This is a genomic window from Puia sp., from assembly GCF_035546395.1.
Classification (GTDB): domain Bacteria; phylum Bacteroidota; class Bacteroidia; order Chitinophagales; family Chitinophagaceae; genus Puia.
Window position 1 is genome coordinate 749184 of sequence record NZ_DASZXR010000002.1, and the last position, 57338, is coordinate 806521.

The following is a 57338-nucleotide window of genomic DNA, read 5'->3' on the forward strand; positions in this document are numbered from 1 at the left end:
GCGGCGTCCTTCGTCAGCCCCATGGTATACTCTTACTTCGCACAAAATTTAAAAGGCCAGACCACCGGCCTCCTCGGACTCTTCACCAACATCGTACCCGCCAACCTCCCCTGGATCTCCCTCTACTGGATCTTCGCGGTCATCTCCCTGCTGATGATCCTCGTGATCAAAATATCGAAATTCCCAGTCGTCCAGCTAAAAGCCGACGAGACGGCCGGCCCCCTCGAGACGCACCTCATGCTCTTCAAGAAACGCACGGTCGTCCTCTTCTTCATCGCCATGATCGCCTACGTCGGCACCGAACAAGGCATCGCCAACTGGATCTCCAAATTCCTCGAGACCTATCACCACTACGATCCCCAGACAAAAGGCGCTGACACCGTAGCGTACTTCTGGGGATTGATGACAGCCGGCGGCGTCCTCGGACTCTTCTTGTTAAAGATCCTCGACAGCCGTAAAGTCCTCGTCAGCTTCACCATCGCGGCGATCGTCTGTCTCTCCGTCGCCTTCTTCGGCAGCGGCCCCGTCGCCCTCATCGCCTTCCCCGCCGTCGGCTTCTTCGCCTCCGTCATGTACCCAGTCATCTTCTCCCTCGCCCTCAACAGCATCGACGAACACCACGGCTCCTTCGCCGGCATCATGGTCACCGGCATCATCGGCGGCGCCATTGTTCCCCTCATCATCGGCGGCCTCGGCGACGCCCTTGGCCTCCGCACCGGGATGTTCTTCCTCTATATAACCCTGGGCTATATCCTCAGCGTCGGCTTCTGGGCCCGCCCCCTGATCACCAACCAAACCGTCTTTAACAAAAAGGAGAAACAATGAATGTGATAGGCATCGACCTTGGAGCAACAAATATCCGCGGCGCGATCGTTTCGGACAATTCATTGTCCGAAATCACATCTATACGCATCCACAGCGACGGCGCCGTAGGAGCCGTCCTCGAAGATATCTATCAAACCATTGACCCTCTCATCAACAAGGAGATAGCCGCCATCGGCATCGGCGTCCCCAGCGTCGTCGACACAGAGGAAGGAATAGTATACGACGTCCAATACATCCCCTCCTGGAAAGAAGTTCCCCTCAAACAGATCCTCGAAAAACGATACAACAAAAAGGTCTTCGTCAACAACGACGCCAACTGCTTCGTCCTCGGCGAATACTACTTCGGCAAGGGTAGGGGAGCCCAGTCCCTCATCGGCCTCACCATCGGCACCGGCCTCGGCGGCGGCGTTATCATTCATAACAAATTATACCCCGGCCGCAACTGCGGCGCCGGCGAATTCGGCCTCCTGCCCTACAAAGACAATATCCTCGAATACTATTGCAGCGGCTCCTTCTTCAAAAACGTCCACGGCCTCGACGGCGTCCAGGTGTCCGAAGCCGCCAAAAAAGGCAACGCCAATGCCCTCGCCCTCTACGCCGAATTGGGTACCCACATCGGCAACGCCATTAAAGCCGTTATATATACCTATGACCCGGAACTGATCGTCCTCGGCGGTTCGGTCGCCCAGGCCTTCGATTGGTTCCAAAAGACCATGTGGCAGGAGATAAAAACCCTCGCCTACGGCAAATCCGCCGAACGTATCCGCATCGAAATTTCTAATCTAACCAACAGCGGCATCCTCGGAGCCGCGGCACTCTACTATGATGCACAGTAAATCACTATTCCGCCTCGGCCTCATCGCCGCCCTCGCCCTGGTCCTTACCCCCGCCTTCGCACAACACAAAAAGAAGCGCGTCGCCAAAAAACATTCCAAATCCCATTATAGCGAAGCCCTGCCCTCCGCCGCCCAGCTCGCCGCCAACTCCAATATCCTCCTAAAGGACGGCTGGAACATGCAGTCCGCCACAAAGGTCACCGCCAACGGCGCCGCCATCTCCCAACCCGCCTTCCCTACCGACGGCTGGTACAAGGTCTCCGTCCCCACCACCATCATCGCCGGCCTCCTGGCCAACAACGTCTACAATTTCGATCCGTTCTATGGAATGAACCTCCAAAAACTGAATGACCCGCAATTCGACTCTCCCTGGTGGTTCCGCAAAGAGTTCACGATCCCCAAAACGGAGATCGGCAAGGACATCGTCCTCCGGCTCCACGGGATCAACTATAAGGCCAACGTCTGGCTCAACGGCGTGCTGATCGCCGACTCCAACGAGGTCATGAATCCCTTTCGCATCATCGAGCTCAACGTCACAAAAGCCGCCCGCCCGGCCCGCGCCAACGTCCTCGCCCTCGAGATCCGCCGCCCCATCGACCCCAACAAACGCGGCGGTGACCTGGCCATCGACTACGCCGACTGGATCCACTATCCCCCCGACTACAACGGCGGGATCGTCAACGACGTCGAAGTGAAGACGTACGATCGCGTCGGCATCGAATACCCGCTCGTGGCAACCCATTTCGACGGCCCCTCTCTCGACCTCGCCCACCTCACCGTCGACGCCCTCGTGACCAACTATTCGGCCAACCCGCAGGATGTTACGATAAAAGGCCGCATCAACACCAACATCAGCTTCGAGAAAAGAGTCCACCTCGAAGCGAAGTCCATCAGCAACGTCACCTTCACCCCCGCCGAATTCCCCCAGTTGGATGTCCGGAACCCCCGCATCTGGTGGCCCTGGCAATACGGCTCCCCCGAGCTCAACCACCTCGAGATCGAGGCCATCCATGAGAACACCGTCAGCAACACCATAAAGGAAGACTTCGGCATCCGCGAGATCACCTCGAAACTCATCGACGACAAATCCCGCGTCTTCATCGTCAACGGCAAACGCATCGTCATCCGCGGCGCCGCCTGGTCCCCCGACATCTTCCAGCGCCGCTCGCCAAAACGCCAGGAACAGGAGATCCGCCTCTACCGCGATATGAACATGAACATCGTCCGCTCGGAAGGGAAGATGGAGGACGATAACTTCTACGCCCTCTGTGACAAATACGGCATGCTCGTGATGACGGGATGGATGTGCTGCGGCGCCTGGCAATACCCCGAGAACTGGGACGCGGCAAAACGCGCCTCCGCCATGGCCTCGGACAGCAGCGTCATGTACTGGCTTCGGAACAAACCGAGCCTCATGGCCTGGCTCAACGGCAGCGATATGCCGCCCCGTGATACCACCGTCGAACGCGACTGGCTCGACATCGAGGCCGCCCTCAAATGGCCAAACCCCATCGTCGCCACAGCCAATGAAACCAAATCAAAAGTGTCCGGCTTCAGCGGCGTAAAAATGGACGGCCCCTACGAATGGGTGCCCCCCATCTATTGGGAAACGGATACGGCAGAGAGACATGGCGGCGCCTATAGCTTCGCCACCGAGATCTCACCCGGCCCCTCCATCCCCCCGTATGAAAGCCTGGTAAAGTTCATCCCCAAAGACTCCCTGTGGTTCACCACGGCCACCTGGAAATACCATTGCGGAACAATGACCTTCGGCACCACCGACGTCTTCAACGACGCGCTCCAGGGCCGCTACGGCAAAGCCGTCGACATAAAGGACTATATCGCCAAGGCCCAGGCGCAGGACTACGAAGCCCACCGCGCCATGATGGAATCTTACGGCCTCCGCAAATACCACACCGCCACCGGCGTCGTCCAATGGATGGGCAGCAACCCCTGGCCCGGCCTCATCTGGCACACATACGACTATTACCTCTATCCCGCCGGCACCTACTTCGGGATGAAAAAATCCATGGAGCCGCTCCATATCATGTACTCCTATCCCAACGGGGAGGTATACATCACCAATTCCCTGCAACAACGATTCACCGGCCTCAAAGCCGAGGCGGCCATCTACAACATTGACGGGACCCTCAAGTTCTCCAAACAGCTCACCACAACCGTCGAACCGGACAGCATCACGAAATGCCTGACGCTGCCGCCCGTCAGTACACCCGCCCCGACCACTTACTTCCTCCGACTCCAGCTCGCCGACGCCAACGGCGCCGTAAAAAGCATCAACTGGTACTGGCTCTCGACAAAAGGCGACACCCTCGACTGGAAGAAGTCCAAATGGTACACCACCCCCCAAACCGCCTACGCCGACTACTCGGCGCTTCAAAACCTCGGTAAAACAACCCTCAAGCTCGCCGTCACCGCCGCCCCCAAAAAAGGCGACAGCGCCGTTCACAACATCACCCTGACCAACACGGGTAAGACCGTCGCCTTCCAGGTCCACCTTCGCGCCCTCAAAGGCCGCTCCGGCGACGATATCCTGCCCCTCATCTTCAGCGACAACTATATCGAACTCGCCCCCGGAGAGACGCGCACTCTTCAATGCACCTATGAAATCCAGGATGCCGCCGGCTCGTCGCCCTACTTCCTCGCCACCGCCTGGAATGCCGGCGAAGTCGGCGAGGCCGCAGCAGCCGCCGCCATAAAGCCAGCAGCAAAAAAGCCAGCCGCAAAAAAGAAGACCCGCCGGCGAAGCAACTAAATATTGATAGAAACAAATCCACCCACCCGCGCCGCAGCCGACACCACCAACCCTCTCGCTACCGTCAGCATCCAGGCGGTGCGTGCGGCTCTGGTCAACCCCATTAAAAGTCTGCGTGGCGAATAAGCCATTCCATCAACCGCGCCCCCTCATCATCAACCCCGATCCCGCAATTGGATAGCAGGACTACGGCAATCTTCTTTTTCACATTGATCCCGATATAACTCCGATACCCCCCCGTACCGCCATTATGGAATAAAATCTCGTCACCCCACACAGAAAGAAAGATCCAGCCCAAACCGATCCGGTTATGCCCATCATGGAAGGTCTCTGTCTGCGTCAACTGCATCGCCCTGGCAAGAGAAGCCGGAACACCCGGCTCACCCACCTCCGCGGCGGCATATTTCAACATATCCCGCGCCGTACTCCGGATCGCCCCCGCTCCCGCAAACGCAGCGGAAAGATTCCACGGCCCGTTATAATTTCCTTTGTCGTCATATCCACTCGCAAACCGCGCAGAGTCCACGCCGCGGATAGTCACCCGCGTATCGCTCATCCCCAACGGACCGGCGACCAGCGACAGCAACAACCCCTCATAACTCTTCCCATACATCTTCTGCAGGATAGTTCCAAGCACTCCGACCGCGGCATTGGAATACTCGAACCCGCTACCCGGGGCGCGACCCAATTTCAGCTCGCGTAAGAAGCCATACAGATTGGCCACCGTATAGCTCGCATACGGATCGTTCGCCTTCACCACCGTCGACTGGAAATGCCAGGGCATCCGCGGGATGCCGCTCGTATGATTGGACAGCATCCGGATCGTCGCTACCTTGCCTTCGTACTGCAGGGAAGGAATGCTGTCCGGAAGATATCGGTTCACCGGATCGTCCAGCTTTATCTTCCCCTCACCCACCGCCAGGGCCAGCATCGTGGCCGTAAACGTCTTGCTGATCGACCCGATCTCGAAAAGGGTCCCGGCCTCGGGAATTTTTCCATTGCCCTTCACCGTTTCCCCATAGCCATAGAACGAAGTCTTGCCGTTCCTCAGGATGCCGATGCTCAGCCCCACCGGCGGCAGCCGCCGCATATAGCCCAGCGCCACCGAATCGACAAATTTGTCCTGCGCATTGGCCAGCGGATTATTGCTGCCGATTGCGCTCGTCTTCCTTTCGCTCTCATCGACATAAGGCTGGAAAGCAAACGCATATAGCTTTCCCAGCGAGTCCAGCCCGACGACCATCGTTAAGACCGTCGACGCAAACCCGACCTTGTAAAAGGTTATCTTATCGGCATTTTTGATGATGCTGTTTCCCTTGATCTCCCCAAGCGGAAACAAATTGTTGTTGCTGATATTCCTGAAAGCATCTTCCGTGATCTGCTTCCGGAAACCCGCTCCCGTTAAAGAATAGAGCGAGTCCACGGCCTTCTCGTTCACATATTTTCTTACCAGCGCAAAAACACTGTCGTTCTTTTCCTGTACCGTTTTTTGCGCGGGGCCCGCAATGGCCATGACCAGCAGGAACAGCAGGATGGCGCTACTTTTTTTCATGGTAGGTTGTTTTCCTAAATATACGCACCTGGGTCCGCAATTTGCAGTAGTTTACAGCAAACAATAAAACATGCAAAGGATCAGCCCATTCCTCTGGTTCGACCACAACGCCGAAGAAGCAATGAACTTCTACCTCTCCATCTTCAAAGACTCAAAGATCATTCGCAGTGCTAATACCCCTCAAGGCGCACCCGGCCAGGAAGGCGCCCTCCTGGTCGCCACCATCCAGCTCGAAGGCCAGGAGATCACCCTGATGAACGGCGGCCCCGGTCACCCCCTCACCGACGCGATCTCCCTCACAGTCAACTGCAACACCCAGCAAGAAGTCGACTATTATTGGAGCAAATTATTACAAGGCGGCGGCCAGGAAATAGCCTGCGGCTGGCTCAAAGATCGCTTCGGTCTCTTCTGGCAGGTGACCCCCACCATGCTGCCCGAACTCCTCGCCGGCCCCGACCGCGAAAAAGCCGGCCGCGTCATGCAGGCCATGATGAAGATGGTTAAGCTCGACATCCCCGCACTGCAAGCCGCCGCCGCCCACTAGGCCGTCTTCTCCGCCAGGATCATCACGGTTGGCAGCGCCACCTCCTCGATCGCCATCACCCACAGCTTGAGGCGGACCCGGAAAATTACCCATACAGAAAAAAATGTATTAAATTTATTTAAAATGTTTGCGTATATTTACTACCCGGCCGTCGAATTTATATGAAGTCGTAAACAGCCGCTTAAATCGACCCTTGCATGTACCACCTGTTGACCCCTTTTCTGTTGCTCGCCATCTTGGCGCTGCTGATAGCCGGGATCATCGTATTCCGAAGCATAGCCTCCTTTGGAAGAAATCTTCGCTTTCACCTGAACTCCTCCGTACCAACAGGCAGCCAACTCGACAACACCGCCCCGCAGCCAACCCCCGGTGAATGGGCAAAACAGGAGATCGCAAGGATTCACAGCGAAATGGATTTGACGCTCAACAGGATCAGCGACAGCGTTATCTCGCTCGATCGGGAATGGCGCTATACCTTCCTGAACGACGCCGCCCTCCAAACCAACCCCGGCGGCAGAGAATCCTGCCTCGGGAAGGTCATCTGGGACGTTCATCCCGACGCAAGAGGAACCATATTCTTCGAAAAGGCCATGGAAGCCATGCAAAACCGCGAAGTGGTGGAGCTGGAATTTTACTATGCGCACCTGGACAGCTGGTTTGCGGTCAGGATCTATCCCTCCGAAGACGGGGTTACCATCTTCCGACGCGATATCACCCAACAAAAAAAGGCATGGGAGGAGGTCCGCAGGAAGGAGAAAAGGTTCGAAGCGATCATCCGCCACAGCACGGACGGCCTGACCCTCGTCGGCAACGATGGCGCCATCCTCGACATCAGCCCGACCGGTGAAAAGATGCTCGGCTACCAACGTGACAAGCTGGTGGGCACTCCATGGCCCAACGGCGTCCATCCGGAAGATCTGCCCCTGGTAAAGGATGCCTTCGAGGGAATCCTGCACGATCCTTCATCGGTACGGACCATAGAATATCGTCACCTCATGCCTGATGGCGCCGTGAAATGGGTGGAATGCAGCTGCAACAATCTGTTGGCAGAACCTTATCTCCACGCCGTGGTATTCAACTACCGGGACATTACGGAAAGGAAAAAGGCCGCCGCCAGGATCCTTGCCGAAAGCAATCTCTCCGATACCATTATCAATAGCCTGCCTGGTGTATTTTACCTCTTATCAAAAGACGGTAAGTTCCTCAGATGGAACCGCAATTTTGAGGAGATCTCCGGGTACCAACCCGAAGATATCCGCCGGATGCGGCCCACCGATTTCATTTCCCCCTTCGAACACGCAACCCTTATGGAAAAGATCGAAAATGTATTTGTCACAGGGGAAGATTTCGCACAGCTGGGCTTGCTCGCAAAATCCGGGAAAGCAATTCCATACCTCTTCACGGGTAAATCGATCATCTATGAAGGCGAACCCTGCCTGGTCGGCGTAGGGCTCGATCTCAGCGAAAGGATAATGGCGCAGGAACAGATCAGGAGAACTACCGATCAACTGCGCGCCCTGGCCGCCCATCTCGAAAATGTCCGCGAGGAAGAACGGACGGATATCGCCCGCGATATCCATGACGACCTGGGCCAGCAACTCACAGCGGTGAAAATTGCGCTTTTTCGCCTGTCCGAACGCGTAGCGGGAGATGTCGACACAAGCAAAGCCATCGAACGCATCATCGACATGACCGGCACGGGGATAGAGTCCATCAGACGGATTTCCACGCGGCTCCGGCCGGCTGTCCTCGATGACCTCGGCCTCGTCGAAGCCATGAAATGGCACATCGAAGAGTTCGAACGGAGATTTTCCATTCCGGTAACCGCCGAATTCAGTAGCTCGGCCGAGATCCTGGATCCGGAGATATCTACCCACCTCTTCCGCATCTTCCAGGAGGCCCTGACCAACATCGCCCGGCATGCTTCCGCTACCCGCGTCGAAATCAAATTTCACTCTACTGCCGGGCGGGTTTACCTACGGGTATTGGACAATGGCAGAGGGCTCGATCCTGCCGAATCCAGGTCGAAACACCACCTCGGCCTGCTTGGAATAAAAGAACGGACCCGCGAAATGGGCGGTCGTTTCTCCATCAACAGCGAGCCCGGCAAGGGGACCGTGATCGAGATCGAAGCACCCACCGCGAAAAACGACCGGAACTCATGCGTATTCTAATCGCCGACGACCACGCCATCGTACGGAGGGGGCTCGTAAGTGTCCTGAATGAAGAATTCCCCCGCGCTGAAATTGCCGAAGCCGGCGATTCGGATACCCTCTTTAAAATGGCCCTCGGAGGGCGCTGGGATCTGATCATCAGCGATGTCTCCATGCCCGGGCGGGGGGCGCTTGAGATCATCTCGGAGATCAAACGGCACTTCCCCGATATCCCCATCCTCGCCCTCAGCATCCATCCGGAGGAGATCTATGGCATCAGGGCCCTCAGGGCCGGGGCCTCTGCCTTTCTGAACAAAGATGCTCCCCCGGCGGAACTGAAAAAGGCGATCAACCTGATCCTGCAGGCCAGGAAATATATCACTCCCCGCCTGGCCGAAAAATTAGCCGGCGATCTGGCAAAGGACCCCGGCTTGCAGGGCCACGATATGCTCTCGGATCGCGAGCTGGAGGTGATGAAATTGATCGCGTCCGGCGAATCCTTGCTGAACATCGGCGAGATCCTCAGCATCAGCCCGAGCACAGTAAGCAGCTACCGGTCCCGGATACTCAAAAAAATGCAGATGCAATCCAACTCCGAACTTACCCGCTACTGCATCCAGCACGGCCTATCCTGAAACCGCGATCGTTGTAGCCGAACCTTTACAAAAAGCTTGCAAACGCCGCCACGCCCTCGCTCCGGCAGAAGCGATAACTTTACTCCACGCTTATTTCCCTGATCCATGACAACAAAAAGAGCCCTGCGCTTCCTCATTGCAGACGACCATCCCACCATGCGTCAGACGATCGTCCAGATCCTCCGGGACGAATGGCCGGATGCGCTTTGCACGGAAGTGCCCGACGGGGCCGCGCTGCTGACCCGGGCGACTCATGCAAGATTCGACCTGGTGATCTCCGATGTATCGATGCCGCATTTGTCCGGCCTGGAGGCACTGAAGGCCCTGAAAACCCTCGAACCGCATTTACCCGTCCTCCTTGTATCCATCAATGACCACGAACGTTATGCCCTCAGGGCATTGCGAAACGGGGCCGCAGGATTTTTACCGAAATGGCTTCTCGATCAGGCGTTGGTGAAAGCCGTGCGGACTGCCCTGGACGGCAAAAGGTACATATCCGTCGAATTGGCAACTAAGCTTGCTACAGCATCTTTATGAATAAACTATTTACCCGCTTACCTGCACCCAAATTGCGAATAGAGCGCATTATCGAAGGATTGCTCAATGCGCTGCTGCCCGTATCTCTGTTTCTATCCCGTAATACCCGGGCGCCCCGGCACTTACGCCAAACCATACTACCCCGGGAACAGATCGATCGGAGTGAAGAAAAGTACCGGACCCTGATCGAACAGGCCTCCGACACTATCCTGATCAGCGACACAGATGGCCATATCCTCGAGACCAATCACAGCGCATGGAAAATGTTCGGGTACGATAAAGATGAATTGGACGCCATGAACATCAGTGAACTCTACTCGCCCACGGAACTCCGGGAACGACCCTTTCAGTACCAGGAGCTTTTCAATAAAAAGGTAGTCCGTACCGAAAGAACGATCGTCTGTAAGGACGGCAGCCAGGTTCCCGTCGAGGTCACAGTCAAACGCCTCTCGGACGGTAGGTTCATGGCCATCCTGAGAGATATCAGTGAAAGAAAACGGGCTGAAGATCAACTGAAAGCCGCGGTCGGAAAATATGAGTTGGTCGCCCAGGCTACAAGCGATACCATCTGGGACTGGGACCTCATCCGGAATACAAAGACATACAACTCCGGGATAAGGGATGTTTTCGGCTACGACGTCCATGAAGTGCAGGATGCTGACCAGTGGATCATCGATAAGATCCACCCTGAGGATATCGAACAGGTCAGGGAGTCCTTTCTGCACGTTGTCGAAAACAGAAAGCAAAACCTCCAGCTCGAATACCGGGTCCGCTGCGCCAACGGGACGTACAAACATGTCTACGACCGGTCCTTTGTCATATATGGCCCCGATAATCAACCCGCCCGCTTGATCGGCGCCATGCAGGACATCACCAAATCCAAAGAAGAGGAAAAGCGCATCGCAACCGCTATTATCGACGCCCAGGAAAAAGAACGCCTTCACCTCGGCCAGGAATTACATGATAATGTCAACCAGATCCTCGCCTGCGCTCTCCTCACCCTCGATGCAACCGACGAATACTATCCCGACGCCGGGAAGATGGCCACCCTGATAAACAGCACGAGACAAAACCTCGATCTGGCCATCAACGAGATCAGGCGACTGTCCCATCAATTGGCGCCGGCGCATATCGAAGACGCACGAATGAACGACATCATTGAAGAATTGCTCAACCGCATCAACGTGCAGGGGAAATATAACATCCGGTTCGAGTCCGATCCCGACATTGATCTCCTCACCGATGAATGCATCATAATCAATCTGTACCGGATAACGCAGGAACAACTGAAGAATATTGTAAAACACGCCGATGCAAAACACATCGCCGTTACGCTGGCCATTCGCCACGACACGATCTCCCTGTCGATCGACGACGATGGCCGCGGGTTCGATTCACGGACCGAAGCAAAAGGTATCGGCCTGAACAATATCCGCAAAAGGGTCGAATCCCTTTCAGGCAAATTTACCCTGAGAACAGCGCCTGGAAAGGGTTGCACGATAATCACCGAATTTCCTATGTCAAACCGGATGCCGCAGTAAAAGACCCTGGCGACCGCAAAAGGCGGTTGCCAGGTCCTGCTGTGCCTTTTTGTTTGCCGGGGCCTGATCCCGTTTTTGTAATTTTGATCATGCCGGTAAAAATTGTCGACCACAACGTCAAAAGACTTTCTTACTCCGTCAATGCAAGACAATATTCATCTGCGGGCGACCGCGTAACAGTTCCATTCAACCGGAACGGACTATACAAGATCTGGCTGATCCACAACCCATGCCGCTTGTTCATAAATGACGAGATCATCGTCTGCCAACGCCCCGTCCTGTTCTTCGCCAATCCCCTGGTCAGCTACGCCTACGACAGCCTGCAGGACCAACGCTCGGGCTATTGGTGCGTATTCACAAAAGAATTCTTGGCTACCCACGACCCCTTCGGCCGGATGCGGAACTATCCGGCCCTGGCCCCGGCCCATGCGATGCTGGTCTTTCCCGAACCCGAACAACTGGCCGCCATCAGCATACTGTTCCGCCAATTGACGGCCGCAATCGATGCCCCGTTCACGTTCAGAAATGAAATGATCGTCAACTATATCCAGGCGTTACTATTCGAAGGGATGAAAACGGACCAATTCCCACCCCCACAACCCGACGCCGCTACCCGTATCACCCGCCAATTTCTTCAACTCCTCCAAAGCCAGTTCCCCATCCATTCCCCCGAACGCCCCATGCCCCTCCAAAAACCCGGAGACTTCGCCCGCCGCCTCTCTATCCAGGTAAATCACCTGAACGCCACCATTCGCACCACCACCGGCCAAACAACAACCCAACATATCGCCAACAGCAAGATCGCCGAAGCAAAATCGCTCCTTCGCCACAGCGACTGGACTATCGCCGCCATCGGGGAAAGCCTCGGCTTCAACTACCCCAATCATTTCAACAGGTTTTTCAAACAGAATACCGGGTCAACGCCTCTCCAATACCGTACGAAACGAATTCTTTGATTTGGGTATGAATTACCGTCATCGGCGTATTGCCGCCGAAAAAGCCAGGCAGTAGTTTTGCCGTAAATAAAAGCTATGACACAACAAAGCAGCTCAAAGAACCAAACGCTGAACTACCAGGTCTTCACCTCCACACGCCCCGGCCTCAACCGCGATCCCAACACCCCTCCAGGCCTCGACGACCTCAAATGGGTCCCCAACAGCTCCACCCTCATCTATGGCGAAAAAGACGCCGTATTGGTAGACGTCTTCCTCGCAATCGAACACACGAACAAATTAGCCGACTCCATCGCCGCAACCGGAAAGCAGTTGAAATATATCTATATCACCCACCCCCACGGCGATCATTTTTACGGCCTGCAGCTGATCCTCGATCGCTTCCCCGGCGCCATCGCGATCGCCACCCCGGCCGTTGCAAAAGACTGCGCCGAACAGGTGCGGCCCGAAGTCATCAACGGCTTCTGGGCTCCCCGCTTTCCCGGCCAAATACCCGAAATGCTGGCCGTTCCCCAGGCCATGGAAGGCAACGAGTTCGAATTGGAAGGAGAAAAGCTGCTGGTGATCCAAACGGGTTTTTCCGATACGCACGATTCAACCAGCCTCTACGTCCCATCCATCGGACTCGTCGTCGCAGGCGACGTCGCCTACAATGGCGTTCATTTATACACAGCGGAAACCACCCCCGAAACGCGGAACGAATGGCGAAGCAGCCTTGATAAATTGGCAGCATTGCAGCCAAAATGGGTCGTCGCCGGTCATAAACAACCAGCTCTTCCCGACGATCCGGCGATCCTGGCAGCAACAAAAAAGTACCTGCAGGATTTCGATCGCCTCAACGCGGAGACTTCCACAAACCTTGAATTATACAACAGGATGCTGGAGATTTACCCCGATCGCGCCAATCCCGGCTCGCTATGGGGCGGATCGTTAGCGGCAAAAAAGGATCATTGACCTCTCGCCGCATCAGTTGATTTGCCCCTGAAGGTATCAGAAATTTATCTTCAGTATATTTGCGCATGCATCCATGGTTCCAGGGACTAAAACGAAAGATCATCCGCGGGTATCACAACGGAGTTCATTTTCTGCGCACCCGCATCAGCAAAGTTCAATACATTATCATTACGGCCACCCTCACCGGGCTGGTATCCGGCATGATGGCCGTCCTCCTGAAACGTTCGGTACAACAGGTAGAACGGCTCGTTCAGCACTTCAGCGGCAAAGAATACCTCTTCCTCCTCTGCCCGGCGGCGGGCCTCCTGCTCACTACCTGGATCATCCAACGCTTCTTCCGCGGACATATTGATAAAGGGATCGCCATGGTTCTCAAGGCCATCGCGGGAAAATCCTCCTTTATCCCCGTTCGAAACAATTATATTCACTTTATCACCAGCGCCCTGACGGTCGGCTCGGGCGGTTCGGCCGGCCTCGAATCCCCCATCGTCGCAACGGGCTCTTCACTCGGCTCGACCATGGGAAAGCTCGGGCTGCTGAGTTACTCCGAACGTACCCTGATGATCGCCTGCGGAGCTGCGGCCGGCATCGCCGCCGTCTATAGCGCACCCATCGCCGGCGTCATGTTCGCCGTCGAAGTGCTGCTTGCGGAAACCGTCGTCAGCTATTTCGTCCCCCTGATCATCGCCGCGGTGGTCGGAGTACTATGCTCGAAGATCTACCTCGGCGAGTCGAACCTGTTCAATTTCGCGCTGAAATCCGACTTCAACTATCGCAACGTCCCCATGTATGCCCTGCTGGGCATTGGGGCCGGGTTCCTATCGCTCTACTATGCAAAGGCCTTTCGCGGCGTCGACCGCAACCTGCATCACTGGAAGGTGAACCCCTATACAAAGGCACTCACCGGCGGCCTCATACTCGCGGGTTTCTTCCTCCTCTTCGCCCCCCTCTACGGCGAAGGCTATGAAAGCGTAAAAATGCTCGCCAACGACACGGCCATCCGCATCCTCCCCGGCGCGGCATGGCTCAGGCAGATCCCTCAAAACGTCCTGCTTATCCTCTTTACCGGCTTTATCCTCCTGTTAAAACCCATTACTGCCGCCGTCACCATCGGCTCCGGCGGCAATGGCGGCAACTTCGCCCCCTCCGTCTTCGTCGGTGCATACTGGGGCTTCTTCTTCTCCCGCGTCTGCAACGCCACCGGCTGGCTCCATTTGCCGGAAGGCAATTTCACCCTCGTGGGAATGGCCGGCCTCCTGAGTGGCGTCATGTACTGCCCGCTCACCGCCATCTTCCTCATCGCAGAGATCACAAACGGATATGGGCTGATCATTCCCCTGATGATCGTCGCCACCATCGCCTATTTTATCGCAAAGACCTTCGAACCGTTCTACATGGAAACCAAACAACTCGCTCTTTCCGGCGAGATCTTTACCCATCGTCGCGAACAGAATATCCTCTCCAGGATGAGCCTTGGGAGTCTTACCGAACGCACTCAGCAGGTCTTCGACCCGGCCGACTCTCTCAACGATCTCATCCGTCATATCGCCCAGGTGGACATACCGGTATTCGCCGTAGTAGACGCCGGTCACCGGCTCCTGGGAGTCGTCACCTTCAACGATATTCGCGGCCGCATCTTCAATCCCGAAGCCCACGGCAAGACCCTGCTGAAAGATCTGCTCCGCGAATCCCCGGCAACCCTCCCGATCGATACCCCCATGACAAAAGTGATCAACGAATTCGACCGCACCCAGGTAGACTACCTCCCCGTGATCGATGAGGACCGCCGCTTCGTCGGCTTTGTCTCGAAAAGCCGCCTTTTCGAACGTTATCGCCTGCAGGTCGCCCAGGTAAAGGACATCTACGAAGATCAATAACTCCTGGGAATTCAGGACTTATCGATCCTGCTCTTCCATCGACGGCTCCAAATCTGCGAAACGGTCTGCACCAGCAGGTACAGGATGACCAGCGTCGTCACCGCCAGCAGAACACCCGCCAACGCCCGGTGAAGGACATCCGGCGCCCCTTGCGAATACCGCAGGCTGGCCACCGTAACAGACGCCAACGGAAAGCTGACCGACCACCAACCGACATGAAAAGGACAGGTCCTGGGTAACAAAAAGATCTTACTGCCGAACAAAAGCAATAAAAAAAGACAGAAATAAAAGAACGCGCTCGCGGTAAGGTCCTGCACCCCCTGCAAGCCTTCATAACCGGAAAAGGCAAGGGCCAGCGGCGCCGCAAGGATCATCAGCGACGGCTCGGCAATCGCAGTGAGCTGCGCCTGGAAGAAAAGCCGCGAAAAGATCATCGTCATCAGCATAACGATAAAGAGGATTCCGATGCCGAAGAACATCACACTCGTCTCATGAGCACCGTTAAATCGCAGGAAACTCCCGACGATAGGCACATTCAGCGTTCCCGTCACCGGCAGGACCCAGGCCGGCATCGCACTCTCCGGCATCTGTTGCTTGCCCAGCCATTTCCGCAGCACGAACCAGGCAAATAAAAAGATCAACAATACTCCCAGCAACCAGATCGTATCGGCAAGGGCCGGCGCATACGGCAACAGGATACCCGGGATCAGCAACAGGGATATGATAAAAGTGGAAAAGAAGGCTACCGATACCGGATGATCGAACTCGGCAACGACCGATTCCGGGTAACGATGCCACTTGACGAGGTAGGCCAGAGTGACAACAACGAATGCAACAATGGCAACGACGCCGATCGTCTCGGGAACAGCGCTGCCTAGCCGCCACAGCTGGCTCGCAAGACGCCATGCAAAACAGAGGGCCGTAAGACCCATGACGGCCCCAAAAAGACTGACAGGCATGAATTCAAGAAAGCTGCCTTCCTTTTGATGGGTGACCTTTGACTCGAAATTGGCTTCTGGCATGGTTAGGCGATTTAGTCATCAGAGATCCAATTGGACATCCCCCCGCGGCACCGAACAGCAAAGCAAAACATTCCCACCGGCCGGCAAGTCAAGCGGCGGCGTAACATAATTCACGTCTCCGGAAAACAAGGTGGTCTCGCACCTATGGCACACCCCAACGCGGCAGCTCCAGCTCACGGGAACATCACAGGCCTCCGCAGCCTCCAGCAGCGAAGCAAATCGAGGATGCCACTTGAACCGGATACCCGATTTGGCAAAGTCGACCGTCGGCCCATCACCGGCAGGGCCTGCAGGAAGATGCGGCGGCGGCAAACTCCCGGCGCCGGCCGATGCCTCGCCGGCGCCAAAAGCCTCCTGTTTAATAGAGGAAGCCGCGATCCCAAAAGATTCCAACGCGGCCGCCACCGCCATCATAAAACCCGGCGGTCCACACAAATAGTAATCCCCGCCTGCAGGCAGATCAAGGGCCGCCAGCCGCTCCACCGTAAGCCGCCCGCTGACATCATAATCCCGCACCACCACATCCCCCGGCCCCGGCCGGGTAAACTGAATATGCCGATGACCATTCACCAAAGCACGGAAAACATTCTCCACCTCCCCAACAAAAGGATAATGCGCCTTATCCCTTGTCGTATAGATCCACCAGACCTCGCGCGAAGGGTTAGCCGCAGCCACCGCATACAACATCGCAAGCAACGGCGTAATGCCGATCCCAGCCCCGATCAGCACCAGCGGCCGTTCATCGGCGGCAAGGGTAAAAGCGCCGCGGGGCGCCGTAACCTCGAGTCCATCCCCGGGCCGCAGTCGCCCGTGGAGGAAGTTACTCCCGACCCCGTTAACCTCCGCCTTGACGCCGATACGATAGTGATTTTTATTGGCCGGCCCACAAAGCGAATACATCCGGATCGGCTGCGGTTGCCCCGCCGAAGGAATGCGAACGACGATATGCTGACCCGCGGCATATTCCGGTAACTCACCCCCGTCCGCAGGCCGCAGCAAAAAACTTCGGACACCCTCGCTCTCAACAACAATACTCTCCACCAGGAAAGGCCGGAAGCCCGGCCACGCCGAAAGCATCGCGGCCGGCGCCAGACCCGCATTCCCCGACCCCGCACCGCCGACTGCGGCATCATACAGGGCCTGGAAAGAGCCATGCCAGCCCCTGCTCAGCGCTCCAAGGGTCAGCGCTTCCCGCAGCCGCCCCACCGGGTGTTGATCGCTGTACAACAACCCATCCACCTCGACAATCGACATCCTTCCAGGACCATCCGAAACCTTGATGATCTCGTCGCCCGCTTCGATATCCCCCTCCCGGATAACTCTGAAATAGAATCCAGGCCGCTTGTGTTTCACCAGCAACGCCGGCATCTCCGGGACACCGGTGCTGATACCCGCCTTATAACAAGTGACCCGCGGTTGCGTGACTTCGAATACCGCCGTGCCGATCTGATACCGGTCGCCGATACACACCTCACTGTCGGCCAGACCCTCCACCGTCAGGTTCTCCCCAAGCTGCCCATACCGCCACCCTTCTATCCCCAAAACGCTCCGCCAATAGTCATACGAATCCTGCTGATAAACATACACGGCCCGATGCTCCCCGCCATGCGCCATCAGGTCGGATTGCGCATCGCCCTCGATATTCAATTTCCCCACATGACGTCTCCCGGTCACCGGCTCCTTAAAGATGGAGGTCGTTACCCTCCTGCCGTTCCAGTCGACCTCCTTGGGTTGTGAAACATTTATGGAAAGGACTTTCATATGCTTCTTTTTTCAGCCCGCCAAAGCGCATCCACAAACCACCGGCGCCCATCATAGAACCGCTCCACCGGCGTGAAAAAGGCCTGCCCCGCAAGCTGATCCACCTGGTCGATGGTGTATTTCTGCGAGATCTCCATAAAGATCTCCTCATTCCGCGCAAACCAAATGTCCCGCCGCTCCCCATCCATCCACAGGCTGACCTGCTGATCGGTCCGGCTGATCAGGTAGCTCTTACAAGCACCCGATGCAGGGTCATACACGGCAAAATGTTCAAAAGCGCTGGTATCGAAATTCCCATTCAACTCGCGGTTGATCCTGTCCAGCAGGTTCAGATTAAATCGTTTCGTGATCCCGGCCTTATCGTTATAGGCCGCCAGTACAACATGCGGACATTTTTTCAGATCGAGCCCGATCAGCACCATATCCCCCGGCTTTAAATGATGCCGTAGCCTCCGCAACAACCGCCGGGCTTCCGCCGGCGCCATATTCCCAAGGTTCGACCCTAAGAACAACACTACTTTCCTCCGGCCGGAAGCCAGCGTCGCTTCCCGGATGCCGCACAGGTATTCGCAGTTTAGTCCCCATACGGTCAACCCGGGTATCGTTACCGGAAGCCGCGCCCGGAGTCCATCGATGACGTTCTCCGAAATATCGATCGGGACATAGGTAAATTCGACTTCCCTCCGCACCAGGTGTTGCAACAGGTACTGGGACTTCTGGCAGTCGCCGGGCCCCAGCTCGATCAGGTCGAACGGACCGCCCGGCTCCAGCAAGGCAGCCGCCAGCTCCGCCGTCTGCAGCCGGAAGATCTCCAGCTCACAACCGAACGGATAGTATTCCTCGCAATGCATGATCTCCTGAAAAATAGCATCCCCGGTCTTATCATAAAAGTATTTCGAGGGCAGATATTTCGCCGTCGCGGCGAGGCCGCCGAATATCTCCTCCGCAAAGGACAAGGTCTGCGGGCTTTCAGTGATGGTGATGGTGTTGGTCGTCATACGGTGCGTTCAGACAAGAAGCATGCCCGCAGTAACGAGTTGTATATCAAGGCCCCCCAAAAAAGCTCAATGGTTAAAACACGATATTTCACCAAAATGCTAATCAAGCCCGTCGCCAATCCCCCGCCGGCTTCCCGCTCGTCATCGTCCTGCACGGCTTCGGCGGCAGCGCCGAACAGGCAATCAGTACCTGACGGAGGATGGCGGCCACTCCTGGCCCGGCGGCCTCAAACCCCGTGCCCAGGCCGATCCGCCATCTGTCTATCTGAACGCCACCGACCTGCTCTGGGATTTCTTCCAGCGCTACACGCTGCCCTAAGGGTTTGTGCAGCCGCTTCAACTGCAAAAGCCCCGACCGAACATCAGGGCTAACGCATACCCAATCATCATCAGATAGGTAATTTCGCAATAGCGCTGATCTCGATCCGCGCCTTCAGCGGCAATTCCTTAACGGCAATACAAACCCTGGCGGGGAAACCATCCCGGAAGTACCCGCTATACACTTTGTTCGTCTCAGCATAATTCGACATCTCGGTCAGATAGATCGTCACCTGTACCAGGTCGCCATAATTCAACCCCTGCCGCCCCAGCACCTGCCCCAGCTGGTCCATCGTCTGCCGCGCCTCCTGCCCAAAGGGAATGTCTGCGCTCGTTTCTCCCGGCGCACCGCCGATCCCTATCTGCCCCGAAATAAATAGTAAGTGCCCTCCTTTAGCGGATTCCGCAAAAGGTAACCCGCTCACTACAGAGTCCCCCGTTTTTTGACCGTCCATAATACGTAAGTTTTAAGGAGTCAAAATTGACGCGTTTTCCCGAAAGAAAACAGATGCAGAAATGGAGTATTTGTATAGATCAGATGCGCTAATGCGCCGCCACATTCACCGGCCCCTTCTGACTCTTCACCAAAAAGATCAACGGCATCGCCGCCAAAAAGATCAATCCAAAGATCAAAAACGATTCGTTAAAACTAAGAACCGCCGCCTGCCGGTTAAGCGTATTGTCCAGCACCTTCACCCCCGCACTGGCCGCCTGCTCCGCCGTAAACCCATTGTTCATCAACCCCTGTGTAACCATCGACACCCGCTCCTGCGCAACAAAATTCGATTCACTGATATTCCCCACAAGATCCACCCGGTGCAAAGGGTTCTTCTGCGCCAGCAGGATATTGGCAATCGCCACCCCGACGGCCCCGCCCAACTGGCGGATCATATTGGTTATCCCCGCCGACTGCGCAATATCATTCCCCTTCAGCCCGGCAAGGGATAGCACCGCAATAGGAGTCAGGATCAATCCATTGGTCATCCCACGGAGAAGATGAGGGACATCGAAATTCCGGAACCCGGACTCACTGCTCGAGAAATACATAATGATGCTGAAGACGATGAAACAAAGAAAACCCAGCGTGATGAACAGCTTCGGCGGCACACCCTTCGCCATCAGCCTCCCCGATAAGGCGATACATACAGCGCTCAGGACCGCCCCTGGTAACAGCATCAGGCCGGTCTGCGAAGCGCTCCAGCCAAGTATCGTCTGGGCGAACAGCGGGAACAGGAACAAGGGCGCATAGATGCCGATACCGAATACCAGGTTCAGCGCGGAACCAAGCGCGACAGACCGGTGGCGCAGCACTCGCAGGTTCACCACCGGATCTTTGACTCTCAGCTCCCACCAGACGAACAAGGCACAACCGACCACCGTCAGCGCGGTGAAGATCCGGATGTTATTGCTTTCGAACCAATCGTCAGTCTGACCCTCTTCCAGCACATATTGCAACGCGCCGATACCGATCACCAAAAACCCTATCCCCGTCCAATCTATCGCCCGGTCTTTACGCGCGGTCTTGCTGTCAAAGACATACACCGATGAGAGTATACAGGCCGTCACCCCGATCGGGATATTGATCAGAAAGATCCATTGCCAGGAAATGGCGTCGGTCAGATAGCCCCCCAGCGTGGGCCCAAAGGCCGGCCCCAGCACTATCCCCAGCCCGAACACGGCATTGGCCGTAGCGAGCTGCTCGGGCGGGAAGGTTTCCACAAGCACCGTTTGAGAGGTCGGAAGAAGGGCGCCGCCACCCAGCCCCTGCAATACCCGCCAGAAGATCAGCATTTCGATACTATGCGAATTGCCGCACATAAACGAGGCAAAAGTGAACAGCGCGATCGAGGCGGTGAAATAATTCTTCCGGCCGAACAGATCGGCGAGGAACCCCGAAAGCGGAATGATGATCACGTTCGCAATGGCATAGGCCGTGATCACCCACGCGACCTCGTCCGGTGCGGCGCCCAGGTTACCGCTGATGTCTTTTAGCGCGACGTTGACAATGGAGGTGTTCAGCAGTTCGAGGATCGCCGCCGTAATCACCGTAACCACGATGATCCAACGCGTGGCCCCCTGCGGATAGTGACTAGCTTCCTGCATAACAATTAGATTTTTCTAACGGTGACAACAACATTCATCCCCGGCGCCAGGTAAACGCCTGCGACACTCCGCGGATCGAGTAAGATCCGCACGGGTATCCGCTGCGTGACCTTCACAAAATTTCCCGTGGCATTGTCCGGCGGTAACAAAGAAAACTTCGCGCCCGTACCGCCGCTGAAACTGCTGATCCTGCCCGTAAAATGCTTCCCCGGATAGGCATCGACGGCGATACTCGCCTCTTGACCGATCCGCATGTTGTGTATCTGCGTTTCCTTGAAGTTGGCCACCAGCCAGACGCTATCGCTCCCGATGATGCTACAGGTGAGTTGCCCCGGCTGCAAATACTGCCCCGGCTCGACATTTTTCTTCGATACAACCCCGTTATAGGGTGCGGTGATCGTCGCATACTCGAGCTGCGATTTCGCCAGCGCCAGTTCGGCCTCCCGTTGTTTGATCACCGCATCGGCGATCATCTGCTGAGCCTTCACACTCTGCGCCTGGTAAGACGAAATGCTGGTTTGTCTCTTCGAGGATTGGAATTGCTTTTCGGCCAGTTCCAGCTGGCTGGCCGCCACCCGCCTGTCGGCTTCCACCGCATCCATCTGCTGCGGCGTCGCACCCTCGAGGGCCACGAGCTTCTTGATCCGCTCATGATCCGCATCCGCCTTCCAGAGCCGGGCCCGGGCGACTTCGATATTCTGTTGCATCGCATCGGCCGAGAACTGCGTCGCGCTGATACCTGTCGAAGACGCGGCGATATTGGGGCCCGTTTGCAGCCGCATGGCTTTGGCATTCTCAAGGGCCGCAGTTGCCTGCTCCACCTTCGCCCGCAGATCCCGATCGTCGATCTGGATAAGGACCTGCCCCTTACGAACCGGCTGGTTGTCGAGGAAGTTGACGGCCGCGATATACCCCGGCACACTCGTACGAATCGGCACGATATCACCCTCGATCTGCGCATTGTCGGTCTCCTCATAGTTCAGGATATGATAGAATTGCACGCCGAACCAGCCAAGCACCAGCGCGACGACGGAATAAATGATTATTTTTTTCATGATTGTGTTGTTTATCCGGTGATGAGATTGTATTCGATATAGGCGAAGACCAGTTGCACCTGGTGCAATTTCTGATTCGTCAATGCCTGGTTTTGCGCGTTCAGCTCGATCAGGTAGTCGCTGGACGTGATCACCCCCGCATCCAGCTGCCCCGCCGAGATATCCCGGACCTTTGTGCGGACGGCGATGATCTCGTCGTCCTGTTGCAATTGCTGCCGTATCCGGGCGATTTCCTCTTTTTGTTTGGCCAGCTGGGCATTCACCCGCAGCTCGAAGCTCTCTCGTTGCACATCCACGATCTGCTGCTGCCGCCGCAAAACATCCCGCTCCCGCCGCGCCGTATAAAAAGAACCCAACGACCAGCTCACCTTTAGCCCCGTGATATAGTAGGCCTTGACATCGTTATCGAGGATGTTCAGTCCGGGCCGGCCGATCCCGCCTTGAAAGAAGGCCTTGAATTGAGGCCGCGTCCCGGCGTCGACCAGCTTCCGCTGTACCGAGTACGCAGAGTTCTGATATTGGAAAAGATCCATCTCAGGCCGGGTAATGCTGTCTTTCAATCCCGCATCCAACGCCGGCATTTGGAAATGGGTGCCGGCAGCAAGAGTGTCGCCGGTATAAATGCTCATCACCGCGATAAGCCCCTTGCGCGTGGATCGTTGTTCGTCGATCCGCTGGACCACCCCCAACGCTTCGGCTTGCAGAACAAGGAGGTTGGAAGCCAGCGTCGTGCCGGCTTCCACCCCGGCTTTCACCTTCGTGATCCTGTCATCCACATTCTGTTTCAGCAATTGTAACAACTCCAGTCGCGTGTCCGCTTCTACGATATTGGCGTAGAGCCGGGTCACCTCCGTGCGTATAGCGTAAATATCCACTTCCGTTTTTTGTTGTTCCACCAGCGTCAGGGCCCTGACCAGCGCCTTTTGCGCGGTTGTCCTGCCCCCGTCATACAGTAACAGGCTCGTCTCATCCGAAACCCGGAACTGATCCTTATCCACCGGGACGACCGAAACACCCGGCAGCTTTATCGGTAGGGTAGGGACGGCGGATTGATAGGTAGCCTGCGCGGCAACCTCGTTCTGCGGCCACCTGGCCGTGGAAAGATTCTTCAGTTTGTCTGCCTCGATGCGCTGCAACAACTCCCGTTCCTTCACCCGCGGGAAATGCTGCACCGCCTTCTGCTGGCATTCAAATAGTTGTGTTTGAGCCTCTTGCGCCCGCAACAAAAGCGGCGCTGCACATAAGAGGAATAGTATTGTTCTCATAATTATCGTGTTTCAACCAAATGGTTCGACCAAATGGTCGATTAAGGGTCAAAAAAATTTACCAGGCCAGCATCCGCTCAAAAAAAGCCGGCATCTCGCGCTGGATTTGTTTCAACATCTTCTTGTATTCATCTTCCGTGACATTCAGGACGCCTTGCAACACCGGTTGCGACAGGATCGGGAAGACACACATGGACAGCATCTGCACAAGCAACATATGGGGGTTCACCGGCCGGATCTTGCCCGTCCTCATCTCCTCCTCCACCTGCGCGATGAACCGGGTGCTCAACGCCACCTCCCGCGCGGGCATGAACTCCCTCTGAAAGGCCGCCGGGTCCTTATGACTTTCATGGAGAACGAACAACGGCAAATAAGGATGGCCATGCAGGAAGTCGATGAATTCATGAGAAAGCCGGTGGATCTTCGTCAGTACCGCATCGTCCGAATCCAGTATCTGCCTCAGCTTCGAGAAGATATCGGTAACGGCTTGGCGAAGGATCGTCTCGAACAACTTTTCCTTTTTCGAAAAGTAGTAATGGAGCATAGACTTGCTCATGCCGGCTTCATCCGCGATATCCTGCATCCGCGCGCCCTCCAGGCCGTATTTTATAAAGGCGTTCTGAGCGGCATTCATCAGTTTCACTTCCGTGTCCCTGTTGATCTCCGGCATCTTCTTTTTAGTGCGTTGCATAACTTGATTTTTCAATGTCGACCAAATGGTTCGACCAAATGGTCGACACAAAGGTAACAATCTTTCCCGATCACAACCAGAAATATTTTTGCATTGGCCCCCAACACTGCTAAATACTAAATAAATTTATATGTGCGCCATTAACCAAAACCTACTCATCATGAAGAAATTACACCTCCTCCTGATCGCGGGCGTCATTCTCCAATTGAACACGTCCGCCCAAGCCTTCCTCGGGCAATCCACGAATGGCAAAATGGTCCAGGCCGCCGCCGCAGTGCGCCTGCCCTTCAACAATGACCAGGTCGAAACGGCCGTAAAGGCCTGGCTCTCGCAAAAAGGCTATTCTTCGTCAAAGACGCATGGCTATATTCTCTCCCGCGGCGTTCCCCTCGCAGCCGGAAGCACCGGGGGAGGGGAGGGCAGCGATCTGTATTTCTCAACGTCCTCGCCCGACCGCAAAGTGAAGGACATGACCCTCCTCACGCTGGTCCCGGCAAAAAAGAACCAGCCCATCACGAGCGGGTCCTTCGTCGACAGTTCGAAGCTCGACGACGCCCGGGTCTACCTCGACAGTTTGGCGGGGTTCGTAAGCACCTACACCACTGGCGTCCAGATCGGCGACCAACAGGAATCCCTGCGCAAAGCGCAAAAGAAAATGGGTCAGCTGCGCAACGACTCCACCGACGATGAAACGCGCATTCGCAATCTCCAATCCGACCTCGCCCAAAACAAGGCCGACCAGGTAAAAGCCTCCGCCGAGTTGCAGAATTACATCGGCGCCGACACCGACAAGAAACAGAAATATCAGAAGCGCCTCAACAAGCTGCTCGACAAACAAAGCACCCTCGAAAAAAAGATCCGCAACACCCAGTCCGACCTCGCCGACACAAAGGCCGACATCGCAAAACAGCAATCCTCCATCCAACAAATGCAACAAACCCTCGAGACCGTCAGGAACCGCCAACGCTAAGCCGCCGCCGCATCATTCCACAATTCGAAGTCGCGTGCCCAGGGGCCCCGTTATTAGGGACGCCCCACGATCTCCGCGATCACCTCCCCAACATTCCCATTCGGAACCTGGATATGCAACATCGCAGCCACCGTCGGAGCAATATCGGTCATATGCACCGTACGATACAACGCGCCATGAGGGACATCCCATCCCATAAACACCAGCGGAATATGCGTATCCTGGGGATTCCAGGTCCCATGGGTCGTCCCCTTCTCATAGCCGTCGAACCACCCGGGTTCCGGTATGAAAAGGATCGATCCACACCTCTTCCGGTTGTAACCGTTCACAACCATTTCCTCGATGGGTTTAGGCAGCCCCGCCAAAGCGATCCGGTCCATATCCACCACGTACTGAATCCCGGCCTGGTGCGACAGGTAGGCCGTTGACCATCTTTTCAACGAGTCTTCCGAAAGATGAGCCTGCCCGATACGCGCCAGGTTAAAGTTGACATAATAATTAGCGCCCGAAAGCACCAGGTCCTTTACACCCGTCAGAGCCGCCAATGTATCGTTCAAACCCTGCATCAACTTCCGCGATCTGACAAAACCCGCAGGCAACTGGTGACCGTTCATAAAATTAACGGCATGGCTCGCCCCATGATCCGCCGTCAGGAACACGAGATAGTTCCCCTTACCGACCTTACTATCCAAATAAAGAAAAAACCCCGTCAGATCCTTATCCAGCCGGAGGTAAACATCTTCCACCTCGACACTGTTCGGGCCATACTTATGCCCTACATAGTCGGTGGACGCACAGTTGATCGTCAAGAAGTCCGTCGCCTCCCGCTGTCCGAGGGCATACCCGTCGATCGCCGCCTTCGCAAAATCCAGCGTCAGCGTATTGCCGAACGGCGAACTCCGGATATTGTCATGGTCCTCGCGATAAGCCTTTGCCAGGTCATGGGGGAACACCGGCGCCGTCTCCCCCTTGAATACACCTTCCCACTCCACATTGTCCGCAGTGCTCTGCGTATAGGTGTTCAGGGGATACAAGGTCGTCCATCCTCCCGCCACCAGTTTCTCCGGCTCGTTCAGCGCGTTAAACCGCTCTACCCATTCCGGCATCTCCTTCATATACCAGCTGCTGGTGCTGAAACAACCCTTCGCATCATCGAACCAGAAGGCGCCCGTAGGCGTATGACCCGCCGGCAGTATAGAGGCCCGGTCCTTCAAAGAGACGCCCACCACTCTCGACCGGAAATTCGTCGCCAGCATCAGCTCATCGGTAATAGTAGTAGCCAGCAGGTTCCGGGGAGACATATTCCCCGCCGGCGAAGTTCCGCCGACCGGCCGGACCAAGCTGTCCGCCACGCAGTATTGAGACTTCCCCGTCGCCTGGTCGATCCAGTCATTACCCGTTATGCCATCGATGGAAGGCACCGAACCGGTAAAGATGGTCGTATGGCCCACCGCGGTAAAAGCAGGCAGATGGCTGATATAGGTCTGCTCGCAGGTAAACCCTTCCTTCAGCAGGCGCCGGAAACCACCGGTGCCATACCGGTCATAATACCGGTAAAGATAATCCCACCGCATCTGGTCGACGACAATGCCGACGACGAGCTTGGGCCGGGAAAGGGACTGAGCGCCCGCAGGCCGCATACAAAGCGAAAAGATCAATGCAAGGCCCAAAAGGTAGTTCAGACGATTCATGTAGCGGTTCTTTTGGGCTGCAATCTAGGCAAAAATCGGAAGGAACCGATCCTAAACAGGCGCTTAGCCTGCATCCTTCGTCCAAACATTATTCAAAATGCGCCAGATACCCAGCGGATTGCCCTTTTGCAGTTCGGCCGGGAGCATCTCGTCGCTGAAGTTCTGGAAGCAAACAGGGCGTACCCAACGCTTGATGGCGCTGGCGCCGACCGATGTGAACCGGGCGTCCGTAGTCGCCGGCCAGGGACCGCCATGCACCATGCTGGCGTTGACTTCGACACCGGTGGGCACATTGTTTAGGATGATCCTGCCGGCCAACGTTGGCAGTAATTCGAGGATAGCCGTATTGGCGCTGACATCCGCAGGCGTAGCCATCACCGTGGCCGTCAGTTGACCGCTGAAGCTCTTCAGCACATCGATCAATTGTTGTTTATCGTCACAGATGACGCAGAGCGAGAAGGGGCCGAACACTTCTTCCGTAAAGTGAGGATTCTGCAGGAAGTCGGCTGCCGCCACCGAGGCAACAAGCGGCGTCGCCTCCAGCTCCCCGGCCTTCGCCGCGGCATGGCCGACAACGCTGATGCCCTTTTGTGCAAGCATCGCAGTCAACCCATCGGTGTAGGCGGCATGAATGCCGGTATGGAGCATCGGCGCCGGCTGGATCGCCGCGATCTCCGTGGAAAGCAGGGAAAGAAAATTATCCAGAGCCGAACCCCTGACGGCCAGCAGGACGCCCGGGTTGGTGCAGAACTGACCCATGCCGAGGGTGATCGAACCCGCGTATGTCTTGGCCAACGCCGCGGCATTCTTTTCGAGCGTATCCGGCAGGAAGACCACCGGGTTGATGCTGCTCATTTCCGCAAATACCGGAATGGGCATCTTCCGTTCACGAACGTATTCGAGCAGCGCCTTGCCGCCGGCAAAACTGCCGGTGAAGCCGACACCCCTTGTATGCGGATGGATGACCAGCTCTTTACCCGCAATACGGCCGGAGCCAAGAACATGCTGAACGGTGAAAGGCGGCATCCCCGATGCTTCGATGGCCTTCTGGATGGCCGTGAAGACAAGCTTCGAAGTTTCCGCATGGGCTGAGTGGCCTTTGATGACTACAGTAGAGCCTGACGCGAGCGCGCTGACCGTATCACCCCCGGCAGTCGAGAAAGCAAAGGGGAAATTGCTCGCGCCAAAAACCACCACGGGACCGGCAGGGACCAGCATTTTACGCGTGTCGGGCTTGGCCGGAACACGGTTCGGGTCTTCGGTATCGATGGCGGCTTCTACCCAGCTGCCTTCCCGGATCAGGGCCGCAAAAAGATTCGCCTGGCCGATGGTGCGGTTGATCTCGCCATTAAGTCTTGCAACAGGGAGATGCGTCTCCGTATGAGAAATGGCGACAAGCGCTTCTCTCATCTTGTCCATTTCCTTGCCGATGTTCTCCAGGAACAGGGCCCGGTCCGCCGCAGGTATCCTTTTATACAACTGGAACGCGGCTTGCGCATTCTCCATCACTTGCCGGATCAATTCCTGTTCTTGATCTGCCTTCGCCGGGACGGCGGGAATTGTTGCTGCTGACATAAAATAGATTTTGAGAGTTAAAGACGCATAGACGCCGAAGAACCGCCCAAAGATAGAATACTTCCCGCAAGGACGAAAATGCCCCGGACTTTGTCCGGGGCATTGATTCGGTTATTTATATCCACCCGATACCGTCAGGCGCTCACCGGTAACCCAGCCTGCATCGTCAGAGGCGAGAAACACGGCGACCTTCGCAATGTCTTCAGGCATGCCCAGCCGGCCGAGGGGAGTGCTGGCGATCATCTGGTTCGCGAATTCCTCGGGCAGATCCAGGGCTTCCAATCCTTCGGTGACCGTTCCACCCGGGGCGATGGTATTGACCCGGATCTTTTTCGGCCCGAGTTCCTTTGCCATGGCCTTCGTGACGGTGTCGACGGCGCTCTTCGAGGCGGCATATACAAGCGAGTACGCCACAGGGTTGACGCTGGCGACCGTGCTGGTATTGATGATGGACCCGCCGGCAGGGAGATGTTTCGCGGCCTCCCGGATCACCAGGATCGTACCCAGCACGTTGATGTTGAACTGCTGATGAAAATCGGTCTCCGTAACGCCTTCGAGCGGCGCAAAACGGTAAATACCGGCGTTATTGACCACGATGTCTGTCTTCCCAAAGACCCGGAGCGCTTCGCTGAATAAATATTGCACCTCGGTGGCAACGGAGACATCGGCTTTAACGGCCTGTGCCTGGCCCCCCAGGGCCCTGATCCCGGCAACGACCTTTTCAGCGCCGGCCTTGTCCGATGCATAATTGACGATAACGGAGGCTCCCTCCGCCGCGAAGGCACGCGCAGTCGCGGCGCCGATACCCTTGGACGCACCCGTGATAATAGCTACTTTTTTGTCTAACTTTTTCATTTCCGTACTTTTTTGAAACACAAAGTTGAGACAACGCAAAGACCGCTAAAATGAACTACACTAATAAATTCGGTTAAGATAGATCAACTTTTTTCCTCTTATCGCTGCGGATCTTGCTCAGATTGGAAAGTAGCCTTTGTTGTAAGAAAGCATATCCGCGCTGGGTGATAATACGGAAGAACCGCTCGAATTTCGGAACGGTTTCCATAAGCCGTTGCTCGTCGTCCACGAGATAGGCACGCATGGCGCCCTTGGCGATATAACTTCGGTGTTTGCAGGGAAATCCGGGCTGGGCGATCGCTTGTTTTTTCCGAATCCTCCGTATCCGCAGCAGCGAACTGAAATAGTCCCCCTCTTCCGGGGTAAGCGGGATGACGCGCCGCACGCAATCTATGGCCAGATCCATCTCGTCCATGACGTAATTCTTTATGTTGCCCAAATTTACCGGGCAAGAATGCTGAAATATGTAAACCGCTGGACATTTGAGCGCTGATCCGGTCCCCATCTTTGCACCGAAAATAACTAACAATGAACAACACCTTCTTTCGTAAGAATCCCATGGTTCTCATGGCGATTTTCGGGCTGCTGTTTTCCCGGCCCATCCATGCACAGCAATACAACGGAAAATATTATAACAACCTCGACAATAAAGGCGTGATCCTGGATGGGTACGACCCCGTTGCCTTCTTCACGGACAACAAACCCGTGAAAGGCGATCCGGCCAACCAATACAACTACCAGGACGCTACCTACTTTTTCGCGTCCCCGGACCACCTGGCGCTGTTCAAAGCCGATCCCGAGAAGTATAAACCTCAATTCGGCGGATGGTGCGCTTATGCGGTCTCCCTCGGACGGGTGGCGCCCATCGACGTGAGCACGTTCTCCATCGTCGACGGCCGGTTGCTGTTGCAACATAATAACCGGGCAGTCGCAGGCTGGAACAAGGACGTTGCGGGCAATCTCCAAAAGGCCGATAAATACTGGCCGGCGGTGTCCGCCGGCGGCGGCAGGCAGATCGTTACGGAAGAAGAAAAAGGCTTTCTCAACAACACGGACGCCAATGGAGTGGCCTTGCAAGGCTATGACCCCGTCGCTTATTTCACGGATAACAAAGCGACAAAGGGCGATCCTGCCCATGAAGCCCGGTTCAACGGCGCTACTTACTGGTTCGCGTCCGAAGAACATGCATCCCTTTTCAAGGACAATTCGGCCAAATATGCACCGCAGTACGGCGGATTTTGCGGATATGCCATGAGCCTGAACAAACTCCGGCCTGTCGACCCGACCATCTTTCAACTAGTGAACGGTCGCCTCATCCTTCAGCACACACAGGACGCCTACGTCCAATTCAACAAGGATGTCCCCGGTAATACAGGTAAGGCCGATGGATACTGGCCCGGACAAGTAAAGAAACATGCCGGTAAGAAGAAGGTATCCTTCGACGCGCCCGCCGAACCGGCCCAACAACAAAGCCGATAACCCCAAAATAATACATGAACCATGTTTAAAATATTGATTCCTCTCATCGTCCTTTTCCTGCATATCGCCCCTGCGCAAGCCCAGGTGGTTCAGACAAAAACTATTTCCCTGGAGGCGGCTAAAAAGGTAGCTGCGGAAGCCGTAAAATACGCTCACAGGGTGAACGCCCCGGGCGGAGCCATCGCGATCGTGGACGCAGGCGGTGCCCTCGTATATCTCGAACGTCTCGATAATACGTTTTCTGCCGCCGCGGAAGTATCGGCAAAAAAGGCCAACACGGCCGCCACCTTCAAAGCTCCTTCATCGAAACTGGAGACCGCGATCAACGGCGGACGGCAGGCGCTGATCACCGTGGGCCATACGTTCCTGCAGGGCGGAGTACCCATCGTTTTTAACGGAGAGGTGATCGGGGCGATCGGCGTGAGCGGAAGCGCCAGCGCACAACAGGACGAGGATATCGCCAACGCCGGCGCAAAAGCATCGTTCAACTAACCCCCCAAAGGTCACCAACAACTTCAATGATCATGTTTCATCGTTTCTATCCGGTTTTGCTGGCATTGCTCGCACCGGCCCTGGTCCCTAATGCTTACGGACAAGAGCTTCGCGAACTGGCCCCGGACAAACCCCAGGCCATCGCCGATCTCCGTAACATCGTCGGCGCCGCTTATCTCAATGCCCAATGGTATGTGCAATGGGCGGACTTCGTAAAAACAGGCTTTCGCCTTCCTGGCCCCTCTCCCTCCGACCCGCTGCCGCTGTATCCCACCAGCCTTCCGGTAAAGACGGCGTCGCTTCGTCCACAGATCGGGACTGGAGGATTCGATGCGGGGTTCAAACCGATCCCCCCTGACCAATTGGAACGGCGGCAGGGCGCCGGATTGGTATCCGCAGTATGGTACAAGGTCGAGTTGACGATCCCAAATCACATCGGCGCCTGGGATCCCACGGGATCGACCGCCGTGTTCGAGATCGTCGTGGACGACTACAGCGAAATATGGGTCAACGGAAAGCAGGCGCACGGATTTGGCCAGGTCGGCAACGGCTTGATCTCGGGCTACAACGCCGCCAACAGGGTCGTCCTCACCGATCACGCCCGCCCCGGCGATAAATTTACCATCGCCATCCTCGGCATCAACGGGCCCCTGGGAATGATCCCCGATAACTACATCTGGATCCGCAACGCCGTCGTGGACTTCTACTCCGGCCTCCCGGAAGACCCGGTCTGGAAGGACATCGGCCATGTCTATCGCATTGCCGGGACCCTCGACAGCATCCTGCCGCCAAACACAAAAATAGATAAGGTGGCCGGGGGATTCCGCTTCACCGAGGGACCCGTCTGGCACCCCGACGGATACCTGCTTTTCAGCGATCCCAATACGAATGTCATCTATCGTTACAACCCGGCCAACCACGATGTCACGATCTACATGAGCCACAGCGGTTACACAGGCGCCGACATCGGCGAATACGGCCAGCCCGGCTCGAATGGCCTGGCCATCGATAGGGAAGGAAGGCTGATCGCCGACCAGCATGGCAACCGCCGCGTCGTCCGCTTCGAAAAGAAAGGGCCGACCACCGTGCTTACCGGCAAATTCGAAGGCAAACGCCTCAATAGCCCCAACGACCTCGTGCTTCGCAGCGACGGGACCCTGTACTTCACCGATCCACCCTACGGTCTGCCGCATTTCTTCCAGGACCCCCGGAAGGAACTGGATTTTTCCGGCGTATATATGGTACGCAATGGTAAAACGCAACTGGTGGCAAAAGACCTGGGCGGACCCAACGGCATCGCGTTCTCCCCGGACGAAAAATGGCTCTATGTCACCAACTGGGATATCCGCGATATCCATCACACAAAGACGATCTGGCGCTACGCGGTGAACGACGACGGAACCCTGCACGACGGCGCCATCTTCTTCGATTGCAACCAGACGGAAGATGAGGAGGCCCTCGACGGCATGAAGGTAGACAGGGAAGGGAACCTGTTCGTATCGGCGCCCGGCGGCGTTTGGATCATCTCGCCCGGCGGGCAACTCCTGGGCAAGATCGTCACACCGGAACGACCCGCAAATATGGCCTGGGGAGACACAGATGGCAAGACGCTCTACCTGACGGCCCATTCAAGCTTGTACAAGCTAAGGGTGGCTACAGGTGGCAAATTCAGCTGGCAATAAAATAAGCGAATGTTCAAAACCTCGGGCGTACAACAAGCCAATCGCATATGCACTCACAAAAAATACTCTCTGGAAAAAAAGTGCTGATCACTGCAGGACCGACGCAGGAGGCCCTGGACCCGGTGCGTTTCATCAGCAATCACTCCAGCGGAAGAATGGGCTACAGCCTGGCCAAGGTCTTACTCAACCGCGGTGCCCAGGTGACCCTCGTTTCAGGACCTGTGCACCTTAAATTAGCGCACCCCGCTCTCCGCATATACGACGTCGTATCGGCACGGGAAATGCTCGCGGCCTGCCAGGCCCGATTCGACGAAACCGATATCGCGATCTTCGCCGCGGCAGTCGCGGACTACCGCCCGGAAACCGTCGCCGCCACAAAGATCAAGAAGCGGTCCGACACCTTCCAGATCCGGATGGTGCGAAATCCGGACATCGCCTCGGAATTCGGCCGCATCAAATTGCCCCACCAATACTCCGTGGGTTTCGCCCTTGAAACCAACGATGAATTGGAACATGCACGGGAAAAATTGATAAAGAAGAACCTGGACATGGTCGTACTCAATTCCCTGAACGACCCCGGCGCCTGCTTCGCCTCTGCCAATAACAAGATCACCCTGCTACGACCCGGCATCCATCCCCAGTCCTTCCCCTTGAAAGATAAACGGCTGGTCGCCATCGATATCATCGACGCCATCGCCGCAGATTGGGCCAACCAGGCAAAGCTGTCAAGCCAAAGTCCCCATGAATATGAGAACATGTACCGTTAATTTGCTCATCACGATCCTTATCTGCCTCGACGCAAAAGCCGGCACTACCCTCGTTCAATACAGAAACATTCCACAGGTCCGGCACACCCGCAGCCCACTGGCCACCAACCGCGATCGGTGGGCATTCCTCCTGGATTGGAGCATATTCGTACGCCACGCACTGAAGAGGCCCGATTGGCGCGGCGCAGACAATATCGCCGGAGGCAAAAGCCCCCGCGAACGCTATATGAACCCCGAAACCATACTGGCCCGCATCAGGGAATAAAGCCCCCCAGTCAACTACCCGACACTTCATCCCCGCCATTTAGGCTCTCTTTGTATCATGAGAGCGATGAACATCCGGGTCGCTACCACCCGGCAGGGTTGGCCGGCGGCAAAGCTGGCCTTACAAAAGAACATCCGATTCTACGGGATGGAAGCGCTGGGCCTCGCCATCTTCATGGTATCGGCCTGTTTCTTTGCCGTCCTGCTCGAAAGCCCGGCCTCTCCCGTCCATGCAGCCATCCCGAATGCCAATACCCGGCTCTGCCTCACCGGCATACTGATGGGACTGACGGCGCTGCTCATCTTCTACAGCCCCTGGACCGCCCCCTCCGGATCACATATCAACCCCGCGGTGACGCTTACCTTCCTTCGTCTCGGCAGGATTGGTCCCTGGGACGCCCTCTTTTATATCCTGTTCCAAACGCTTGGCGGCCTGGTAGCCGTATGCCTCATGGCGTTGGCTCTCGGCCCGGGTCTGACGAAAAGCCCCGTGTCCTATGCTGTCACCGTCCCGGGAAAAGGGGGGGTGTGGATGGCTCTCCTGGCCGAATTGATCATCGGGTTCATCATGATGACGATCGTCCTCCACACCAGTGGCAACAAACGGGGGGGCCGCTACACCCGGCCGATCGCGGCTTGCCTCGTATGCGCCAACGTGATCGTAGCAGGACCCATTTCCGGGTTCGGCATGAACCCGGCACGCTCGCTGGCCAGCGCCCTCCCGGCAGGAATATTCACCGGCTGGTGGATCTATCTCTTCGCCCCGGTCCTCAGCATGCTGGCGGCAGCGGAATGGTACAAACACTTAAAAAGAACGAAATAATGAAACGGTTCCTCCTATTCACCTTTTGTTGCTTTTCCCTTCTCGCCAAATCCGGTCACGCATCCGCACAGGTGACCGCAATTGGCCCCGTCACCCTAACCGTAAGGGACCTCAACCGCAGTCTCGCCTTCTACCAGGACATCCTCGGCTTCCGCAAGATCGCCGACACCGAATACCTGGGCAGGCAATACGAAGAATTGGAAGGCTTGTTCGGCCTGAGAATGCGTGTCGCCACTCTCCGCCTCGGGGACGAATCCCTGCAACTGGTCGCTTACCTTACCGCCGGGGGAAGAAGCATTCCCGAAGATGCCCGCAGCAACGACCTCAGCTTCCAACATGTTGCCATCGTCGTACGCGATATGGACGAAGCCTACCGGCTCCTGCGCAGCCATGGCGTCGAACACGTTTCGACAGCGCCGCAGACCATCCCCGCCGATAATATCGCCGCGGCCGGGGTCCGCGCCTTTTACTTCCATGACCCGGACCGCCACAACCTCGAGCTGATCTGGTTCCCACCGGGAAAAGGACAACCCAAATGGCAACACCCAACCAACGCCGCCGGTCTCTTTCTCGGCATCGATCACACCGCCATCGCCATCACCCGAACGGATTCGAGCCTGGCCTTCTATCGCGATCTCCTCGGCATCCAGCCAAAAGGCGAAAGCTGGAACAAAGGCGCCGAACAGGCGCACCTGAATTTTGTCGAAGGCGCAAGCCTCCACATCACCGGTCTACGGGCGGCATCGGGACCCGGCGTCGAGTTCCTCCAATATCTTTATCCGGCGCCCGGAAAGCCCTATCCCGCCGACACCCGCGCGGACGATCTCTGGCACTGGCAGACGACGCTCTACACAAACGACGCCTCCACTCTTTTCACGCAGTGCGCAAAAATGCACCGAACGCTGGTGAGCACCGGTCTCGTCACCTTCCACGACACAAATGGAAAAGACGCCAAATGTTTTATCGTCCGCGACCCGGACGGCCACGCACTGCTGATCACTGAAAAAACCGACTGACATGCCCCAACCGCAACGCATCCTTCCGGCCATCGGACCACATTTCCCGGTAAAAAGCGTCGACGACTTCATCATCCTGCCGACCGGCCTCCGACTCGACGCGGACGCCCGCTACACCGGCAAAGGGATCACCATCGCCATTATCGATAGCGGCTTCTATCCCCACCCCGATCTCACTGCCCTTCACAACCGCATTCTCGCCCACGTGGACTGCCGGTCAGGAAAAGCCGACCTTACAACCCTGACAACCCCGGCATCAAAACACGCATGGCATGGAACGATGACGAGCGTGGTTTGCGCAGGGGACGGCTATTGCAGCAAAGGACTCTACAAAGGGATCGCCTCCGACGCCGGCCTGGTGCTCATCAGCGTGCAGGACGAAGCAGGAAGGATAACAGCCGACTCGATCGCCTGCGCACTGCGATGGATACAGGTCAACCACGCCCAATACGGCATCCGGGTCGTCAATCTGTCCATCGGCAGCGATGAGAGCAGGTCCTATAAGGAAGATGAGGTCGATCAACTCGCCGAAGCGCTGATCTCAGCGGGTCTCACCGTCGTCGCAGCGATCGGCAACGAGGAACACGGCGCCATCCACAGCCCCGCCAATTCCCCGAACGTCATCGCCGTCGGCGGCGCCGACGACGCCAATCGCCTCGACGCCGAAGTCATCCAGGCCTACCATTCCGCATATGGCCGCACCGCGGACAACCTGCACAAACCGGAATTAGTCGCCCCCGCGATCTGGATCGCCGCCCCCATCCTCCCGGGAAGCCCCGAACAACAGGAGGCCAGGGACCTCTTCGATGCCCTGCTCACCGCCACGGACCACCATCGGGAGGACATAGTCCGAAGAATTCGCGCCGGGCGTTTTATCTCCCGGGATTATATGCACGTCGACGGCACCTCCTTCGCCGCTCCCATCGTCACCGCCGTCATCGCCCAACTGCTCGAGGCAAAACCCGCCCTCACACCCTTCCATATCCGCGAAATACTCCTCGGCACGGCCCGGCGCCTTTCCGGCATCCCCGCGGAAAGACAGGGCTTCGGGATCATCAACCCCCGTAAAGCATTGCTTCGGGTATTGAAGAAACAACATTTTGGGCCAGGTCAGGCGTCACCCGTCATCGATACGCATCGGAACCTGTTGGCTTTTCATTTCGAACATGACAGTGCGCACCAGGTCTCGCTCGCCGGTTCGTTCAACGACTGGACCAAAGATGCCCTGCTCCTGCAACCCGGCGGGAACGGCCGCTGGATGATCGAGATCCCCATGCTCCCCGCCGGCCGCCACACCTACAAATTCATCGTCGACGATTCACTCTGGACGGAAGATGTGGGCAATCCCTTTCGCACCCCGGACGACTTCGGCGGATTCAATAATTTCTTCACCATCGGACAAAATCAATGAACATGGGCATATTGATCATCCTTCTCTCTTTCGCCGCCGGCTACCTCGCCGCCGGAACGCTATTCGCCCTGGTCTTCGTTCTTTTTGGCGTGCAAAAAGTAGATCCTACCGCACACGGCGCAACGGCCGGGTTCCGGATCATCATCATCCCCGGTTGTATCCTGCTCTGGCCCATCCTCCTCCGCAAATGGCTCAACACGCACAAAACTGAAACACCATGATCAAACCATTGAGAAAACGACACCTGCAGCTGTGGCTGGGACTGGCGGTCGTCCTGCCTGCCTCGATACTCGCCGGCTGGCTTGCGGTTCCAACGCCGGCAACGGATACGCTTCTTCAACCGGCAACCTCCGCCCCGCTGCCACTCATACTGGCCAGCCGCGATAGCCCAGCCCAGACCATAACCCTGCGCGCCTCCACCGACACTGCCACCCTGCAACTGGAATGGGTAACAAAGTCGGAGCTTGCCGCGCCTTCCGCTCTCATCTATGCCGGTGAAAGACTCCTCGGCCGGATCGGCCCGCAAGGCGTCTACCGCTTTTCCTTCACCCCCGGATGCAAGGATATCCACCCCTCGTTCACCATATATGACATCATCCACCACAAGAACATCGAAAAAATAAATTTCTGACTATGGGCATCTCCTACCAGGCCGTGGGCTGGAACCGGCAAAAAAGACGCTATGACACGATACTCCTCGGCTTTTGCATCGCTTATATCGGGACATTCGTTGGCCTCAGCCTCGTTTTCAACCGGGAAATGACCTTTGAGACCTTGCTCATCCGCTCCACATCCACCCTCGCCCTGCTCTTGCTGCACGTCATCCTCAGCATCGGACCCCTCTGCCGCCTGGACAACCGCTTCCTGCCCCTCCTGTACAACCGGCGTCATCTCGGCGTGACCATGTTCACCATCGCCGCCATCCACGGCGGATTCTCCATCTTCCAGTTTCACGGACTGGGAAACGTCAATCCTCTTCTTAGCCTCTTCCTCTCCAACACGCGCTACGACTCGCTTTCGGCCTTTCCCTTCCAGGCGCTCGGTTTTTTCGCGCTGCTCATCTTCCTGCTCATGGCAGTGACAAGCCATGACTTCTGGCTCCACATGCTCAGCCCACGCACCTGGAAGACCCTGCACATGGCGGTCTACGCGGCCTATCTCCTGGTCATCCTGCATGTCGTCCTGGGCGTCATCCAATATGAGACAAATCCCGTATTCATTCTCATCCTGTTCGGGGGTACGTCGATACTCATCACCCTGCACCTTTTGGCAGGTTACCGCGAAGTGCGAAAAGATAACCTGCACTTCCCCGAAGCTCCAAATGCCTCCCCGCAGTTCCCCGAAGCGCAGAAGCGCCTCGTACAAGTCTGCGCCGTCAGCGACATCGCCCCCGACCGGGCAAAAGTCTTTTGCATCGACAAAGAAAGGATCGCCGTCTTCAGATCAGGGGACATCCTACATGCAATACACAATGTCTGCAAACATCAAAACGGCCCGCTGGGAGAAGGGAAGGTCATCGACGGCTGCATCACCTGCCCCTGGCATGGCTATCAATACCTGCCCAAAAACGGTCAGTCCCCGCCACCGTTCACCGAAAAGGTCAGCACCTACGACGTCGAAGTGATCGACGGAATGGTTTGGCTCGATCCCAAACCCTACCCCGAAGGGACCGAACGACCCGGCGCGCCCGTAAATCAACAACAAAATAAAGCATAAGACCATGGATCAAAACGAATTTTACATCGGCTGGATGGCCAAAGCCCCGGCGCTGTTCGCCTCCTTCATCCGGCGATACCTGCTATGGTTGATCCCCCTGCTGTTGCTGACAGCCGCAGGGTTGGCGCTGCTCCAAAAGAAAGCCTCTTCCGCAACCTTCGAGTTCGGCCGGATCACAAACCTCACCGGGGTCTATCACTCTCTGCCCGTCCCGCTGCTGCGGATCAATCAAGGGGTCGATGCCTCCGGGACGACGCTTTTCCAAACCATCCCGCTGGTGGGTTTCGGTAAATCCGGCGCCGGGGGGATGATCGGCGAACTCGAGCGCAAAATGAATATCTCATTGGAAGGAATGCTCCTCACCCTCCAGGGAACCCTGCTTTATAACGACGGCAAGACCCTCCTGCAAATAGAGAACAGCGATTCCCTCCTAAGGGCCACCACAATACCATCCGGATCGGACGCCTCCGCACCGCAACCGATCGACCTCGGAACAGCCACGGTAAAAGGCGAGATCGCCGATCCCAAATGTTTCTTCGGGGTAATGAAGCCAGGCGAAGGAAAACCACACCGCGACTGCGCCATCCGCTGTATCCTCGGCGGCATCCCACCGGTCCTGGTAGTGCACAACTCCCGTGGACGGGCCAATTACTACCTGTTGGTCGGACCCAACGGCGAGAGAATGAATACCGCGGTGCAGGATTTCGTGGCAGAACCGGTGACCATCAGCGGTAAACGTATACTATACGATGATTGGATCATCCTCTATGCACAAGACACGACAGCCATCCGCCGGAACTCCTATCTCGCAGAACATTTTGGAAATAGCATCGTTTCCTGCAAGGACGGCTGTACCAAATGATCGACAAGACAGTTAAGCATTATTATACACCTTGAGCACCGTCTCCCGCAGCGCGGAACCTCGTTCGGATACAAGGAACTCCAGCACCTCTGCCAGGTTTTTCGGATCCACCCATCCGCTGGGATCGGCATCGGGCATGGATTTCCGGTTTACCGGCGTATCCAGCGTACTGGGAACAACGACCGAGACGGTGACCGAGGTTCCCTTTGCCTCCTCGTTGAGCAATTCGGCCAACCGGAACAACAATGATTTGCTCAGGCTGTAGGCCAGCAAGCCCTTTCCCTGCTCCGGTTTCATCGCGGCCCGGGCGCCGATAAGCACGATCCGCCCGGAACCCTTGAGCAGGAAATGCCCGAACAAGGGCCGAACCACAGTATAGGCGGTCTCAAAATTCAGCGTCAACTGCCGCCTCACATCCCCGATCGGGCTCGCAGCGATATTACCCATGCGAAACCCGCCCGCTAATAACAACGCGGCATGGATATCTCCATGCCGCCGGATGGCGCCCGCTACAAAGTCAGCCGCAGCTTCCTCATCGGTGAGGTCGACAACATGCCGCTCGAAAGCCGGGTGTTCAGCATGCCCAATCCCCAATGGATGGCCGCCCGAAAACTCACCCCCCGTTGCTTGATCACCGAAAACCCTACCCCCGCATGGGTGACTGCCGCAAACGGCAATCACCCGGTAACCCGCTTCGAGAAAACGCTCCGTGACAATGGTCCCCAAACCACCGCTCGCGCCGGTAATAAGGACGGTCTTCATAACACATCCTTTTTTAGATGATCGCTCACCCGCAACGCATTGGCCACAATGGTCAGCGAAGGATTGAAAGCCCCGCAGCTGGGAAAGAAACTGGCGTCCGCCACATACAAATTGTCGATCTCATGCGCCCTGCAATTCACGTCCAGCACCGATGTCGCCGGGTCATCCCCAAAGCGGAGCGTCCCATTCTGATGACTCATGCCGCTGATATCGAGATCATACCCCTTCCACCGGATATCCCGGAAGCGGGGATTGGCGTCGCCGATCTGCACGAACAGCTCTTTAAGCTTCTCCTTCAACCGCTCATAAGCGCCGTAGTTATTCCGGCTGTAATTGACCCTGATCTTTCCGTCACGGTCGATAGTGACCCGGTTTTCGGGCGAGGGAAGGTCTTCTGACGTCAGCCAGAAATCGATGCTGTGTTTCTTCACCTCCTCGTACGGTTTACCCGGATAGATCGACTCGGCAAGCCACAAAACCGTATCCGGGTCGTTCCTTCCCATCAGCTGGATCTCACCCAGCGGGAACGGAGTGTCGGCGGCGCCGTGATAATAGTCGGCGATCCCAAGGCTCTTCTGGAACACACAGTCGTTGATCGGCTCCTGGGTGAACGCCACCAGGCATCCATTGTGATGTAACATCAGGTTCCTTCCGACCATCCCGCTGCCGTTAGCCAGTCCGTTTGGATGTTTATCGCTCGCGCTCCTCAAAAACAACGCGGCACTGTTGACGGCTCCACAGGCGACAATGACCAGCCCGGCGCTAAAAACCTGCTCCGCTTCCTTCACCCGCGTCACCACGCCGGTGATGCTCGTCCCATTTTCATTGGTAACCAGTTTTTCCACATAGGCATGCGTCACCAACGTAACCTTGCCGGTGTTCAACGCAGGCTTGATGGCGACGGTCTGCCCGTCCGACTTACTGTCGGTAGGGTCCGGAAACCCATCGAAATTCTCCAGCAGCACCGGCGACTCGGCCTCACCCCGATCCTGCGGCAGCCGGATACCCATCGGAAGCGGAAAAGGCCGCAACCCAAGCTTCTTCATACCGTCATTCAACTCCTCGATCAACGGCTCATAGGGCATCGGCGGCATCGGATAATCGCCGCTCGCCCAGGGCTCCGTCGGATCGACGCCCCGCCGGCCATGAACGCCATACATCGCTTCGGCCTGGGAATAATAGGGCTCGTAGTCCCCATATTGCAGCGGCCACGCAGGCGATGTCCCCCCATAGTGACGAACCTCCCGGAAATCGCTTTCCCTGAAACGAAACATAGCCGCGCCATAAACCTTCGAGTTACCGCCGACATTGTAATGGATATAAGGCTTGAACGGCTTCCCATCACCGTCATACCAGACATCGTTCGGGCGATAACGACCCACCGTCACCACCTGGTGCGGGTCCCAGTTCTCCTTTTCCTTGGGAATAAATCCTCCCCGTTCCAGCAACAGGATGCTTTTGCCGGCCGCCGCCAACGCGGATGCCATCGTACTGCCGCCCGAACCGGTGCCGATGATGATAATATCGAACTCTTTTTTCATGACAATTGATTTTAAATAGTCTTCCGCAAATTGACAACATCGACGGCGGTCCAATTGTCAACCGCCCGACTTTCACTTCGAGGCATTCGTATCATTTTTGGGAAAGAAAGAAGCAAAATGAACCGCATCCAAAACAACATCGGCTCTCCCGACAAGGAAACCGCCAGGATCGAAGCCTTTAGCGACGGCATCTTTTGCGTCGCGATCACGCTGCTCGCCATCGAGATCGGCGTCGATGCAAAACACGTGTCTTCCAACCAGGACCTCGCCCGGGCGCTTGGGCAGCTTTGGCCGAAATACCTGGCCTACTTCGTAAGTTTCATCAACGTGCTGCTGGCCTGGGTCGGCCACCACAGCCTGTTCCGCCGGATCAGGACCGCGGACAATTTTATCATGATCGCCAACGGCCTCTTGTTGATGGTGCTCGCCCTCGTACCTTTTCCGACAAAAACCCTCGGCCTGGCCATGGGCACACCCGCTTTCCGGACAGCCGTCCTCCTTTACACCGGCTATTTTGTCGCCGTCAGCTGTTGCTACCGGCTTCTGTGGTTCGCTGCCGCCCGCCACCGGCGCCAGCTCGTCGAAGGGATCACGGAAACACAGGTCCGCGCAACCACCCGCGCGGAAAATATCGGGCTCATCAGCAATAGCACGATCCTGCTTGTCGCCCTGCTAAACCCCTGGTTGGCGCTGGCGCTAAGCTTCGCGATGTGGATCTACTGGATTGCGTTGGGTTAGATCATATGCCTGAATCACCCGTAGCAGCTCAGCCACCCCCCAGGCCTGCGCCACACAGCCCCTTGGGCGATGCGGCGGTTCGGCATCGAAGATCTCGGCCACACTCCCCGCACACCCCTCGTCAAGATGATAGGCGAAGCGGTCGATCACCGCCTGTGCCTCCCGCCTGTTACCCCGCACCCGCATAAGACAATCCACATAGGCGCCCAACAACCAGCTCCATACCGTGCCTTGATGGTAGGTCGAGTCCCTGTGGAAGCCATTCCCGCCATAAACCGGCGCATAACGCGGATCACGCGCATCGAGACTCCTGAGACCGACCGGAGTATATAACCGTTCTTCCACTACCGACAAGATCTTGCTCGCCCGCTCACCGGTCACAAGGGGGTAGGGCAGGCTCAGGGCAAAAAGCTGGTTAGGCCGAAGCGTACCGTCCGGCCGGCCCTCCTCGTCGATCACGTCATACAGCCAGCCCCCATCGGCATACCAGAACTCATCTCCAAAACTCCGTTTCAGCCGCTCAGCCTGCAGCCCGACGATCCGGCTGTCCTCACCCTGTCCGTTCCAATCGAGCAACCGTGAAAAGATGCACAGCGCATTGTACCACAACGCCTGTACCTCAACCGGCCGGCCCATCCTCGGAGTCACCACCCAGTCGCCGATCCGCGCGTCCATCCAGGTCAACTGCTGCCCACGCTCACCGGCGAAAAGCAATCCGTCTCCCTCCACATGGATATTGTACCGCGTACCCCTGAAATGCCAGTCGACGATCTGCTTCAAACCGGGCAGCAACTCCGCCAACACAAATTCCCTGTCGCCGGTCGCCTCCAGGTAATGATGCACCGCGATGAAATACCACAAGGTACCGTCGACGTTGTTATACTCCGGCGGTTCCCCATTATCGGGGAAGCGATTGGGCAACATTCCCTGGCTGATAACTTCGGCAAAGGAGGTTAATATACTTTTGGCTTCGGCGAACCGCCCGGTCGACAAACAAAGCCCGGGAAGCGAGATCATCGTATCCCTGCCCCAGTCGGTGAACCAGTGGTAGCCGGCGATGACCGTCCTCCCCGTAACACCGCGCCGCACAATGAATTGATCGGCCGCCATCGCGAGCCTTCTTGCCATGCCGGCCACGGGCAGATGGTCCATCAATTGCTGCCTGCGCCCAAGCTCCTTCCCGACCAATAAGGCCGGATCACGCCCCTCCGGATTCTCCGTCGAAAGGCTCACATGAAATACATCCCCTCTTCGCAGCCCGACTCGAAACCGCCCGGGCGAAAAAAGGTCTTCCCTGCATTCCAACCCCCGATACTCTTCCACGGCATAGTGAAACCCATAATACCAGCAGGGATCGGCTTCGAAAGACGACCGCCCCACGCCTATAAACACCTCCGGGGTAGCATCATACAACCTTGTCCGGAAAACCCCACCGTCAAATTCATATTCGCGGCGGATGGCGTCATTCGCAAAGGTCAGGTTGTGATAACCCCGCGATCCCAGCAGCGGCAACAACGACATCTCGAACGGTCCCCCGGCATCAAGCACCTCATATCGGATGATTACGGTGTTTTCGCCATGGATCATCACGACGCTCTTCCGGATTTGGATATCGTCGATGGTACAAACGAATTCCGGATGCAGGTTACGGCAGAAATGACTCCAATAGCCATATCCCCTGGGATGGATCACCCCGTCGTAGTCGTTTGTCCCCAATTCCCATCGTTCGCCCTCGCGATGGATCGTTTCGTCGAGTTTTGAAACCAACATCATTCTGCCGGTCGGCGGATCGGTGGCTGCCACCAGCAGACCATGATAACGGCGGGTATGACAACCGCTGACGGTCGAACTGCTCCATCCGCCAAGACCATTCGTCTCCAACCATTCGACGGCGCCCAGCGGTACGAATTCGGAATCCTGCTCCATAATTTATCCTTTGTTTTTTCCGGTAGACCCAACCCTGCCGATCAATTCTGCAACCACCCCCGTCCAGCCGGTCTGGTGCGACGCACCGACTCCCCGGGCATTGTCTCCGTGGAAGTATTCGTAGAAAAGGACCAGCTCGCGAAAATGAACATCGGTCCGGTATAGCTCCTCCTGTCCATGCACAGGCCTGCGGCCGTTGCCGTCCGCCCGGAAAATAGAGATCAGCCGCGCCGAAAGGTCCTCGGCGACCTCGTTCAGCGTCAGCCGGATACCCGAGCCCGCCGGCAGCTCCGTTTGGAAGTCTTCGCCGTAATACTCCGCAAAGCGTTGCAAGGCCAGGATGATCAGATAGTTCATCGGCATCCACACGGGGCCCCTCCAGTTGGAATTGCCGCCGAACAAAGAGGTATTCCCCTCGGCCGGTTGATAGTTCAACCCAAAATCCTGCCCGTCGATGTTGACGACGTAAGGATTTTCATGCACCTTGGAGATCGATCGGATGCCGCCGGCAGAAAGGAATTCCTTCTCGTCTAGCAGGGCACGCAATACCTTTTCCAGTTTTTCCCGCGGAACCAACGACAGGAGAATATCATCTTTCTCATTCAGCTCCTCGATCACCAGGTACTTGTCGTTGTCCTGCCGGTACCGTTGGAACCATTTCAGGCGGCTGTGAAAATCGGGAACCTTCTCCAGCATCTCCTGTTTCAAAACCAACACGGCAAACAATGTGGTCAATCCGACCAGCGAACGCACCTTCAGCGGGATATACCTTCCGCCCGGAAGCGACAGCACATCGTAGAAAAAGCCGTCGGTATCGTCCCAGCTTCCCGTCCAATCTTCACCCATCCGGTTCAATGACTCCGCAATGTATACAAAGTGCTCGAAGAATTTCGTGGTGACGTCTTCGTAGCTGCGGTTGTACTGGGAGATCTCAAGGGCCATCTCAAGCATGTTCAGGCAATACATAGCCATCCAGCTGGTGCCGTCCGCCTGCTCCAGCACGCCCCCTCCGGGTATCGCACTACTGCGGTCGAACACGCCGATATTGTCCAGGCCCAGGAAGCCGCCCTCAAAGACATTGTTCCCCTTATGATCCTTCTGGTTCACCCACCAGGTAAAATTGATCAGCAGCTTCTGGAACACCCGCTCCAGGAAATCGATATCCGGTTTCCCCGTCCTGGCCTTGTCCATCTTATACACCTGCAGGCAACTCCAGGCATGCACCGGCGGATTGACATCGCTGAACGCCCATTCATAGGCCGGCAACTGGCCGTTCGGGTGCATATACCATTCACGCAGGAAAAGGATCAACTGATCCTTGGCGAATTTCGGATCGAGCATCGCCAGGGGAACGCAATGAAAAGCAAGGTCCCAGGCCGCATACCAGGGATACTCCCATTTATCGGGCATCGAGACGATATCTTCATTGTTGAGGGATTGCCATTGATGATTCCTGCCCTTCTTTCGCTGCTCCGGCGGAGGCGGATGCCCGGGGTCCCCATTGAGCCAGCGCGGAATGTCGATATGGAAATACTGCTTGCTCCAAAGCATGCCGGCAAACGCCTGGCGCTGTATCGCCCTCAGCTCCCCATCCGCCACGTCCGATACTCCCTCATAGAACTCGTCGGCCTCCCGGATGCGTTCCACAAACAGCCCCTCAAAAGCGGGGCCGAACGGATCGCCGGCCAACGTTTCCTTACGCAGCCGAAGCCGGACCACAACCGAAGAACCGCCGGCGATGGTCCACTCATACATGGGAGCAAATTTGGTTCCGGAGTCTCTATTCACGAATACGCCGAAATCCCGCCGGGTGACGGCATCATGAAAAGCGTCTTTTACGAAAGGAGAAGGATTCGGGACCCCATAAAGCCGTTCCCTGTTGGTCTCGTTCTCCGTAAACAGAACCCGCTCCGGCCGCTCGAAATACAACTGGTAACTCCCCGTCTCCTCATGCTCGACCTCCACCCGGCCATAGCCGCTCCCGCCGGATCGCATCTGTATCGCCGGCCGCCGGTTCATCCCACCGAACGCCCAGAGATTCCTCAGCCAAAGCGTCGGCAATAAGGCGATGTACGCGGCATCCACTCCTCTGTTGTGAATCGTAATGCGAATCCCGATATCCTCGGCATCGGCCTTGGCATACTCCGTAAACACATCGAAATACCGGCCCCCATTGAAAACCCCGGTGTCGGTGATCTCATACTCCCCCTCGTGCCGGCCCCGCTGACGGTTGACGCTCACAAGCTCCGCATAAGGAAATTCCGCCTGCGGGTATTTGTATAAATGCTTCATGTAGGAATGCGAGGGCGTATTGTCAAGGTAGTAATAGAGCTCCTTCACATCCTCCCCATGGTTCCCTTCCGTCCCGGTCAGTCCGAAAAGCCGCTCTTTCAGGATCGGGTCCTTCCCATTCCACAGAGCCAGCCCAAAGCAGATGCGCTGTTTTTCATCGGAGATCCCGGCGATACCGTCCTCCCCCCATCGATACACCCGGCTGCGGGCGTGATCATGTGGGAAATATTCCCAGGCATTGCCATGCTCACTGTAATCTTCCCGGACAGTGCCCCACTGCCGCTCACTGAGATAAGGTCCCCATTTTTTCCAATGCGGATGCCGAAGACGGGTTTGTTCCTGGTTCATGGTGGTAATTTCTAGCCGTTTGTTGTAAATCCTGGATATAAGGTCATCCCGCCATCCACGAAAATGGAGGCGCCGTTGACATAATCGCTTTCGTCACTTGCCAGCCATACCGCCACATTGCCGATGTCCTCCACATTGCCGATCCGTTGATAAGGGATAAGGGTCAGCAACTCCTGCAACGCTTCCGGGGTCTCCCAGGCCTGCCGGTTTATCGGCGTCTGGATGGCGCCGGGACAAATGCTGTTGATCCGGATCTTGCGGGAAGCAAATTCTTGCGCGAGGCTTTTCATCAGCAGCATGACACCGCCCTTCGATGCGGCATAGTTGGCATGGCCCGCCCAGGGAATGACCTCGTGTACGCTGCTCATTTGGATGATCTTGCCTGCCGCCCGCGACCGGCCGGGCTCCACCCCCCGGCGCAAAAACTCCCGGATGGCCTCCCGGCTGCAAAGGAATTGCCCCGTCAGATTTACACCCAACACAAAATTCCACTGCTCCAGCGTCATCGTCTCAAAGGCGGCGTCCCTTTGGAGACCGGCATTGTTCACCAGGATATCCACCGTCCCAAAAAAAGATACCGTATCGGCAAACATCTTCTTTACCTCGGCCTCGCTGCTTACATCACAGCAATAGGCGACACCATTTCCACCGGCCCCGATCACCTCCTCAAGGACAGCCTCGGCTCCCGCTTTGGCGCCGGCCACCGGGTAATTGATGACGACATTGGCCCCGGCCGCCGCAAGGGATTTCGCAACCCCGGCGCCGATCCCACTGCTGGCCCCGGTGATAATGGCCGTCTGCCCGCTTAATTTCTTTTCCATTTCTTGTATTTAATTGTTGTTTAGTATTGGTGTACCATCGGGAAACAATGGCAGGCATCAGTTCCAGGATAGCGGGTTATGAAGTTCGATATGCTTGCGATTATACAGGAGAAGCCCTGCATCCCGCAATTCATTCAGCAACATATTCACGCTCTGCCGGGACGTGGCGATCACACTGGCGATATCGCTGTGGGTAAGGTAGTTGTTCAGCACGATCTTGTCGCCGATCGTACTCCCGTCCGCCTTGGCCCAGCTCTTTATGAACCGGATTAGTCTGGATTTGGCGTCCCGGAAAACAAGATCGGAATGGCGTATCTCCAACTTTCTGAGCTTCGCGTTTACCCGGTTGGCATAGTTGATCGCGATAGCCGGATTGGCCTCGAGCAAACGGCGAAAATCACCGGCAAGGAAATAACATACGATCGTGTTGCCCGTAAGCACTTGCGCATACTCGTCATCGGTCGAGTGAACCTGGCCAAGACTCAGGTCGCCGAAAATATCCGGGGCGGTAAGGATGTCCTTCACAATTTCGTTATCCCCTTCGTCGATATCGGTAAGCTTGATCTTGCCGTTGATCAACAGGTAGATCCGCGTGAATGCGCCATCACCATAGTCCAGGTGCTCACCCCGGCGCGCGGTCTTGACCCTTGCCTGCCCGGCGATCTCGGCCAGCTTTTCCTCAGGGAGATCGGCGAATAGGGGGTGGCTCTTCAAATACAGATACTTCATTTCGATTGACATATTGGTTGGTTTAGCATTTCACCTTGAATGGCCCGCCCGGCTAACTTCCCGACAACGACCTCTCTATCTTGTCAACGAGCTCCTGGCGCGAGATCATGCCGACGGCGTGCTCTATCACTTCGCCCCCCTTCAACAGCAACACCGTAGGAACCTCCGTAATGCCATAAGCGGCTGCAAAAGCCGGGTCGCGATCGATATCTGCCGTGTCGAATTCAACCCGGCCCGCATAGGTTTCAATAAGATTCCCGATCATCATGGCAACAATTTGACAGGCGCCGTTCCATTCGGTCCTGAAGTGGATAAGGCGGAAACGTGGTTCGGCAGTGAGCGGATTCTCGTAGTTTTTTTGGGGCATCCTTGATAATATTGCTGTAGTATAGCCAATCGGCATGCCAGAACTCGAAGAGGGGAGTGTGAATGCCATGAAAGCCGCTGCCACAAAGCGTTTGGTGGGATTTCTGCAAAATACCTTTCGGTATTATTGTCGAACCGGAATTTCATTATTTTGGGAATTCCCAAAATATGGTAAATGCCTGACCCTAGTCAAGGTTATGCTTCAGAAAATCGTTGATCAGCAACCAGGTGATCCGCCCGGCTTCATAATCGTAATTCTTGCCCCCATTGAACAAGGGCTGGTCATATCCATGGTCCGCTCCGGTTTGTATATAAAGACTGAATGGCTTGTCCTTTTGCGCGGCCATGAACTTCATGGCGGCATCCATCGGCCATTTGTCCAATGCTCCTGTAATGGCAAGCACGGGACTTGCCAGCTTATCAAGCTTGTCCTTTGTGATCTCATCATAGCCACCACCATAGACCAACACCGTGCCGCCGAACAAGTCGGGCGCAAGCAAATTTGCGTTCATGGCGTCGACGCAACCGGCGCTGAAACCTACAGAGGCTATTTTCCTTCCCGGCCTCTTTAGGTAGTCGATGGCCGCCTTCAGGATGCTTATCGTCTCGCGTTTGTCGACTGCCTTCATCAAGGCTTCGGCGGAACTATTTTCCGTGGCGGAACCGGCCAGTAGGATAAAAAGAACAAAGTAAAATTTGCTTGCCTTCATAATATTTTTTTTAAGAGTGATGATTCTTCCCGCCCTCTGCCCGCGCGTCAAATGCCGTCCAGCAGAGTCTTTAGCAATACGGCCTTTTCCGCGGTCTCGAAGCTCTCGATGTTACACACCGAAAGTATGGACGGCAGTTTCGAATAAAGGTCGGGCATACCAAGCCAGACCTCTACTTGCATCCTTATCCATTTATTATATGCTATGGGATACACGCGTCGGGAAATGAACAGCGCCTGCAGGAATTTTTGAAAAGCAACCGTTAGTCTGTCGAACGCCTGGAAATGCAACCCCCTTTCCAGGTAAGGCCGGATACAACTCAGATCATATTCGCAGGATTGTGTGATCATTCTCAACCTTTCCGACCGTAACGCGGAATCATAATAGGGGAGCCACCTGCGTCGCAGATCGAGGAAAAAAGGGCCTGCTTGTCCCAGGGGTACCGAATAGCGAACCTGATTGCCGATCTCGATCTCAAAACTGTCCGGCATTCCCCCCGTTTCCATTGGGCCGGGCCGGTAATCGCCGGTGATCAGGTCCAAATGCAAAAGGGCATGCGGGCCAAGTGCCTGGTAGGTTAACAAAGCCGGGGAATTGGCAGCGAATGCCAGCCAGGCGGCCTCCATTTCCCCGATCTCGGTTGAGGTCGTACCCTGGGCCGCGAGTATGGCCAGATCGAGGTCGCTCCCGGCGACTGCCTGCCCCCTCGCGCAAGAGTTGACCACGAGGATAGTATCCACATTTTTAATGTTCTGGAAATACTCTTTTATCGCTTCAGCCGCTTCCTTGTGTGCCTTGGTTGGAAAAGAGATTGCATAGTTGATCATAGTAATTGATTCATCAGGCATCTTTTCGCTTGACAATGCCCAGTTTCTTGATCCTCGCCTCCAGCGTCGTGGAGTTCAATCCGAGAATGGCGGCGGCCCCGCCGGGGCCGCTGACCTTCCAGTTTGTTTGTTTGAGGACATCGACAATATGCTCCCTTTCCACCTGCTCCATCGTTCGCTGGGAGGATGCGCCACCGGCCGGGTTCGTCCGGTTACCCGGCATCCAATCTCCACATTCAAGGACACCTTCCTGGCTGAGGATCATCGCCCGCTCGATCAGGTTCTCCAGCTCCCGGACATTGCCGGGCCAGTCATAGGACATCAATTTGTCCATTACCCTGGCCGGGACGTGCGTTATCTTCTTGCCGATCTTGTTCTCATGCTTCTGACAGAAATGCTTAACCAGCAATGGAATGTCCTCCTTCCGCTCGCGCAGGGAAGGGGATAGGATCGGAAACACGTTCAGCCGGTAGAAGAGGTCTTCCCGGAATTCTTTCTTTTCCATCGCGACTTCAAGGTTTCGATTGGTGGCAGCGATGACGCGGACATTAACGGTAAATGTCCGCGGATTCCCCAACCTTTCAAACTCTCCCTCCTGCAGGATCCGCAGGAGCTTTGCCTGCAGGTCGACGGGCAGCTCGCCGATCTCATCAAGGAAGATCGTTCCGCCATCGGCCAGTTCGAACCGCCCGATCTTCTTTTCGAGAGCGCCGGTGAATGCCCCCTTTTCATGCCCGAAAAGTTCACTTTCGATAAGATTCGCAGGCAGGGTCGCGCAATTCACCTTCACAAGCGGTCGCTTGCTTCGGTTGCTGATATTATGTACCGCCCTCGCGATCAACTCTTTGCCGGTGCCGGACTCGCCGAGGATAAGCACCGTCGCATCCGTGGCCGCCACCTGCTCGATCTGGGTCAGCACACGGTGGAAGGCCTTGCTTTTGCTGATGATCTCATCGAAATTATTATTCAGCTTGATCTCGTCCTGCAAATACCGGTTCTCCGCCTGCAATTGATTTTTCAGGATCTCGATCTCCTTCAGTCGCGACCGCAATTCGTCATTGGCCAGTTCCAGCTTCCTCCAGGCATTAAGCCGGTCGATCTCGGCGCCCGCCCGGGCGGCAAAGATTCGAAGAATCGCGGTTTGATTCTTGTCGTCGGTCATCGCCACCTTGTCAAAGGCAGCAATATTACCGATGACCAACCCGGACGATGGACTGTATATCGGCACGGCCACCCAGGACTTGATGCCCTTCTCCCGCGGAAAGGTTTCGTCCAGTTTGTCTTTGCAAAAAAAATCCCGCCCCTTCATCACGATCTCACACGGCGTACCCTTGGTATCGTATTCAAAGGTCTCTTTCATTTCCTTTCGATCCACATAGGAAAGCATGCGCAGCCGGGTGATATCGCTGTTCGAACAGGTGACCACCATCGAATACCGGACATCCAGGGTGGCCGTGATATGCCGGGTGAGTTCGTCGAAGTAATCCTGGCCGGTCAGTCCGGAAGTGCGCTGAGAAATGTTCCAAAGCAGATCCTCCTCGCGGTGTTTTTTACGAAGATCACGGACGATACTGCACGAAAATTCCTGTCCTTCGAATTCGATGTAGTTTCCGGTGACCTCCACATCATAAAGAAATCCTTCCTTATGCCGGTGCTGCGCCTCAAAGCAGATTTGCTTTTCCTTCCTCAGGCGCATCCAAAACGCGGGAAAATCGGCAACAACGGTGGACGGGTTCAGGTCGGCGACGGTCATCCTTGTCAATTCGGCCTTCGAATACCCCGATAGCCGGCTCGCCATCTCATTCACTTTAATGATCTGCGCCTTGGAATTCACCCAAAAAACAGCCTCGTGGAGTCGTTCGAGGGTATAATGGGATAGCATTAACTCCCGTTGCGGGTCTGTGGCGGTGTCGTTGGGCATAGGTTGTTTTTCGGCTTACATATATAAAGATAATTATATTCTTAAAAGCCTACCCGGAAACTATTTTCCCATTAAAGAATGTTTTATAGAGATGGATGAGCGCCGTTATCAGCAAGGCGGCGCCGACGACCCAGTTGAGCAACACCTGCCGGCTGCCCAAAAGCCGTGTGAGATATCCCCCGGACAACGCATAAATGCCAAAGGCCGCAGCCGTGCCCAGGCCAATGGCTGTGATAAAGCAGCTATGCATCCCGCGTTGGTCGCCGAGGACTTTTTTCGACCGCAGGACGCCCGTCCAGCCCATCCAAAATGGCAGATGCAGCGGATTGGTCAGGCTTAGTACAAAACCCGCTAGCCAGGGATTGAGGAAGGAGAAGGGCACCGTCGCCCGAAAGGTCTCCATTTGCCAGGCCGCCAGCAGGCTATTGAAGGCCAGGAAAAGCAGGATGCCGCAGGTAAGGACGTTGAAGACCCGGAAGAAGGGGGTGAATCTTTCCAGCCGGCGGATGGCCGCCAGGGCGACACGCACGATCATCATCTCGACAAAAATGGCGGCTACGGAAAACCCGGCCGCCCCGGCCCAGTCATGCCGGAACGCATAATTGACCACGCTTAGATTCAGCGTTCCCAGCGGCAAAGTCCCCAGGAAACTGATCGCGAAGGCCCACCCGGACAATTTGGTAATCGCTTTCATAACTGCTCCATCATTTTTAGGTAACGGGAATGGGTCACAAGCATCCGCAGACCCTCCCTGGTTTTCATCAGCGGAATTTTCTTTCGTTCGGCATTGGCCAGGCTGATCCGGAAAAGCAATCTCCAATGTCTTATGATCTCCCGCCAGGCAAAGAACACCGAGTGAGCCGGATCGTAAATATGAGTGGGTTCACTGCCGGCCCCGTTGAGTTCGATGATCGAGAAATTCTTTTCCTGCAGCAGATCGTCCCAACTGGTGAACTTGATGTCGAGTCTTCCATAGTAGAAATCAGGTACCCGTTTACAGATCCGGTCGATAACGGCCGACAGTTCCTCCGTTATCCTGTCGCTGCAGTCGATAAATTTGGCGCCGCGGCAGTGATTGCCATACGGGACTAGCACCTGCCTGATGCCTGGCGCCGGCACATTGTCAAGCAAATTTCCATAGCGGCTTGTCAACGACCCCAGTTGAAGCAACGACCTCGGCTCCCGCATCAGCAATTCCCGAACGGTGCTGCGCCCGTCGCCGGTTACCGACAGGAACTCCTTTCCGACAATACCCGTAATGCGTCCCCTGGCCTCTCCCGGCACCCGCACATAGAAGATTCCGGCCTCCATCTCGTATGAAATGTATTCCTGTATCAGGAAGTCCACTTTACTCCGCCGGCAATATTCTTCCAGTTGCGCATCGGTGCGCAGCAGGCTCACCTGCGTGCCTCTTTCTCCAATATCCGGTTTGGCGATAAGAGGGAAATGCAACGCCCTGTTGGCCAGCTGTTGCGCGACCTCGTCGGGCCTGGCCCCGGCGGCACAAAACTGGGTCCTGGGATAGTACCGGCTCGGCAGCTGTTGATAGATGCCGCTTTTTCGTTCGTGGGTGAAACCGGCATATTCGATCCGGGGATTCGCCGCATTGAAAAAGAAGAACGACCGTCCCCGGAGGCTCAACCAAAGCCAGTAAGGGTACACCGGCGCATAGATAAGGTGCGTCGGCCAGTACTCCCAATGGGTCAGCCGGACCCGGAATCTTCTGGCAGCCAGCTTCAGTCTTTCCCACCGGCTCTTGAAGTCCGTCAGCGTCAGTCCTTCCCACCGCTTCTTGCCGTCTTTCAACGGCGCACGGAAGGAGAGTGTCGACACAGAGTCGAACGCCGCGACCGCCTCTCGCCCGGTCGCCAGATCGTTGTAGAACATGCGGGAACCTTCCCCGCTGACAACGATGGACGTAACACTGACGGTATAAAGTTCGTTGTCCCGGTTCATAACAAGATCGTTACGGATATCGCGCTTACCTGCTGAATGGTGGAACGAGACAATATCGCCCGGAGCGATCCGTTTCCGGTCCTTCAGCCATTTCTCGAACCAACCCTCCCTTTCTTTCGCAACCCGCTCATCATATAGGGTCGCGGATGACCAGATGTGGGGATGCGTCTTATCGAGGGAGACGATATGCTTCCAGTGACCATCCCATCGGCATTCCCACAGGTTGCCCTGGACAAAAAGAACAAGGGTAAAAGGCTCGATACCCCCAAGGTCGATTTGCGCCATTCCCTTCAGCGGATCCATTGCTTGCATGATCTCCAGTAACACCACGCCCCTGCTCACGCGGTACGGCGGCTGACGCATGTGCTTTAGGAATGCTCCATTGAGAAGCACGGCGGCAGCCCCGTTCTCCTTTAATACGATCCAGCTTCCACCTCCATCGGCGTCCTTCGGATAGATGAGCCTGTGTCGGCCGCCGGAATAGACACCCGGCGTCAGCGCAGCGCTGCGATGCCTGCTTTCATCCCGGTTGGAGGTCAGAAAAAAGCCATCCCTGGAAGGTATATAGGTTACTGTGCACATGCCTCTCTGTGTTTGATGGTGGAAAAAGCGACCCCGAATTCGGCCGGGAGAGCTAAGGCCGAGATCTCCCGGACCCCTATTCGCAAAAGCGCCATATGATGAACGGCATGTTCGAGATTGTACACCAGTTCACGGTGAAAATTGGTGTCGACCGCGCAATGACGCCTGCCAAGATCCGCCACGAGAGTCAGCGGCCGGTCGTCATAGTCGATCATCACGGCGATACCCTGCAGGAGGCTTTTGGCATATTCCCTGTTCGTCTCGATGCGGAGGTCCCGCTTTCTTTGGTCATAGTTGACCGTACCGGTGTCATAACCGATGAATAATTCGGCAAAGAACTCTATAATGTGCCGGGTGTGTTGGCCGATCGTGGCATTGGAAAGGATTTCTATCTTTTCCGTGTACTCGGCATCCGATAGGCCATTGACCATATCCTCCAGCTGGAGCAATAACACCCTCAGGGGATCGGTTAAAGGACTGTTCATAACAAGGTGGTTTTATTCTTATTGAAGATTTGTATGAGTTGACCTCTGTAGAGCACCAAAAGCCCGGCGCAACTGATAAACACAAGCAGCGCATAGAGGAACAACTGACCCCCATCGCCTCTTACCGAAATTCCCAGTCGGGTGGCATGAAAGAAGATGGCGCCGCCCATCAACCCAATTCCCATTACGGCGCCAACCGCGGTTGTGGCTGGAATAAGGAGAAGGACGGAAGCGATCAGTTCCGCGACACCCGTACCGATCCTACCCCAGGGTTCCATGCCCAGGGTCGAAAAGATATATACGGACTCTTCCGCCGCCGAAAATTTGTAGAACAGGGTCTGCAGGAGAATAAGCGCCGCCAGACCGCGAAGGATCCAGGGAAGTATGTTCTTGATTGGTTGTGCCATGAGGGGGATTTAATTGTGAACGAATTTCATCCAGTTCTTATCGGCATTGGCCTTCAGCCGGCCTTCGTCCTTATTCCAGGACTTCAGGGTATTGTTGAAGAACTTGTTGTAATACAAAAAGAGCTTACCATCGACGATCTTAAAGGTTTCAGGGTCGACCTCCACCTTTTCGCCGTTCGCCCCCATGGCATAGGCGCACCATCCGCCGTATTGCGGCTCATATTTGCCCGGATCCGCCTTAAAGGCGTCCCTGTCCGCGATCGTCGCAAACCGGTAGGTGGCTCCCTCATATTGGAGGCTGATGTCCTTTTTGCCATCGATGGCCTTACCGGCCGTGAAATAGGCAACCGGGTCATAGCCCCCGATCGCCAGCCCGGATTTATCGAGATTGAATTGCTTTCTCCGAAGATCTGATGATTGTGCCGGCACAGTGATCGAAAAAACCACGAGAAGAGAGACCGAAAAAATCAGCTGTTTCATACTTTAATAGGTATTTGAAATGAACCGGCAAAGCTACCCGATGTCCTAAACGGGCGCAATGCCTATTTTTCCCTAAAGGTTGCCTGAATTTCCGGCCACGGATGTAAAGACGCCGACAATTACCGCTGAATTGTCGGGGCTGAAGGCATTTTTGCCGATATAAGCAACTTGTTTTAGACCCGCATAACGACTACACCGCCGGGCCCTTCCCCGCCGGCGCGAATTCCACCGGAGAGCCCCAAATGGTATTCCATATTTGTTTAATTCGGTTTTTGTATCTTAAAGGCATGGACTACACAGAGCTCGATCATTTGAGAGGCAAAGACCCCATTGTCGCCAAAATCTATGAGCGGCTAATAACAGAGGTTCGAAAGTTTGGACCGGTCGGAATTGAACCCAAAAAGACAAGTATACATCTTGTCAACCGGTTTGGATTTGCAGGCGTATATAC

General features: G+C 56.0%; 55 protein-coding genes (2 of these 55 cut by a window edge). 27 read left to right on the forward strand and 28 right to left on the reverse strand.

Features of this window, described 5'->3' with window-relative positions; translation table 11 throughout:
- The 4 genes in view from VHE34_RS04215 to VHE34_RS04230 are tightly spaced (at most 3 nt apart) and all read left to right on the forward strand, a layout consistent with a single transcriptional unit that may run on beyond the window.
- A protein-coding gene (locus VHE34_RS04215) for an MFS transporter (RefSeq protein ID WP_325584924.1) crosses the window boundary here: on the forward strand, positions 1-825 show its 3' portion. It extends 420 nt beyond the left edge of the window; only the last 825 of its 1245 coding nucleotides appear in the window; its start codon lies off the left edge, out of view; its stop codon occupies positions 823-825.
- Complete coding sequence (locus tag VHE34_RS04220; RefSeq protein ID WP_325584926.1) at positions 822-1661, forward strand: ROK family protein; 840 nt, start codon at positions 822-824, stop codon at positions 1659-1661. The genes VHE34_RS04215 and VHE34_RS04220 overlap by 4 nt, the downstream gene beginning before the upstream one ends.
- Positions 1648-4434, forward strand: coding sequence for a glycoside hydrolase family 2 protein (locus VHE34_RS04225; RefSeq protein WP_325584928.1), 2787 nt, complete (start codon positions 1648-1650; stop codon positions 4432-4434). Before VHE34_RS04220 ends, VHE34_RS04225 begins: the two co-directional genes overlap by 14 nt.
- Positions 4435-4437: 3 nt before the next feature.
- Complete coding sequence (locus VHE34_RS04230; protein WP_325584930.1) at positions 4438-4560, forward strand: hypothetical protein; 123 nt, start codon at positions 4438-4440, stop codon at positions 4558-4560.
- Here the strand turns inward: VHE34_RS04230 and VHE34_RS04235 are convergent.
- Complete coding sequence (locus tag VHE34_RS04235) at positions 4538-5986, reverse strand: serine hydrolase domain-containing protein (protein ID WP_325584932.1); 1449 nt, start codon at positions 5984-5986, stop codon at positions 4538-4540. The two genes, VHE34_RS04230 and VHE34_RS04235, sit on opposite strands and share 23 nt — an antisense overlap.
- Before the next feature lie 70 nt (positions 5987-6056).
- On the opposite strand from VHE34_RS04235, the gene VHE34_RS04240 reads away from it, so the two are divergent.
- From VHE34_RS04240 to VHE34_RS04275, 8 genes are all read left to right on the forward strand, one after another.
- Complete coding sequence (locus tag VHE34_RS04240; RefSeq protein ID WP_325584934.1) at positions 6057-6530, forward strand: VOC family protein; 474 nt, start codon at positions 6057-6059, stop codon at positions 6528-6530.
- A 197-nt stretch (positions 6531-6727) separates the two neighbouring features.
- Entirely contained in the window at positions 6728-8704 is a 1977-nt protein-coding gene (locus tag VHE34_RS04245) for a PAS domain S-box protein (RefSeq protein ID WP_325584936.1), read from the forward strand.
- Positions 8692-9318, forward strand: coding sequence for a response regulator transcription factor (locus VHE34_RS04250; RefSeq protein ID WP_325584938.1), 627 nt, complete (start codon positions 8692-8694; stop codon positions 9316-9318). Before VHE34_RS04245 ends, VHE34_RS04250 begins: the two co-directional genes overlap by 13 nt.
- Before the next feature lie 105 nt (positions 9319-9423).
- Positions 9424-9855 (forward strand): response regulator transcription factor, encoded by a 432-nt coding sequence (locus VHE34_RS04255; RefSeq protein WP_325584940.1) that lies wholly within the window; start codon positions 9424-9426, stop codon positions 9853-9855.
- Complete coding sequence (locus VHE34_RS04260) at positions 9852-11396, forward strand: PAS domain S-box protein (RefSeq protein ID WP_325584942.1); 1545 nt, start codon at positions 9852-9854, stop codon at positions 11394-11396. Before VHE34_RS04255 ends, VHE34_RS04260 begins: the two co-directional genes overlap by 4 nt.
- Before the next feature lie 89 nt (positions 11397-11485).
- Positions 11486-12352 (forward strand): helix-turn-helix domain-containing protein, encoded by an 867-nt coding sequence (locus VHE34_RS04265; RefSeq protein WP_325584944.1) that lies wholly within the window; start codon positions 11486-11488, stop codon positions 12350-12352.
- A 75-nt stretch (positions 12353-12427) separates the two neighbouring features.
- Positions 12428-13303 (forward strand): MBL fold metallo-hydrolase, encoded by an 876-nt coding sequence (locus VHE34_RS04270; RefSeq protein ID WP_325584946.1) that lies wholly within the window; start codon positions 12428-12430, stop codon positions 13301-13303.
- 65 nt (positions 13304-13368) lie between these two features.
- A complete protein-coding gene (locus VHE34_RS04275; protein ID WP_325584948.1) occupies positions 13369-15180 on the forward strand; it encodes a chloride channel protein in 1812 nt (603 codons plus the stop codon).
- A gap of 11 nt (positions 15181-15191) precedes the next feature.
- Here VHE34_RS04275 and VHE34_RS04280 read toward each other — a convergent pair whose 3' ends face one another.
- The 8 genes from VHE34_RS04280 to VHE34_RS04315 all read right to left on the reverse strand — a co-directional run bounded on the left by VHE34_RS04280 (position 15192) and on the right by VHE34_RS04315 (position 24393).
- The gene (locus VHE34_RS04280; RefSeq protein ID WP_325584950.1) at positions 15192-16202 is read right to left on the reverse strand and encodes an SLAC1 anion channel family protein; all 1011 of its coding nucleotides are present in this window, start codon (positions 16200-16202) and stop codon (positions 15192-15194) included.
- A gap of 18 nt (positions 16203-16220) precedes the next feature.
- Complete coding sequence (locus VHE34_RS04285; protein WP_325584952.1) at positions 16221-17963, reverse strand: MOSC and FAD-binding oxidoreductase domain-containing protein; 1743 nt, start codon at positions 17961-17963, stop codon at positions 16221-16223.
- On the reverse strand, positions 17960-18961 hold the full coding sequence (locus VHE34_RS04290; protein WP_325584954.1) for an L-histidine N(alpha)-methyltransferase: 1002 nt from the start codon (positions 18959-18961) through the stop codon (positions 17960-17962). The genes VHE34_RS04285 and VHE34_RS04290 overlap by 4 nt, the downstream gene beginning before the upstream one ends.
- A 389-nt stretch (positions 18962-19350) precedes the next feature.
- Complete coding sequence (locus VHE34_RS04295; RefSeq protein WP_325584956.1) at positions 19351-19734, reverse strand: RidA family protein; 384 nt, start codon at positions 19732-19734, stop codon at positions 19351-19353.
- An 88-nt stretch (positions 19735-19822) separates the two neighbouring features.
- The gene (locus VHE34_RS04300; RefSeq protein WP_325584958.1) at positions 19823-21382 is read right to left on the reverse strand and encodes a DHA2 family efflux MFS transporter permease subunit; all 1560 of its coding nucleotides are present in this window, start codon (positions 21380-21382) and stop codon (positions 19823-19825) included.
- Positions 21383-21387: 5 nt separating this feature from the next.
- Positions 21388-22437 carry an HlyD family secretion protein gene (locus VHE34_RS04305; protein WP_325584960.1) on the reverse strand — a complete coding sequence of 350 codons (1050 nt, stop codon included), beginning with the start codon at positions 22435-22437 and terminating at the stop codon, positions 21388-21390.
- Positions 22438-22448: 11 nt separating this feature from the next.
- Entirely contained in the window at positions 22449-23702 is a 1254-nt protein-coding gene (locus VHE34_RS04310) for a TolC family protein (RefSeq protein WP_325584962.1), read from the reverse strand.
- 58 nt (positions 23703-23760) lie between these two features.
- Entirely contained in the window at positions 23761-24393 is a 633-nt protein-coding gene (locus VHE34_RS04315; RefSeq protein ID WP_325584964.1) for a TetR/AcrR family transcriptional regulator, read from the reverse strand.
- A 160-nt stretch (positions 24394-24553) separates the two neighbouring features.
- On the opposite strand from VHE34_RS04315, the gene VHE34_RS04320 reads away from it, so the two are divergent.
- Entirely contained in the window at positions 24554-25363 is an 810-nt protein-coding gene (locus tag VHE34_RS04320) for a hypothetical protein (RefSeq protein ID WP_325584966.1), read from the forward strand.
- Positions 25364-25416: 53 nt separating this feature from the next.
- Here VHE34_RS04320 and pafA read toward each other — a convergent pair whose 3' ends face one another.
- The 4 genes from pafA to VHE34_RS04340 form a co-directional block, all read right to left on the reverse strand.
- The gene (pafA, locus tag VHE34_RS04325; RefSeq protein ID WP_325584968.1) at positions 25417-27054 is read right to left on the reverse strand and encodes an alkaline phosphatase PafA; all 1638 of its coding nucleotides are present in this window, start codon (positions 27052-27054) and stop codon (positions 25417-25419) included.
- 63 nt (positions 27055-27117) lie between these two features.
- Positions 27118-28629: an aldehyde dehydrogenase (NADP(+)) gene (locus VHE34_RS04330; RefSeq protein WP_325584970.1), complete on the reverse strand. Its 1512-nt coding sequence runs from the start codon at positions 28627-28629 to the stop codon at positions 27118-27120.
- 111 nt (positions 28630-28740) lie between these two features.
- Complete coding sequence (locus VHE34_RS04335) at positions 28741-29484, reverse strand: glucose 1-dehydrogenase (protein ID WP_325584972.1); 744 nt, start codon at positions 29482-29484, stop codon at positions 28741-28743.
- Between the two features lie 73 nt (positions 29485-29557).
- Positions 29558-29899, reverse strand: coding sequence for a hypothetical protein (locus VHE34_RS04340; protein WP_325584974.1), 342 nt, complete (start codon positions 29897-29899; stop codon positions 29558-29560).
- A gap of 113 nt (positions 29900-30012) precedes the next feature.
- Here VHE34_RS04340 and VHE34_RS04345 point away from each other — a divergent pair, with 113 nt between their 5' ends.
- From VHE34_RS04345 to VHE34_RS04400, 12 genes are read left to right on the forward strand one after another with little or no spacing between them, the layout of a single operon-like run.
- The gene (locus tag VHE34_RS04345) at positions 30013-30963 is read left to right on the forward strand and encodes a YHS domain-containing (seleno)protein (RefSeq protein ID WP_325584976.1); all 951 of its coding nucleotides are present in this window, start codon (positions 30013-30015) and stop codon (positions 30961-30963) included.
- A 21-nt stretch (positions 30964-30984) separates the two neighbouring features.
- Entirely contained in the window at positions 30985-31455 is a 471-nt protein-coding gene (locus VHE34_RS04350; RefSeq protein ID WP_325584978.1) for a heme-binding protein, read from the forward strand.
- 32 nt (positions 31456-31487) lie between these two features.
- Complete coding sequence (locus tag VHE34_RS04355; protein ID WP_325584980.1) at positions 31488-33137, forward strand: SMP-30/gluconolactonase/LRE family protein; 1650 nt, start codon at positions 31488-31490, stop codon at positions 33135-33137.
- A 47-nt stretch (positions 33138-33184) separates the two neighbouring features.
- Positions 33185-33904 carry a phosphopantothenoylcysteine decarboxylase gene (locus VHE34_RS04360; RefSeq protein WP_325584982.1) on the forward strand — a complete coding sequence of 240 codons (720 nt, stop codon included), beginning with the start codon at positions 33185-33187 and terminating at the stop codon, positions 33902-33904.
- Positions 33885-34169: a hypothetical protein gene (locus VHE34_RS04365; protein WP_325584984.1), complete on the forward strand. Its 285-nt coding sequence runs from the start codon at positions 33885-33887 to the stop codon at positions 34167-34169. The genes VHE34_RS04360 and VHE34_RS04365 overlap by 20 nt, the downstream gene beginning before the upstream one ends.
- A gap of 57 nt (positions 34170-34226) precedes the next feature.
- Positions 34227-34991, forward strand: coding sequence for an MIP/aquaporin family protein (locus VHE34_RS04370; RefSeq protein WP_325584986.1), 765 nt, complete (start codon positions 34227-34229; stop codon positions 34989-34991).
- Positions 34991-36007, forward strand: a complete 1017-nt coding sequence (locus VHE34_RS04375; RefSeq protein WP_325584988.1) for a VOC family protein — start codon at positions 34991-34993, stop codon at positions 36005-36007. Before VHE34_RS04370 ends, VHE34_RS04375 begins: the two co-directional genes overlap by 1 nt.
- A 1-nt stretch (position 36008) precedes the next feature.
- Complete coding sequence (locus tag VHE34_RS04380) at positions 36009-37418, forward strand: S8 family serine peptidase (RefSeq protein WP_325584990.1); 1410 nt, start codon at positions 36009-36011, stop codon at positions 37416-37418.
- A gap of 2 nt (positions 37419-37420) precedes the next feature.
- Entirely contained in the window at positions 37421-37639 is a 219-nt protein-coding gene (locus VHE34_RS04385) for a hypothetical protein (RefSeq protein ID WP_325584992.1), read from the forward strand.
- Positions 37636-38049, forward strand: coding sequence for a hypothetical protein (locus VHE34_RS04390; RefSeq protein ID WP_325584994.1), 414 nt, complete (start codon positions 37636-37638; stop codon positions 38047-38049). Before VHE34_RS04385 ends, VHE34_RS04390 begins: the two co-directional genes overlap by 4 nt.
- A gap of 2 nt (positions 38050-38051) precedes the next feature.
- On the forward strand, positions 38052-39134 hold the full coding sequence (locus VHE34_RS04395; protein ID WP_325584996.1) for a Rieske 2Fe-2S domain-containing protein: 1083 nt from the start codon (positions 38052-38054) through the stop codon (positions 39132-39134).
- Between the two features lie 4 nt (positions 39135-39138).
- On the forward strand, positions 39139-39996 hold the full coding sequence (locus VHE34_RS04400) for a hypothetical protein (protein WP_325584998.1): 858 nt from the start codon (positions 39139-39141) through the stop codon (positions 39994-39996).
- A gap of 12 nt (positions 39997-40008) precedes the next feature.
- Here the strand turns inward: VHE34_RS04400 and VHE34_RS04405 are convergent, their stop codons facing one another.
- The gene (locus VHE34_RS04405; RefSeq protein WP_325585000.1) at positions 40009-40758 is read right to left on the reverse strand and encodes an SDR family NAD(P)-dependent oxidoreductase; all 750 of its coding nucleotides are present in this window, start codon (positions 40756-40758) and stop codon (positions 40009-40011) included.
- Positions 40755-42299, reverse strand: coding sequence for a GMC family oxidoreductase (locus VHE34_RS04410; RefSeq protein ID WP_325585002.1), 1545 nt, complete (start codon positions 42297-42299; stop codon positions 40755-40757). The genes VHE34_RS04405 and VHE34_RS04410 overlap by 4 nt, the downstream gene beginning before the upstream one ends.
- Before the next feature lie 117 nt (positions 42300-42416).
- Between VHE34_RS04410 and VHE34_RS04415 the strand changes: the two genes are divergently transcribed.
- The gene (locus tag VHE34_RS04415; protein WP_325585004.1) at positions 42417-43037 is read left to right on the forward strand and encodes a TMEM175 family protein; all 621 of its coding nucleotides are present in this window, start codon (positions 42417-42419) and stop codon (positions 43035-43037) included.
- Here the strand turns inward: VHE34_RS04415 and VHE34_RS04420 are convergent.
- From VHE34_RS04420 to VHE34_RS04480, 13 genes are all read right to left on the reverse strand, one after another.
- Entirely contained in the window at positions 42996-44963 is a 1968-nt protein-coding gene (locus tag VHE34_RS04420; protein ID WP_325585006.1) for an amylo-alpha-1,6-glucosidase, read from the reverse strand. The genes VHE34_RS04415 and VHE34_RS04420 overlap by 42 nt on opposite strands.
- A 3-nt stretch (positions 44964-44966) precedes the next feature.
- Positions 44967-47603, reverse strand: a complete 2637-nt coding sequence (locus VHE34_RS04425; protein ID WP_325585008.1) for an MGH1-like glycoside hydrolase domain-containing protein — start codon at positions 47601-47603, stop codon at positions 44967-44969.
- A gap of 11 nt (positions 47604-47614) precedes the next feature.
- A complete protein-coding gene (locus VHE34_RS04430; protein WP_325585010.1) occupies positions 47615-48424 on the reverse strand; it encodes a glucose 1-dehydrogenase in 810 nt (269 codons plus the stop codon).
- A 57-nt stretch (positions 48425-48481) separates the two neighbouring features.
- Complete coding sequence (locus tag VHE34_RS04435; RefSeq protein ID WP_325585012.1) at positions 48482-49165, reverse strand: Crp/Fnr family transcriptional regulator; 684 nt, start codon at positions 49163-49165, stop codon at positions 48482-48484.
- A 40-nt stretch (positions 49166-49205) separates the two neighbouring features.
- Positions 49206-49520, reverse strand: coding sequence for a thioredoxin family protein (locus tag VHE34_RS04440; protein ID WP_325585014.1), 315 nt, complete (start codon positions 49518-49520; stop codon positions 49206-49208).
- Positions 49521-49704: 184 nt separating this feature from the next.
- A complete protein-coding gene (locus tag VHE34_RS04445) occupies positions 49705-50229 on the reverse strand; it encodes a hypothetical protein (protein WP_325585016.1) in 525 nt (174 codons plus the stop codon).
- 47 nt (positions 50230-50276) lie between these two features.
- Complete coding sequence (locus VHE34_RS04450; protein ID WP_325585018.1) at positions 50277-51056, reverse strand: nucleotidyltransferase domain-containing protein; 780 nt, start codon at positions 51054-51056, stop codon at positions 50277-50279.
- Between the two features lie 13 nt (positions 51057-51069).
- Positions 51070-52977, reverse strand: a complete 1908-nt coding sequence (locus VHE34_RS04455; RefSeq protein ID WP_325585021.1) for a sigma-54-dependent Fis family transcriptional regulator — start codon at positions 52975-52977, stop codon at positions 51070-51072.
- 49 nt (positions 52978-53026) lie between these two features.
- Positions 53027-53671: a hypothetical protein gene (locus VHE34_RS04460; RefSeq protein ID WP_325585023.1), complete on the reverse strand. Its 645-nt coding sequence runs from the start codon at positions 53669-53671 to the stop codon at positions 53027-53029.
- The gene (locus VHE34_RS04465; protein ID WP_325585025.1) at positions 53668-55515 is read right to left on the reverse strand and encodes an NRDE family protein; all 1848 of its coding nucleotides are present in this window, start codon (positions 55513-55515) and stop codon (positions 53668-53670) included. The genes VHE34_RS04460 and VHE34_RS04465 overlap by 4 nt, the downstream gene beginning before the upstream one ends.
- The gene (locus VHE34_RS04470) at positions 55503-56000 is read right to left on the reverse strand and encodes a hypothetical protein (RefSeq protein ID WP_325585029.1); all 498 of its coding nucleotides are present in this window, start codon (positions 55998-56000) and stop codon (positions 55503-55505) included. The genes VHE34_RS04465 and VHE34_RS04470 overlap by 13 nt, the downstream gene beginning before the upstream one ends.
- On the reverse strand, positions 55997-56407 hold the full coding sequence (locus tag VHE34_RS04475) for a DoxX family protein (RefSeq protein WP_325585031.1): 411 nt from the start codon (positions 56405-56407) through the stop codon (positions 55997-55999). Before VHE34_RS04475 ends, VHE34_RS04470 begins: the two co-directional genes overlap by 4 nt.
- 9 nt (positions 56408-56416) lie before the next feature.
- Entirely contained in the window at positions 56417-56887 is a 471-nt protein-coding gene (locus tag VHE34_RS04480) for a YHS domain-containing (seleno)protein (RefSeq protein WP_325585033.1), read from the reverse strand.
- Between the two features lie 287 nt (positions 56888-57174).
- Here VHE34_RS04480 and VHE34_RS04485 point away from each other — a divergent pair, with 287 nt between their 5' ends.
- Positions 57175-57338: the start of a DUF5655 domain-containing protein gene (locus VHE34_RS04485; RefSeq protein WP_325585035.1), read on the forward strand. Its footprint extends 181 nt past the window's final position; the window shows 164 of its 345 coding nt (coding positions 1-164); its start codon is at positions 57175-57177; the stop codon falls past the right edge of the window.

What these genes read in the sequence shown, in the direction of transcription:
- VHE34_RS04315 (WP_325584964.1), bottom strand. Translation starts at nt 24,393, where the DNA reads ATGCAACGCACTAAAAAGAAGATGCCGGAGATCAACAGGGACACGGAA.
- VHE34_RS04480 (WP_325585033.1), bottom strand. Translation starts at nt 56,887, where the DNA reads ATGAAACAGCTGATTTTTTCGGTCTCTCTTCTCGTGGTTTTTTCGATC.
- VHE34_RS04470 (WP_325585029.1), bottom strand. Translation starts at nt 56,000, where the DNA reads ATGAACAGTCCTTTAACCGATCCCCTGAGGGTGTTATTGCTCCAGCTG.
- VHE34_RS04270 (WP_325584946.1), top strand. Translation starts at nt 12,428, where the DNA reads ATGACACAACAAAGCAGCTCAAAGAACCAAACGCTGAACTACCAGGTC.
- VHE34_RS04260 (WP_325584942.1), top strand. Translation starts at nt 9,852, where the DNA reads ATGAATAAACTATTTACCCGCTTACCTGCACCCAAATTGCGAATAGAG.
- VHE34_RS04265 (WP_325584944.1), top strand. Translation starts at nt 11,486, where the DNA reads ATGCCGGTAAAAATTGTCGACCACAACGTCAAAAGACTTTCTTACTCC.
- VHE34_RS04450 (WP_325585018.1), bottom strand. Translation starts at nt 51,056, where the DNA reads ATGATCAACTATGCAATCTCTTTTCCAACCAAGGCACACAAGGAAGCG.
- VHE34_RS04410 (WP_325585002.1), bottom strand. Translation starts at nt 42,299, where the DNA reads ATGAAAAAAGAGTTCGATATTATCATCATCGGCACCGGTTCGGGCGGC.
- VHE34_RS04335 (WP_325584972.1), bottom strand. Translation starts at nt 29,484, where the DNA reads ATGAAAAAGTTAGACAAAAAAGTAGCTATTATCACGGGTGCGTCCAAG.
- VHE34_RS04350 (WP_325584978.1), top strand. Translation starts at nt 30,985, where the DNA reads ATGTTTAAAATATTGATTCCTCTCATCGTCCTTTTCCTGCATATCGCC.
- VHE34_RS04420 (WP_325585006.1), bottom strand. Translation starts at nt 44,963, where the DNA reads ATGGAGCAGGATTCCGAATTCGTACCGCTGGGCGCCGTCGAATGGTTG.
- VHE34_RS04370 (WP_325584986.1), top strand. Translation starts at nt 34,227, where the DNA reads ATGAGAGCGATGAACATCCGGGTCGCTACCACCCGGCAGGGTTGGCCG.
- VHE34_RS04355 (WP_325584980.1), top strand. Translation starts at nt 31,488, where the DNA reads ATGTTTCATCGTTTCTATCCGGTTTTGCTGGCATTGCTCGCACCGGCC.
- VHE34_RS04240 (WP_325584934.1), top strand. Translation starts at nt 6,057, where the DNA reads ATGCAAAGGATCAGCCCATTCCTCTGGTTCGACCACAACGCCGAAGAA.
- VHE34_RS04365 (WP_325584984.1), top strand. Translation starts at nt 33,885, where the DNA reads ATGAGAACATGTACCGTTAATTTGCTCATCACGATCCTTATCTGCCTC.
- VHE34_RS04405 (WP_325585000.1), bottom strand. Translation starts at nt 40,758, where the DNA reads ATGAAGACCGTCCTTATTACCGGCGCGAGCGGTGGTTTGGGGACCATT.
- VHE34_RS04345 (WP_325584976.1), top strand. Translation starts at nt 30,013, where the DNA reads ATGAACAACACCTTCTTTCGTAAGAATCCCATGGTTCTCATGGCGATT.
- VHE34_RS04250 (WP_325584938.1), top strand. Translation starts at nt 8,692, where the DNA reads ATGCGTATTCTAATCGCCGACGACCACGCCATCGTACGGAGGGGGCTC.
- VHE34_RS04285 (WP_325584952.1), bottom strand. Translation starts at nt 17,963, where the DNA reads ATGAAAGTCCTTTCCATAAATGTTTCACAACCCAAGGAGGTCGACTGG.
- VHE34_RS04245 (WP_325584936.1), top strand. Translation starts at nt 6,728, where the DNA reads ATGTACCACCTGTTGACCCCTTTTCTGTTGCTCGCCATCTTGGCGCTG.
- VHE34_RS04435 (WP_325585012.1), bottom strand. Translation starts at nt 49,165, where the DNA reads ATGTCAATCGAAATGAAGTATCTGTATTTGAAGAGCCACCCCCTATTC.
- VHE34_RS04290 (WP_325584954.1), bottom strand. Translation starts at nt 18,961, where the DNA reads ATGACGACCAACACCATCACCATCACTGAAAGCCCGCAGACCTTGTCC.
- VHE34_RS04330 (WP_325584970.1), bottom strand. Translation starts at nt 28,629, where the DNA reads ATGTCAGCAGCAACAATTCCCGCCGTCCCGGCGAAGGCAGATCAAGAA.
- VHE34_RS04295 (WP_325584956.1), bottom strand. Translation starts at nt 19,734, where the DNA reads ATGGACGGTCAAAAAACGGGGGACTCTGTAGTGAGCGGGTTACCTTTT.
- VHE34_RS04415 (WP_325585004.1), top strand. Translation starts at nt 42,417, where the DNA reads ATGAACCGCATCCAAAACAACATCGGCTCTCCCGACAAGGAAACCGCC.
- VHE34_RS04465 (WP_325585025.1), bottom strand. Translation starts at nt 55,515, where the DNA reads ATGTGCACAGTAACCTATATACCTTCCAGGGATGGCTTTTTTCTGACC.
- VHE34_RS04430 (WP_325585010.1), bottom strand. Translation starts at nt 48,424, where the DNA reads ATGGAAAAGAAATTAAGCGGGCAGACGGCCATTATCACCGGGGCCAGC.
- VHE34_RS04225 (WP_325584928.1), top strand. Translation starts at nt 1,648, where the DNA reads ATGATGCACAGTAAATCACTATTCCGCCTCGGCCTCATCGCCGCCCTC.
- VHE34_RS04235 (WP_325584932.1), bottom strand. Translation starts at nt 5,986, where the DNA reads ATGAAAAAAAGTAGCGCCATCCTGCTGTTCCTGCTGGTCATGGCCATT.
- VHE34_RS04460 (WP_325585023.1), bottom strand. Translation starts at nt 53,671, where the DNA reads ATGAAAGCGATTACCAAATTGTCCGGGTGGGCCTTCGCGATCAGTTTC.
- pafA (WP_325584968.1), bottom strand. Translation starts at nt 27,054, where the DNA reads ATGAATCGTCTGAACTACCTTTTGGGCCTTGCATTGATCTTTTCGCTT.
- VHE34_RS04475 (WP_325585031.1), bottom strand. Translation starts at nt 56,407, where the DNA reads ATGGCACAACCAATCAAGAACATACTTCCCTGGATCCTTCGCGGTCTG.
- VHE34_RS04400 (WP_325584998.1), top strand. Translation starts at nt 39,139, where the DNA reads ATGGATCAAAACGAATTTTACATCGGCTGGATGGCCAAAGCCCCGGCG.
- VHE34_RS04360 (WP_325584982.1), top strand. Translation starts at nt 33,185, where the DNA reads ATGCACTCACAAAAAATACTCTCTGGAAAAAAAGTGCTGATCACTGCA.
- VHE34_RS04320 (WP_325584966.1), top strand. Translation starts at nt 24,554, where the DNA reads ATGAAGAAATTACACCTCCTCCTGATCGCGGGCGTCATTCTCCAATTG.
- VHE34_RS04305 (WP_325584960.1), bottom strand. Translation starts at nt 22,437, where the DNA reads ATGAAAAAAATAATCATTTATTCCGTCGTCGCGCTGGTGCTTGGCTGG.
- VHE34_RS04390 (WP_325584994.1), top strand. Translation starts at nt 37,636, where the DNA reads ATGATCAAACCATTGAGAAAACGACACCTGCAGCTGTGGCTGGGACTG.
- VHE34_RS04275 (WP_325584948.1), top strand. Translation starts at nt 13,369, where the DNA reads ATGCATCCATGGTTCCAGGGACTAAAACGAAAGATCATCCGCGGGTAT.
- VHE34_RS04395 (WP_325584996.1), top strand. Translation starts at nt 38,052, where the DNA reads ATGGGCATCTCCTACCAGGCCGTGGGCTGGAACCGGCAAAAAAGACGC.
- VHE34_RS04440 (WP_325585014.1), bottom strand. Translation starts at nt 49,520, where the DNA reads ATGCCCCAAAAAAACTACGAGAATCCGCTCACTGCCGAACCACGTTTC.
- VHE34_RS04445 (WP_325585016.1), bottom strand. Translation starts at nt 50,229, where the DNA reads ATGAAGGCAAGCAAATTTTACTTTGTTCTTTTTATCCTACTGGCCGGT.
- VHE34_RS04220 (WP_325584926.1), top strand. Translation starts at nt 822, where the DNA reads ATGAATGTGATAGGCATCGACCTTGGAGCAACAAATATCCGCGGCGCG.
- VHE34_RS04255 (WP_325584940.1), top strand. Translation starts at nt 9,424, where the DNA reads ATGACAACAAAAAGAGCCCTGCGCTTCCTCATTGCAGACGACCATCCC.
- VHE34_RS04380 (WP_325584990.1), top strand. Translation starts at nt 36,009, where the DNA reads ATGCCCCAACCGCAACGCATCCTTCCGGCCATCGGACCACATTTCCCG.
- VHE34_RS04340 (WP_325584974.1), bottom strand. Translation starts at nt 29,899, where the DNA reads ATGGACGAGATGGATCTGGCCATAGATTGCGTGCGGCGCGTCATCCCG.
- VHE34_RS04385 (WP_325584992.1), top strand. Translation starts at nt 37,421, where the DNA reads ATGGGCATATTGATCATCCTTCTCTCTTTCGCCGCCGGCTACCTCGCC.
- VHE34_RS04300 (WP_325584958.1), bottom strand. Translation starts at nt 21,382, where the DNA reads ATGCAGGAAGCTAGTCACTATCCGCAGGGGGCCACGCGTTGGATCATC.
- VHE34_RS04280 (WP_325584950.1), bottom strand. Translation starts at nt 16,202, where the DNA reads ATGCCAGAAGCCAATTTCGAGTCAAAGGTCACCCATCAAAAGGAAGGC.
- VHE34_RS04455 (WP_325585021.1), bottom strand. Translation starts at nt 52,977, where the DNA reads ATGCCCAACGACACCGCCACAGACCCGCAACGGGAGTTAATGCTATCC.
- VHE34_RS04310 (WP_325584962.1), bottom strand. Translation starts at nt 23,702, where the DNA reads ATGAGAACAATACTATTCCTCTTATGTGCAGCGCCGCTTTTGTTGCGG.
- VHE34_RS04425 (WP_325585008.1), bottom strand. Translation starts at nt 47,603, where the DNA reads ATGAACCAGGAACAAACCCGTCTTCGGCATCCGCATTGGAAAAAATGG.
- VHE34_RS04375 (WP_325584988.1), top strand. Translation starts at nt 34,991, where the DNA reads ATGAAACGGTTCCTCCTATTCACCTTTTGTTGCTTTTCCCTTCTCGCC.